This window comes from Microbacterium sp. A20, from assembly GCF_004794515.1.
Lineage (GTDB): Bacteria > Actinomycetota > Actinomycetes > Actinomycetales > Microbacteriaceae > Microbacterium.
In genome coordinates this window covers 1-57,671 of sequence record NZ_SSDF01000043.1, presented here as the reverse complement: position 1 = coordinate 57,671, position 57,671 = coordinate 1, and the positions used below count along the sequence as shown (strand labels likewise).

Sequence of the window (57,671 nt, the reverse complement as noted above, 5' to 3'; positions counted from 1 at the left end):
GTTCTTCGCCCGGTTCCTGTTCCACTCGCTCGTCGTCTACGCGCCGCAGCGGCGGCGCAAGGGCGATGCCGCGGGGGCCGAGCCGCCGACGGATACGGCCGCCCTGCGGGTCATCCGCGCGATCGATGCCGAGGCGATGAAGCCGGGTGAGCTCTAGCTGCTCGCGGCGAGGTACGCCTCGAGGGCGGCGTCCGCGTCCCGCGGCGTCCATCCCGTCGCCTGGATGCGGTCGAGGTCCAGCACGCTGTTGAGCGGGCGCGGGGCGATGGGGCCCGTCTGATCGGCGAAGTACTCCGTCGTGGTCACGTCCGTCACGGCGGACGGGTCGTGCCCGGTCAGGCGGTACACGGCGCGCGCGATGTCGGCCCACGACCGCGGCTCTCCCGCACCGGTCACGTTGTAGACGCCGGAGGGCGCAGCGGTCGACAGCAGGTGCAGGATCGCCGAGGCCAGATCTTCGGTGAAGGTCAGGCGCCCGATCTGGTCGCCGACGACCCGAGGAGAGATGCCCCGCTCGGCGAGCGATGCCATCGTGCGCACGAAGTTGCGCCCCTCGCCGATGACCCACGATGTGCGGACGATGTAGTGCCGCGGAACCGTGGCGGCGACCGCGTCGCCGGCCGCCTTCGTCTGCCCGTAGACCCCGAGCGGTCGCACCGGGTCGGTCTCGGTGTACGCGCTCGACTTCGTGCCGTCGAACACGTAGTCGCTGGAGACGTGCACGAGGGTGATGCCGTTCTCGGTGGCGATGCGCGCCAATGCGGTCACGCCGGTGACGTTCGACGACCAGGCGTCGCCGCGTCCGTCGTCGGTCTCGGCGAGATCGACCGCGGTGTAGGCGGCGGCGTTGATGATCGCGCGGTAGTCGCGCCAGCGTCGCGCCGTGGCCAGGTCGTCGGCCCGCAGATCGAGCGTCTCCCGCGTCGTGTACTCCACGTGCTCGGCGTCACCGAGAGCTGCGCGCAGCGCGAGTCCGAGCTGGCCGGCGCCGCCGAGGACGAGGATCTTCTTCGGTCCGATCGGCGTCACGTCGGCGAGGCGCGGGTGCGCGAGGTCCTTGGCCGAGACCTCGACGTCGGCGAGCGGGATCGGCCACGCGATCGCCGCGGTCTCGTCCGCGAGGTTCAGGAACGAGTACTCGGCGTCGGGCGACCAGTGGTCGTTGACGAGGTAGGTGTAGGCGGTGTCCGCCTCGAGGGTCTGATACGAGTTGCCGACGCCGCGGGGCACCAGGATCGCGCGCGACGGGTCGATCTCCGTCGTGAAGACCGTGCCGAACGTGTCGCCCGCGCGAAGATCGACCCAGGCGCCGAAGATCTTCCCGGTCGCGACCGAGACCCACTTGTCCCAGGGCTCCGCATGGATGCCGCGCGTGGTGCCGACCGCATCGTTGAAGGAGATGTTGTTCTGCACCGGACCGAAGTCCGGGAGCCCGGCGGCGACCATCTTCTCGCGCTGCCAGTTCTCCTTGAACCATCCGCGAGAATCCCCGTGCACGGGCAGGTCCACGACGAGCAGGCCGGGGATCGGCGTCTCGGTGACCGTGAGCGCCTTGCCGAACTCCGTCATCACTGACCCTTCGCCGCGTAGAACGACTCGGTCGCGTCCTTCGCCGGCGCCCACCAGTCCTCATTCTCCCGGTACCAGTCGATGGTCGAGGCGAGGCCCGACTCGAAGTCGGAGAACTGCGGCGCCCAGCCCAGCTCGGTGCGGAGCTTCGTGGAGTCGATCGCATAGCGCAGGTCGTGACCGGCGCGATCGGTCACGTGGTCGTAGGCGTCCGCCGGCTGCCCCATCTGCGTGAGGATGAGCTCGACGACGGACTTGTTGTCCTTCTCGCCGTCGGCGCCGATGAGGTAGGTCTCGCCGATCTCGCCCTTGTCGAGGATCGTGAGCACGGCCGACGAGTGATCGTCGGCGTGGATCCAGTCGCGCACGTTCTGACCGGCGCCGTAGAGCTTCGGACGGATGCCGCGCAGCACGTTGGTGATCTGACGCGGGATGAACTTCTCGACGTGCTGGTACGGGCCGTAGTTGTTCGAGCAGTTCGAGATCGTCGCCTGCACTCCGAACGACCGCACCCAGGCGCGCACCAGCAGGTCGCTGCCCGCCTTGGTCGACGAGTACGGTGACGAAGGGTTGTACGGGGTGTTCTCGGTGAAGCGCTGCGGGTCGTCGAGCTCCAGGTCGCCGTACACCTCGTCGGTCGAGATGTGGTGGAAGCGGCGCTCGTGCCGGCGCGCGGCCTCGAGCAGCGTGTACGTGCCGATGATGTTGGTGTCGAGGAAGGGCCGCGGGTCGTGCAGCGAGTTGTCGTTGTGCGACTCCGCCGCGTAGTGCACGACCGCGTCGGTCTTCGCGAAGAGCGCGTCGACGAGCTCGGCATCGGCGATGTCGCCCTCGACGAGTTCGACCCGGTCGGCGGGGAGCCCGGCGAGCGACGCGCGGTTGCCCGCGTAGGTCAGCTTGTCGAGCACGGTCACGTGCGCGTCGGTGTGCGCCACGACATGGTGCACGAAGTTCGATCCGATGAAACCGGCGCCGCCGGTCACGAGCAGCCGGGTCATCGCTTTCCTCGTTCCAGGAGTTCGAGCAGGTAGGAGCCGTAGCCCGACTTCACGAGCGCCTCGGCTCGTACCCGCAGTTCGTCGTCGTCGAGGAAGCCCTGGCGCCAGGCGACCTCTTCGGGCACACCGATCTTCATGCCGGTGCGGCGCTCCATCGTGCGCACGTAGTCGGCGGCATCCGTCATCTGATCGAACGTCCCGGTGTCGAGCCATGCGGTGCCGCGGGGCAGCACCTCGACCTGGAGCTTGCCGCGCTCGAGGTACTCGCGGTTGACGTCGGTGATCTCGTACTCGCCGCGCGCGCTCGGCGCGAGGTCGCGAGCGATGGCGATCACGTCGTTGTCGTAGAAGTACAGTCCGGGCACCGCGTAGTTGCTCTGCGGTTGCTTGGGCTTCTCCTCGAGCGAGATCGCCTGGCCGGCGTCGTCGAACGCCACGACGCCGTACGCCTCCGGCTCGGCCACCCAGTAGGCGAAGACCGCGCCGCCGTCGATGTCGGCGAAGCGCTTGAGCTGCGTGCCGAGGCCCGGGCCGTAGAGCAGGTTGTCGCCGAGGACGAGCGCCACGCTGTCGTCGCCGATGAAGTCGGCACCGATCGTGAACGCCTGCGCGAGTCCGTCCGGCGACTGCTGCTGCGCGAACGTCAGCGAGATCCCGAACTGCGAGCCGTCTCCGAGGAGTCGTTCGAAGTGGGCGGCGTCGTGCGGGGTGGTGATGACGAGGATGTCGCGGATCCCGGCGAGCATCAGCGTCGACAGCGGGTAGTAGACCATCGGCTTGTCGTAGACCGGGATCAGCTGCTTCGAGACCCCCAGCGTGATCGGATGCAGTCGCGTGCCCGAACCGCCCGCCAGAATGATGCCCTTCATGATCCCCCTCGTGAAAACGTCGATGTCCATGGTGGCGTCACAGAAGGGACGGCCATCCCCTGCCGTCCGACGACCCCCACAGTCGTACGCTCGACTCTAGCGGGTCGCATCGCCGCATGGTGGGCGGATGCTGTGACGGCCGCGGGCTGAGCCGAGCAGCTGCCCTGCGGAAATCGACCCTTGTCAGGAATCGAGCCGGGGGTCCATAGTTGGCTCGTGGAATCCGAGGATGGGGCCTCGCTGTCTCTCACCTGGGCTCATCGCGCCGAACAGTCGGCGCCGGCCTGGGCGCAGAGCCATGCCAGGGGCGAGGTGCCGAGCGTGTGGCCGTACGGACTGGACGCGCTGCGTGATCATGCGGCCGTGAAGGTGATCGATCTCCCGCCGCCCGGTCGAGTTCCTCGTGTGCGAGCGCGGCTGGGCATCGGGCCCCGCCCTGTCGAGGGGCTGGCGGTGTCCTGGGACGAGAACACCGCCTATCGCCTGCAGGTCCTGCGTCCCCGCGCGCGATTCGCCACCGGCGTGATCTGGCTCACAGACATGGCGCGGGCCGGGTCCACACCGCCGCGCCTGCTCTCGATGCTGAGCGGTGCGGAGTCCGCGTGGGTGCTCAGCGAAGCACAGGTCGACCCGCTCCGGGACCTGCTGGGGACCCGTGGTCCGCGGGTGTTCGCGATCCCGTTCGGCATCGACAGCGAATTCTTCGGCGCACGCCCTTCTCCGACGCAGCCGCGGATCGTCAGCGTCGGCAACGATCGTGACCGCGATCCGGTGACGCTCTACGCGGCGCTCGCGCGGGTGCTGGCTGCGCGACCGGACACGGAGGTCGTGGTGCAGACCGCTTCAGACCTCGTGCCGCCCAAGGGGGTGCGGGTGGTCCGGCACATGCCGCATGCGGAGCTCCGAGATCTCTATGCGACCGCCAGCGTCATCGTCGTCCCGACCAGACCGAACCTGCACGCCTCGGGCATGACGGTGGCTCTGGAAGCACTCGCGACAGCCCGTCCGGTCGTCGTCTCCGATACGCCCGGCATGGCGCAGTACGTGAGCGAGGGGCGGACCGGACACCTCGTGCCGCCCGGGGACGCGGAGGCACTCGCGGGCGCCGTGCTGCGGCTGCTCGACGACCCGGAACGTGCGGCCGAGCTCGGGCGGAACGGACGGATCGAGGTGGAGCGCAACTTCACGACGCAGATCATGGTCGCGGCGCTCGTGCAGGGGCTGCTGTCCCGGGCATGACAGCGGCGGTCACGCACCGAGACCCGGGCGCGACCGCCGCCGGAGTCACGTCGTGGTCGGCACGTCGCTGATGACGTACTTCGTCTTGCCGCCCGTGTAGGGCAGCGCGTCGACGTACTCGACGGTCACCGGCACCTCGTTCGCGATCCGCTCGCGCAGCGAGGTGACCGCGCTCTCGATCTGATCCCGCGCCTGCGCACCGTCGCCGACGACGACGCGGATGATGATCGAGTAGTCGGAGAGCTGATGGATCTGGAAGAGCCGGACTGCTTCCGGGTGCGCGGCGAACATCCCCATGAGGCGATGCGCGAGCACGGTCCCGCTGGGCAGACGGATCAGGTCCGTCGTCCGACCCTGCGGCTGCTCCATGAGCGGAAGGGCGCGGCCGCAGCGGCAGGGTTCCTCTCGGAGGATGCCCTTGTCGCCCGTGCGATACCGGATCATGGGGAACACGCGATTGCGGAGATCTGTGATGACGAGGTCGCCCAGCTGGCCCGGGGCCGCGGGAGCGCCGTCTTCATCCACCACCTCGACACGTCGGACATCCGCGAACACGTGGAGCCCGTCGCGGTGGCCGCATTCGCCGGCGATCCACCCGAACTCGGAACCGCGGTACTCGTCGTAGACGGGCGCGCCGAAGACGGACTCGAGACGAGCGCGGACGGATGCCGTGAGCGGCGCAGCCGTCGTCGCGATCGCCGTCGGTGCGGGGACGGTCAGCTTTCGGCGTTCCAGGAAGTCGGCGAACTCCAGCATCGCTCCCACGTAGCCCTCGATCAGGCGCGGTCGGGTCGCCGTGAGCTGGCGATGGAACGTCTCCATGGTCTGCGCCGAGATGAGACCGGCGTCGAGATAGACCTGCTTGGTCGGCCACCAGGCCACGTCGTTCTTGAGGGTCGCCAGGCGGCCAAAGTTCCAGCGACCCACACGGGCGAGGTCGTCGGACGGCTCCACTCCCCACCAGGAGTACATCCGCCAGCTCAGCGCGAGCGACGGCACCCGGGCGTCGTGGAACGTGGCCAGCGGTTCCCCGGTGCTCCCCCCGGTCAGCGCCGGACGAGCGTTGGCGTCCGTCGCCTCGGCGGTGCGGAACTCCGCCGCGTGCTGTTTCACCGTGGCGCGATCGAGGATCGGCAGCGCCGCCCACGCCTCCGGATCGATCAGGGAGTTCGGGCGGATGCCGAGCTCGCCGTAGTGCCGGCCGTAGAACGGCGAGGACTTCATGGCGAACGCCGCGATGTCGCGTGCGAGCCCGTTCTGCATCTGAGCGAACTCGTCCGGCGAGAGGCGCTCGTTCGCCAGGAGCTCGCGGTGGAACGAACCCGCTTTCGCGCGCACGGTCGCTGCTTTCGCGCGGAAGAACGCGCGTCTCATCGGTGTGGACATCAATACAGCCTCTCGTCGTCGAAGGAAGCGCTCGTCGGATCCGGCTCAGTCGCGCCGTCGTTTGTGGACGACGGCCTCGCGGAACGCGTCACGGTGCGCGCGGCCGGCATCGGCCCACTCGCGGCGCGACAGGTCGGGCGAGCCCGTCAGCGTCGACACGGCATGCCACGCCTCGACGACCGTCGAGGCGTCCAGGTCGCCGTCGTACATGAGCACCCATTCCGGACCGACCTCGCGCGCGAGCGCCTCGTTCGCCTCGTTGCGCGGCACCAGCACCGGACGTGCCATCGACAAGGCGGCGAGGACGCTGCCGGAGTTGTGCATGAAGCGGTAGGCCAGCACGATGAGCTCGGACGAGGTCGCGAGTTGGACGAGCTCGGCATCGCTCAGGAAGTCGAGGTGCAGCTCGACACCCGGAAGGCCCGCGGTCCGGGCGCGCAGGTCGTCCCCGAGCTCGGGGGTGGACGGGCGTCCCCCGATCTTCAGGCTCAGTGTCGGCTCGGTCTCGACGGCCTCCGCGTACGCGTCGATGAACCCTTCCAGGCCCTTGTAGCGGCGGACCCCGCCGAAGGATCCGAGTCGTCCGGGCACGCGCTCGGCGGAAGGGAATTTCGCATACCAGTCGCGGTAGTGGCCGTGCAGGATCAGACTGTGCGGTGTCCCCGGAGGCAGCGGCGTCGTCTCGTTGATGAGGATCCGGTAATCCGTGTGGCGGTCGATGAAGCGCAGCAGCCACAGTCGCGGTGCGTTGTCGTCGGGGAGCTCGATGTTGTGCACGGTGCGCACCACCGCGATGCGCCGTGACAGGCGGTGCCGGGCGACGAGCGCCGTCGTGAGGAGGTACTTCCCAGTCGACTTCCACCAGCTCGAGCCGTGCAGCTTGGCCTCGGGCCAGTGCCAGTGGAAGGCGTCGTAGCGGCCGAAGAGGGCGGTCTTCCAGGAGAAGCGCAGGTGCACGAGCCCCTCGGTGGAACCCAGCGCCTCGTCGAGCATCTTGTTGTACGGGTTCGTCGTCGGGCGCGGCGCTCCGAGCGACTGCATCACGCGGATGGTCGATGCGGGGTCGGTCATGGTCGTGTCGTCCTCCGATGGGCGGCTGTACTCGTCATAGCGGCGGCCGAAGGCGGCTGCGACCATCCCGCGGCCGCGGTGCGCGATGCGGGTGCCTCTGGCGTGATGGTCGATGTTCGAGGTGACGGCGCCGAACGCCCGGCGAAGGACGCCGGCAACGATGCGGACAACACCGCCCAGGAATGCGCGTACGCGCAGTGCGCCTCGACGCAGCGCGCCCTCGGTCAGCTGCAGCTCGATCCGCGTGTTCGCGTTCGCCGAGCTGAACGCGCGCTGCGCGGCCCAGGATCTGCTGAGTCTCGCGGCGACGACGGGGTCCTCGGTCTCGGACTCGTTGCACCACACGATCAGGCCGCCTCGTCGCACCAGCTGCCGAGAGAAGAGGGTGTCCTCGCCGCCGCCGAGCCCGAGCGACTGATCGAAGCGGAGGCCGAGTCGACGGATGCAGCGGAGGTCGAGCAGGAGGTTCCCCGCCGCCGCGACCTCGAGCACGGTGCCGGTCTCCCGCGTGGGCCGACGAAAGGTTCCGGAGGTGAGCAGCCACGGGTCCACGTCCTCGTCGAAGATCGAGATCACGCGCCCCATCACCGCATCGGCACCGTGCTCGCGCCAGACCGTGAGGAGGGAGGAGAGCCAGTGCTCCCGCGGGATCTCGTCGTCGTCGATGAAGGCGACCAGATCGCGCGCCTCGCATTCGTCCAGGATCCGGTTGCGGGCCGCGGCGATGCCGGGGGTCGGTTCGATGACGTATCGCACCGGCAGACCTGCGCGCTCCGCGACCTCTCGAGCGGAGCCGGCGGCGTCGTTGTCGACGACCAGCACATCGATCTCGACCCCGAGCTCCCCGCATTCCGCGATGCGCGGCGGGAGCGCGAGGAGCAGAGCCTCGAGCAGCTCCGGCCGTCGATAAGTGGGTATGCCGATCGTCACCGCGATCATGTCGCTCGATTCCCGTCCCCTGGTCATCCGCACCATCCCCCATGGCAGTCGTGCCATCCCCATGGCAGTCGCGCGCCTGACTGCGACGCCGGCTCATCGTACCGCGAACCTCGGATTTCCTTCACCGCGTGGCCCTCTCGCGTATAGTCGTTCTCCTGGGAGTCGACGCCGGTCGCGACTCTGGGGAATTCGACCGGCGACCCGATGCGATCCGTGATGCGGATCCGGGGGGAGGATCACGTGTCGTTCGTCCACGGGCGCTTCGCCGTCGTCGTCGTGAACTATGCCTCGGCGGCGCTGCTGCGACGCAACCTGGTGGTCGTCGCGCGCGAGGCGCGAGCGATCGATCCGGACGTCTCGGTCATTGTGGTCGACAACTGGTCGAGCGCCGACGAGCGCCGTGCCGCCGAGGAGGTCGCCGCCGAGAACGACTGGCTGCTGATCTCGCCCGACACCAACTCAGGCTTCGGCGGAGGCGTCAACATCGGCGTGACCCGCGCGCTCGCCGAAGGGGCGACCGATGTCCTCGTCATCAATCCGGATGCGCACATCGACCAGGAGTCGCTGCGGCTGCTCGCCTCCACCACGGCGAACGCACGCACGACTCTCGCGTCCCCGCGCATCTCGGACTCCGAAGGACGGACCTGGTTCGACGGCATCGACCTGCTGCTCGACGACGGCACCATGCGCGCTCGACGCCGGCGCGTCGTCGGGGATGGTCGACCGTTCGAGCCCTGGCTGAGCGGGGCCTGCCTGTGGATCACGCGCGAGGTCTGGGAGCTCGCCGGCGGCTTCGATGACGACTACTTCCTGTACTGGGAGGACGTCGACTTCTCGAGGAAGGTGGTGTCGGCGGGTGGCTCGCTGGCGCTCGTCGAGGAGGCGAGCGCCGTGCACGACGAGGGCGGGACGCAGCGCTCCGGGCCGGAGCTGTCGCGAGCCAAATCCGAGACCTATTACTACTACAACATCCGCAATCGGATGCTCTTCGCCGTGCGTCACCTCGACGAGGCGGACGTGCGGCGCTGGCGTCGCTCGATCCCGCGGACGGCCCGAGAGGTGATCCTCCGCGGAGGACGTCGGCAGCTGATCCAGTCGGCCGCACCGATCCGTGCTTACTTCCGTGGAGTTCGCGAGGCGCGGCGGATCGCTCGTACGCAGGGGGCAGACCAGAAGGGCAGGAAATGGTCGTAGACGCTTACCACCGTCTCGCGCGTGCGCAGAAGGGGCACGCTCGCGGCGCGCCCGCGTACTCCGTATACGTGAATCGTCGGATCGGAAGAGTCCTCGCCGCCGTCGCGTACCGGATCGGTCTCACCCCGAACCAGGTCTCGATCATCAGCGCGGTGCACTCGTTCGTGGCCATCGGCCTCATCGCCTTCGGGCCGGTGAACGTGCCGATGGGCCTGCTGATCGCGCTGCTCCTCGTCCTCGGCTACGCGTGGGATTCCGCCGACGGGCAGGTCGCACGACTCCGGGGCGGAGGCAGCCCGCAGGGCGAGTGGCTCGATCACTTCATCGACACGCTGAAGATCGCGTCGCTCCATCTGGCGGTGCTGATCGGTCTCTATCGCGTGCTGCCCGACACCCCGCTGCTGCTGCTGATCCCGATCGTGTTCAGCATCGTCGCGTCCACGACGTTCTCCGGCATGCTCCTCAACGACCTCCTCAAGGGCAAGCACGCGGTGGCGTCGACCCACGAACGCGGCGGCGGCACGCTCGTTCGATCGCTCATCCTGCTGCCGACCGATTTCGGTCTGGTCTGCCTCGTCTTCGTGCTCTGGGGCTGGACGTCGGCGTTCCTCATCGGATACGGCCTGCTCTGCGCCGCGGCGACCCTGTTCCTCGCGCTCGCCGCGGTCAAGTGGTTCCGCGAGATCGGAAGGCTCGGTGCCGACGCATGACCGGGGAGAAGATCCTGGTGGTCTGCGCCGCGAACGTCTGCCGGTCACCGTTGGCAGAACTCGCGCTGAGACGAGGGCTGGGGCCGGATTCCTCCATCTCGGTCAGCAGTGCGGGCGTCCGGGCGAATGAGGGCGACGCGATCTGCACGCTGGTGTCCTCGCTTCATGACGACGAGGGCTGGGCGGCGCAGGTGGAGGCTCATCGAGCACGACCGGTCACCGTGGAGCTGATCGAGCAGTCCACCCTCGTCCTCGCGGCGTCGCGGGACATCCGAGGAGAGCTCGTGCGGCTCGCTCCACGCTCGCGCGACTGGATGTTCACGATCAAGGAGGCGGCGCACCTGGGAACGGGTTTCTCGTCTTCCGCGGCCGACCGGGTGGCGGAGTACGTCGCATACCTGGATCGCGCCCGCTCGCGATCGGTGCCGCTCGCCGTCTCGGACGGCGTCGGAAGCCGGGTCCGGCGGCTCTTCGGGAGCAGGGGCGCGGCGGATCCGAGCAGCATCGCGGATCGCCACGGCGGCCGCGGTCACCGGGAGACGGTCGCCGAAGTGGAAGCGGCGACGGCGAGTGTCGTGGCTCAGCTGGGCGGGCACCGCAGACACGCGTCCTGAGTCGGCTCTTGTGGTTTCGCGATTCCCGCACTACGATTAGCCGACGCCGCGTTCTGCGTGGTTGAGGGGACCGAAGCCGAGGGGGCTTCGGGATGGGGAATCTGGGTTCTGGGGAGCTGCAGTGTTCAATGTTTCATCATGCCGTTCTGGGGACGGCTCTTCGCGCTCGAGACGCGCGGTGTTCATCGCGCCTCTGGTGGCGCTCGCGCTCGTGACGGCAGGCTGCACCGCAGCCCCCGAGGCCTCCGAGACGCCGACGCCCGAGGGCACCAGCACCACCGACTGGACGCCGCCCGCTGACGACGAGGCCGCAGGGCCCACCGAGGCTCCGGCGCTGACGGAGGAGAGCGGCGCGCTCGACGAGCCGATCACCCTGTCCACAGACATGGTCGTCACCGTCGACGAGGTGTCGACCATCACCGTCGAACCCGAGACGCCGGGCGAGTACGCCGGTCCGGCCGTCGTCGTCGATGTCTCCGTGACCAACGACTCGGACCGGGCGCAGAGCGTCGATTCCGCCGTCGTCAGCCTGACGACGGACGACGGCGACATCGGAGTGGCCACCACGGCGGGGCCGAACGAGCCGCTGACGGGTGAGCTGGCTGCGGGGGGCGAGGCCACCGGCACCTATGTCTTCATGCTCGATCCGACAAAGGGACGCTCGGTCAAGATCAGCGTCAACTACGCCGCGGGAGAGCCGGTGGCGACGTTCGCCGGCACGCTGCCCTGACGAACGCGCTCCGGCGCACACATTCTCGAATCATCCTTTACAAGCACTTTCGTAATCTCACACATTCACAACACGTTCTGCGGCTGGGGAGTCACTAATGGGGAACACAACAACCACGAGGCGGGCGCTGGGAGCGCTGGCCTCCGTCGTGACAGCAGCGTTGCTGGTCGCGGGGATGACGACGCTGGGGGCGCAGTCGGCTTCGGCCGCAGACGTGTCGCCGCCGCCGCTTCTGCAGCGCGACGAGAACGTCGTGACGTCGGATCCGATTCCGACGGTGCAGATCGACAACGGCTACGTCTGGTCGCAGACCGTGATCGGGTCGACCGTGTACGCGGTGGGCAAGTTCGACAATGCGCGTGCGCCGCTGGCGGTGCCGGGGACGAGCCTGACCGCGCGGTCCAACGTGCTCGCCTACGACATCAACACGGGACAGCTGCTGTCGTTCGCTCCGCAGGTCAACGGTGTGATCAAGGCGGTCGCGGCCTCGCCCGACGGCAGCCGCATCTACATCGGCGGTTCGTTCAACTCGGTGAACGGGCAGGCGCGCTGGAACTTCGCGGCTCTGGACGCGGTGACCGGCCAGCTGGTGCCCGGGTTCAACCCGTCGATCGGCGGCAGCGGTGTCTATGCCATGGCCACGTCCGGGTCCAGTGTCTACGTCGGAGGCCTGTTCACGCAGGGTAACGGCACGGCGCGCAAGAACCTCGCGGCGTTCAACGCCGCCAACGGCGCGCTGCTGGGCTGGGCACCGCAGACCGACCTCCAGGTCGATGCGATGGTCATGGACCCCGCAGGCCAGAACGTCATCGCGGCCGGCCGCTTCTCGCAGGTCAACGGCGATCTGACGATGCGCGGCGCCGTTGCCCTCGACAAGTCGTCCGGTGCCGTCGACACCTCCTGGGCGCTGCCGCAGACCGTCAAGAACGGCTCGAACACGGGCGCGAGCTCGGGCAAGGCCGGCATCTTCGGGCTCGCCGCCGACTCCACCGCCGTCTTCGGGACCGGCTGGGTCTACGCCAGCGCCGACGTGGGCAACCTCGAAGGCACGTTCGCGGCTGAGGCCGGGACCGGCCAGGTGCGCTGGATCTCGGACTGCCTCGGCGACCACTACGGCGTGTACTCCACCGGCAAGGTCGTCTACACGACGAGCCACACCCACGCCTGCAGCACGCAGGGCATGCACCCGGAGCAGAACCCGCGCACGCACCGCTACTCCGAGGCGTACACGGCGGACGCCCGCGGAACCCTGGGCAATCAGCCCGCGGCGGGAAGCACCTACAAGAACTGGGCCGGTACTCCGGCGCCGTCCGCGTACGCCTGGACGCCGGACTGGGCTGTCGGTGTCACGACGGGCATGGGACAGGCCGGCCTCTCCATCACCGGAGCCGGCAACATGATCTCCATCGGCGGAGAGTTCCGGTCCGTGAACAACGGACGCTTCGAGGGCCTCGTGCGCTTCTCCACGACGCCGCCGGCCGGAGCGAAGGACGGCCCTCGGGTGTCCGGAGCGAACTGGACCGCCACGGCGCAGTCCTTCATCCCCGGGCGCGTGCGCGTCGCGATCCCGGCCAACTGGGATCGTGACGACCTGAAGCTCACGTATGAGCTGCGCCGCACGGGTACCGCGACGCCGGTCGCCACGACGATCGCCGACGGCACCTGGTGGAACCGTCCCACGATCAGCCTCGAAGACAAGACGGCGCCCCCGGGAACGCAACAGGAGTACACCGTCGTCGCGAGGGACGGCAACGGGAACGCGGTGAGCAGCCAGGCCGTGAGCGTGGCGGTGACGGCAGGAGCCGCCTCCGAATACGTCGATGCGGTCACCGCCGACGCCCCGCAGCTCTACTACCCGCTGGGCAATGCCGCACAGGACTGGGCGGGAACGAACACGCCGGTCTTCGGTTCGGGTGTCACGACGTCCACGTCCGGTGTCGAGAACACCGCGACGGGAGCATCGACCTTCACCGGCACGTCGTCAGGGCGGGTCGCGACCACGAACAGGGCAGCCGCTTCGGCCGAGTTCTCGACCGAGGTGTGGTTCAAGACCAACACCACCAACGGCGGAAAGCTGCTCGGCTACGGGAGCGCAGCATCGGGGGACTCCACCAGCTACGACCGTCACCTCTACATGACCAACAACGGTCGGCTCGTCTTCGGCGCCTATGACGGGAACACGCGGACGATCCAGAACAGCACGGCGCTGAACGACAACGACTGGCACCATGCTGTGGCGACGCAGAGCGCAGCCGGGATGAAGCTGTTCATCGACGGCACGCTCGTCGCATCCGACGCCTCCGCCACCACCGCGGAGAACTACCTCGGGTACTGGCGCATCGGCGGGGACAACCTGACCAGCTGGCCCTCGGCGCCGAGCTCCAAGTACTTCAAGGGAGCGCTCGACGAGGTCGCGGTCTACCCGTACGCACTGACCGCCGCTCAGGTGCAGACGCACTACGGCGTCGGCAAGGGCTTCGAGGCCCCGACCGCCTCCTTCACGGCGACCGCGACGGACCTCGATGTGGCCTTCGACGCGAGCGCTTCCGCTCCGGCCGGCTCGGCTACGATCACCGGCTACAAGTGGGACTTCGGTGACGAGTCTCCGACGGCCTCCGGGGCGACGGCGTCGCACACGTACTCGGCCTCCGGAACCTACACGGCGAAGCTCACGGTCACGGACAGCAACGGGCTGGCCGCGACGACGGAGAAGCAGGTCGTGGTCCAGGCGGCGAACGTGCTGCCGACGGCGTCCTTCGAGGTCACCGGCACGGGATTGTCGGTCTCGGCGGATGCCTCCGCATCCACGGATTCCGACGGCACCATCGCCTCGTACGCATGGAACTGGGGCGACGGGACCACATCGAGCGGTCAGGTCGCCAGCCATGTGTACGCCACGGCGGGCACGCGCACGGTGACCCTGACCGTCACCGACAACCGTGGCGGCACCGCGTCGACCACGCGTCAGGCCGTCACCACTCACGCCGACCCTGTTGCGACGTTCACGTCGACGGCTTCGGGTATGACGGTGAACGTCTCCGCCGCGGGGTCGAGTGCCTCCGACGGAGCCACACTCTCCTATTCCTGGAACTGGGGTGACGGCACTCCCGCCGGATCGGGAGCCACCGCCGGCCACACCTACAGCCAGGCGGGCGCGCACGACATCACTCTGACGGTCACCGACAGCCTCGGCGGGACGGCGAGCGTCACCAAGACCGTCACGACGCAGGCTCAGGTGTTCGCGGCGTCCGATTCCTTCGGCCGTGTGGTCTCGAGCGGCTGGGGAGCAGCCGATGCGGGTGGCACCTGGGCGCCGATGAGCGGTTCCGCTGCTGTCACCTCCGTCGCCGACGGAGTGGGCAAGATCACTCTCGCCCCGGGCGAGACGCGCGAGATGCTCCTGCAGGGGACGTCTCTCCTCGACACCTCGGCGCGCATCAGCTACACGCTGTCCGCCGGGCCGTCGACAGGGGTCGCCTACGAGGGGCTCGGCGCGCGGCGCTCCGGTTCGAACGGCTATCGCGCTCTCGCGTGGCATCGCGCTGACGGGGCCACGTGGCTCGTGATCCAGCGCAACGGCACGGCGATCGCCAGCACTGCGGTCGCGGGGCTCACCTGGACCGCCGGCAGCACGTTCAACCTGGCGATGGAGACGACCGGTTCGTCGACCACGACCATCCGCGCCAAGCTGTGGGCGGGAGGTGCCGCAGAACCCGCCGGCTGGCAGCTGTCGACGACCGACGCGACCGCGGCCCTGCAGGTCGCCGGAGCGCCGACGGTGTACTCGTACCGTTCCGGTACGGGCACCGGGAGCAACCTCGCGAGCTTCGACAACTTCACGCTGAAGAACCTCGGGGCCCCAGCGCCGGAGCCCGAGCCCGAACCCGAGCCCACCAACGTGGCGCCGACGGCTGCCTTCTCCGCCACCGCGGCGGCACTGACGGTCAACGTCGACGGCAACGCCTCGACCGACTCGGACGGCACCATCGCCTCCTACGCCTGGAACTTCGGCGACGGGACGACGGGGTCGGGAGCGACCAGCTCTCGCACCTACACCGCAGCCGGTACCTACACGGTGACGCTCACGGTGACCGACAACAAGGGGGCGACGCACACCGCCACCAAGCAGGTCACGGTCGCCGCGGCTCCCGTCGACCCGGACCCGGAACCCGAGCCCGAGCCCGCCCCGCTGGCCGGTGACGAGTTCGACCGGACCTCCGGTCCCGGGTGGGGCAGCGCAGCTGTCGGGGGTGCCTGGTCGATCGCCGGTGGCTCGCAGGCGGCGGCCACCGTCGCCGACGGACAGGGAAAGATGGCCCTGATCGCCGGGGACACGCGGCACGCCACGCTGAACACCACGTCCATCACCGACGCCGTGCTCCAGACGCAGTTCCGTGTCGATCAGGCACCGGCGACCGGCGGCGCCTACGTGGGTGTCATCGCGCGTCAGTCGGCCGCAGGCAAGTATCTGGTGCGTGCGTGGCTCCGTCCTGACGGGACGATCTGGCTCGTGGCCCATCGCGAAGGCACCGTGCTGCTGGCGCAGCCCGTGGCGGGGCTCGCCTTCTCGGCGAACACCTCGTACACGCTGAAGGTCTCCGTCACCGGCACATCGCCGACGGCGATCTCGGCGAAGATCTGGGCGACGGGCGGCACAGAGCCGGCCAACTGGCAGCTCAACACCACGGATGCGACGCCGTTGCAGGCGGCCGGGCCGGTCGGACTGAGCGGCAATCGCTCGGGGAACGCGACGGCGGCACTCGGCGTCTCCTTCGACTCGTTCCGGGTGACCGCCCCGTAGCAGCATCAGGCGACGCATGTGAGGTGCGTTCCCGGACGCCGGCATCCCGAGCCGGCGTCCGAGGGCGTGCCTCACTCGCCGTTGCCCGCTGACGTGTTACACATTGATCATGCCGCAGCCGGCGGGAGGGGAGGCTCATGAGATTCGTTGAGCGCAACCACCCCCGAGTAGGATCCTGACGCATGGCCACTGCTGTTCCGATCGTGCTCCTCGCAGTCGGAGGTCTCGCCGCACTGGCCCTCGTCGTCCTGGTTCTCCGGATGATGCCCCGAGCGGCGTTCGCCGTCTGGGCGTGCGTGCTCTTCTTCGTCCCCCTCTGGGTGGGGGTGAACATCAGCTTCTACTGGGCCGCGATCACTCTCCTCACGGCGCTGCTGATCGTCGTCAACTGGTCGATCGTGCCGTTGCGGGCGGCCGACGCCTGGGTCGCGGTGTTCATCGTCGTCATCGTCGGCCTGTACGCCTTCGGCTCGGTGGACCTCGCTTCTCTCGTCGCCGCACTGCTCGAATGGGTCATCCCGTACATCTGGGGCCGGGTGGTGCTCGCCCGGGTCGGAACCGCGTGGGTGACCTCGACGATCGCTGTCGTCGCCGTCATCGCCGCGGCGCTCGCCGTCGTGGAGTTCTTCACATCGTTCAACCCGTTCGTGCTCATCCCGGGGTCCGGGGTCGTCTACGACACCTGGAGCCCGTTGCAGGAACGCGGGGGAGTGCTGAGAGCGGAAGGAGCATTCGGACACTCGATCGCGCTCGGCGCGGCCCTGGCGATGTCGTCGGCCTTCGTCGTCGCGACCCGGTGGCGACTCCTCCCGAAGATCAGCGGGGTGGTGATCATCGCGGTGGCGACGGTCCTCACCTTCAGCCGCGTGGGTCTGCTCACGCTCGTGCTCACGCTCGTCCTGTCCACGTTCCTGATCGTCGGCGTCTCCACCCGCTTCCGGGTGACGGTCGCCGTGGCCGGCGCGATCGGAACGGCCATCGTCATCCCCATCATCGACACCGTCTTCGGAGCAGCCGGGGAAGAGGCGGGCGGGAGCGCGGACTATCGGACCGATCTGCTCGTGCTCCTCGAACAGGTGCAGGTCTTCGGCAACCCGGGCGACTGGCATTCCCTCGTCTCGGGCGACTACTACCTCGGCTACTTCGCCCGATCCGTCGACAACGCGCTCGTCCTCACCCTGCTCCGGTACGGGTACGTGCCGACCTTCCTCATCATGGCCGCGGTCGTCTGCGCTGCGTGGACGGCGCTGAGGCGTTCGACGCGAAGCCCGGCCGCGCTCGCGGTCGTCGGGCAGCTCCCGAGCCTGGTGGTCGTGGCCCTCATCACGCAGTACAGCATGTTCCTCTGGTTCTGCGTCGGTCTCGCCATCACCTGGGCCAGAGACGCGGCCAGGCTCGGGGGGACAGACGAGGAAGTCGCGGGCGTCGACATCGGTGCCTCGGAGGGGATGCGACTGCCGAGCAGTGCCCGGCCGTCGCATCCACAATCGTGAGGCTGGCGAAACGTTGACTCATCTAGAATCGAAATCTCAGGGGGAATGGGGAACCATGGGCGAGAGCCGGGTCAGTCTGCGCGTCATCGCGAGTTCGCTGCGCAAGTTCTGGTGGCTGATCGTGCTGACCGCTGTTCTCGGCGCAGCGGGGTCGTACGGATATGCGTCCCTGCAGACGCCGCTCTTCCAGGCGACGACCTCTCTGTACTTCGCTCTCAATCAGGGAACCAGTGCCTCCGATCTCAACCAGGGGTCGGTGTACACGCAGAGCCAGATGCTGTCCTTCGCTCAGCTCGCCACCAGCTCGCGGGTGCTCGAGCCCGTCATCGAAGAGCTCGACCTCGACACCACTCCGCGCGCCCTGGCCCGCGACATCGAAGTCTCGATCCCGCAGAGCACGGTCACGCTCCGGGTGACCGGAATCGCGGACGACGCGGAAGCTTCGGCCGATCTGGCGAACGCCGTCGCAGACCAGCTGATCGTCGCCGTCAAAGACGTGGCTCCCAAGGATCCGCAGGGCGAGTCCACGATCACAGCCCAGGTCATCGATGACGCGGTGGTGCCGGAGTTCCAGTTCACACCGAGCAAGCCTCGTGATGCCCTTCTCGGCGGCTTTCTCGGCGGGGTGCTCGGTCTGGCCGTCGCCATCCTGATCGGGGTGCTCGACACCCGAGTGCGCAACGAGGAGACGCTCACGCAGGCAGGGGGCGACCCCGTGCTGGGCGTCGTCTCGAAGTCCGCGCTGCTGGCGACGCGCGGCATCGCCGTGGCGCAGGAGCCGCTCGGACACACGTCGGAGGAGTTCCGCCGCATCCGCTCCGCGCTCGCCTACGCGAACGTGTCGTCGCGCGTGAAGGTGCTCCTGGTCACCTCTGGCATGCCGGCCGAGGGCAAGTCGACGGTATCGGTGAACCTGGCCATGACGCTCGCGGGCCTCCGCAACTCCGTGCTGCTGATCGACGCCGACATGCGCCGTCCACGAGCGCACGAGCACGCCGGCATCGACGGCTCGATCGGTCTCACGAGTGTTCTGCTGGACGAGGTCGAGTTCGAGGTGGCCAAGCACAGCGTCGCCGACAGCACTCTGGACATCCTCCCCGCCGGCACGGTGCCGCCCAATCCCGCCGAGCTGCTCACGTCGTCGCGCATGGCGCAGCTGCTCGATTTCGCCGCGGCGGAGTACGACTATGTCGTGATCGATTCGCCACCGACGCTGAGCGTCGCGGACGCGAACCTCTTCGCCACGCAGACCGACGGCGTCATCCTCGTCGTCGATGCGACCAAGACCCGCCGTGCTGCGCTGACGAAGAGCATCAAGTCGCTGGAATCCGGCGGTGCCCGCATCCTCGGGACGGTGCTGAACAGGGCTCGCCCCGATCGGCATCGCAGCGAGTACTACAGCGATTGACCGCGGAGCACGGTCCACGCCATCATGGCGTGTATATCGGTCGGAAGGCGCGGTCCGTTTGTCTTTGCCTCCCGAGCCGGTTACTCTTCATGAGTTGCGAGGGGGACTCGCACTTCACCGCCGGGGTGTAAACAGCGGCGAGGTGCTGGTTGATCGTAGAACCTGCCCCAGAAAACGGTGACATCATGTCCTTTCCGTTCCTTGTGCTCCCCCCTTCTCGGGGGACCTCCTCTCGGCTCCGACAGCGCCCCCGGCGGGCGGTCGCGGGTGCTCTCGCCGCCGTGCTGGGGGTCACCGCCGCGCTGACGTCGGTGCCGGCGTCCGCTTCGGCAGACGTCTCCCCGGCAGCGGCGCGCCCTGCAGCGGCGGCTCCGGCTCCCGTCATCGACGACAACATGGACCGCACCGTCGGTGCCGGATGGGGTTCGTCGGCCGTCGGCGCGTGGCGCGTCGTCGAAGGCTCCTCCAGCGTCACGGGAGATGTGGCGCTGCTCGCCAGCCGCAAGCCGGGGATCACCGCCCGTGCGAGCGTCGCCGGCGTCTCTGCTGCCGACGTCGACAGCCGATTCTCGCTCTCCATCCCGAAGCTCCCCGTCGGCGGGCCGCTCTATCTGGCCCAGGCGGTCCGCGTCTCCGGCAAGGATTCGTACGCGGTGCGGGTGCGCGTCCATCCTGATGGCTCGGCCTACGTGTCCGTCGTGCGACTCACCGACCTCACCGGAGTGCAGAACCTCGCTGAGCGCCGCCTGCCGTTGACCGTGAAGAGTGGAACCTCGCTCGACGTGGCGCTTCGCGTGACCGGTACCAACCCGGTCGCCCTCTCGGCGAAGGCGTGGGTCTCCGGTACCGCGGAGCCGACGGCGTGGCAGGTGTCGCACACGGATGCCTCCTCCACCCGCATCCAGAAGCCCGGTGGCTACGCCTTCGCGCTCTATACCTCTTCCGGGGCGAAGTCGGCGGTGCCCGTCGGTATCGATGACATCCGCGCCACCGCCGTCGCTGCTCCGGCTCCTGCGCCGACCCCGACCCCGAAACCGACGCCTGCCCCGGCCCCCGCTCCGGCCCCCGCTCCGGCTCCCGCTCCGGCTCCCGCTCCGGTCCCTGCTCCGGCACCGGCACCGGCCACGCCGGCAGGCGTGCGTGGCGAACCGGGCGCACGAGTCCCCGGCTCCCTCTCCTACGAGGCTCCGGCGACGGCGATCTATGCCGCGCCCTCGGGATCGGACGGCGCTGCCGGCACCAAGAACTCACCGGTCAAGACGATCGGCGCCGCGCTGCGTCTGGTCCCGAACGGCGGCACCATTGTTCTGCGTGGGGGCACCTATCACGAGCAGGTCGTGATCCCGCCGCAGAAGAAGGTCACCATCCAGCCGGCGTCGAACGAGGCGGTCTGGCTCGACGGGGCGAAGTCGGTCACCGGGTGGAAGGCATCAGGAAGCACCTGGGTGGTCGACGGCTGGACGACCAAGCTCGACTCCAGCCCGACCTACGTCAAGGGTGCCCCCGACTACACCCAGGCCGACTGGCGCTTCATCGACCCGGCGCGTCCCATGGCCGCTCATCCGGACCAGGTCTGGGTGGCAGGCGTGCAGCTGAGCGAGGTCGCCACCGCAGCGCAGGTGAAGGCGGGGACGTTCTACGTCGATGACGCGGCGAAGCGACTCGTGATCGGCACGAACCCCACGGGTAAGACGGTCGAGGCGGGCGTACTCTCGCAGGCCCTCTCGATCCGTTCGGTCGGGTCGGAGATCCGGGGGATCGGTGTCCGTCGATACGCCACCTCCGTTCCCGAGATGGGCACGGTGATCGCGGCGGCTGCCGACGTGTCGCTCACGGATGTGACGATCCGCGACAACTCCACGACCGGCTTCTACTCGTGGTCTCCGCGCACCACCCTGACCCGGGTGTCGTTGATCGGCAACGGACTGCTGGGTGGCGGCGCCTCCCAGGCCGACGGGCTCAAGGTGACGCAGATGCTCTCCACCGGCAACAACTCGGAGGGCTTCAACCACTCTCCGGTGTCGGGTGCATTCAAGGTCACGCGAACGCAGAAGGTGACCGTGACGGACAGCGCGTTCACCGGGAACAAGGGGCGCGGACCGTGGTTCGACGAGTCGGTCCTCGACATCGCCTTCACCGGTAACGACGTGATCGGCAACACCGGTCACGGCCTGATGGTCGAACTGTCCGAACGTGCGGTGGTCGCCGACAACATCATCGCCCGGAACGGAGACTTCGGCCTCTTCGTGCTCAACTCCGGCAATGTGAAGATCTGGAACAACACGTTCGTCGGGAACGCGAACCGCAACATCAGCATCGGGCAGGACTCGCGCCGCGCGTCCGACCCGAACGCCGCGGGGCACGACCCCCGCACGCGGTACGCGCCGCTGGCGCCCTGGATCGTTCGGAACACCGTGGTGTCGAACAATGTCATGGCGGAGAGCGCCGGCAACTGTCTCGTGTGCGTGCAGGACTTCTCGCTGGTGTTCACCGGTGCGCAGATGGTGTCGAGTATCGACGGCAACCTCTACCACCGTGCAGCGCCGGGCACTCCGCGATGGTTCTCGGCATGGTCCCGGGGCGCGGTGTCGAGGGACCCGGCGGTCACCGATACGCTCGCGGCCTTCACCGCAGCGACCGGGCACGATCGTCGGTCGCAGTTCATCGAAGGCCCGAGCATCGTCGGTTCCGGGTACGCGCTGCTGACCCCCCGGACGCCGGGTCAGGCATCGGGGGCGGTGCCCGTACCGGCGGATGTGGCCTCGGTATCGCGACTCCCCGCCAACAGCGCGACACTGGGGGCCCAGCAGCGGTGACGATGTAGGTATGGGTTCACTTCTCGCTGTCGGCGCCCGCGCGCTGACGATGGTCATCGCGCTTGTCTGTGGCGTTCTCACGACGCGCATGATCATCGGCGGCGCGGGCGTCGACAGCTTCGCCCTCTACACCTTGCTGATCACGATCCCCTCGCTGCTGACGTTCACCGACCTCGGCAGCGGGGCGGTCCTGGTCAACGCCGTCGCGACGAGCGACGATGTGCGCACGGACGAGAAGCTGAGGTATCAGCTCACCTCCGTCGGCCGGGTCCTGCTCCTCTTCGCGGCGAGTGCGATGGCGATCAACACCGTCCTCGTGCTCACCGGCGCGTGGGAGGTCGTCTTCGGAGAGGCCGGCGGACGCCCGGGGGCGTCACTCGCGGCGTTCTACTGCGTGACGATCTTCTGCCTCGGGATTCCGCTCGGTGTCTGGGCGCGCATCATGCTGGGCCAGCGACGCAATCACGTCGTGATCCTCCTCCAGGGATTGATCTCGCCGCTGACGATGGTGGGCGTGTGGTTGATCCTCACCCTGGGCGGAGAGAACCTGCACTCGTTCGTCGCGATCGCATCCTTCGCGGCGTCCTTCCTCGTCTCGGTGCTGGGCATCCTGATCACGGCACGCACGACCTCACCCCTCATCCCGGCGGCTGCCCGAATGGTCCTGCGTCCGCGGCGCTTCCCCGGCGTGCGCGTGATGGATGTCGGCTGGCCGATGCTGGCGCAGATGGTGACGTATCCGATCGCCGTGGGTTCTCAGCGCTACGTGATCGCTCAGCTCGGAGGGCCGACGGACGTCGCCGAGTACGGAGTGGCCGGACAGGTCTTCTTCGCTCTCAACGGGCTGGTGATGGCCGGTGGTCTGGCACTCTGGCCGCATTTCGCCCGCAAGCGCCACGACGGCGGTCTCCAGCGCGGTCCGTTCCTGCTCTCCGCGCTGTTCGCCACCGCCATCGCGGTCGCGACGTTCGTGGTCTGGCTGGTCGGGCCGTGGCTCTTCGGCTTCATCACACAGGGTGAGCTGACAGTGCGTCCGAGCACCATCTTCGCCTTCGGCCTCATGATCATGATGACCGCGGCCGTGTACCCGCTGGGGATGTTCATCATGGACAAGCCCGGCATCCGCTTCCAGGTGATCCCCACGCTGAGCATGGCGGCCGTGGGCATCGGCCTCTCGTTCGTCCTCACCCCCGTGCTCGGCATCGCCGGACCCCTGATCGGCGTGGCGTTCGCGTTGCTGGTGTGCCAGCTGATCCCGTTCTCGATCTACATCGTGCGTCACAAGACGCGGCTCACGGCCGGCAGTCAGGAGTCGGTGCCGCAGCCGAGCGACGACGTCGCGTAGACGGGCGTCCGCGTGCGGCGGCCGGGCTCAACGCAGGACGTGAGCGGTGATGCTCGAGCGGTACACATCGGGGGCGTGGCGGCGGAGCGCCTCGGCGCGGCTGTCGGCGACGGTGGAGACCATCTCGTTCCAGCGCGCATGGATGTCGGTCAGCGCGGTGGCGATCGACTCTGCGTCGCCGGCGGTGACCAGCTGGGCGGTGGCGTATCCACCTGCTGCCTCTCGGAGTCCGCTGCTGTCGCTCGCGATCACGGGCCGGAGAGCGAGGATGCCCTCGACGGCCGTGTTCCCGAACGGCTCGTCGACGCGTGAGGGGACGACGAGGACATCCGCTTCGGCGAGGAACGGCCAGATCTCGGAATGGAACCCGGCGAAGTCGACGGGCACGCCCGCCGCTGTGGCCTGTTCTCGAAGGTCACGCTCGAACCACTCGTACCCTTCGAAGACCGCGCCGAGAAGGGTGACGTCGACGGCCCGTCCCGCGGTGTGCAGCGCTGAGGCGGCCTCGATGACGAGGTCGGGCCCCTTTCGCGGCGACAGCCGGCCGATGTAGAGCACGCGAAGCGCGCGTTCGATGCGCGGACGGGGCGAGATCGGATGCGGAGGAGAGGCGACGCCGTTGTAGACCACGTGCGCACGTCGCGCGAGGATCGGCAACGCGGCGCGGATCGTGTCGAGGCTGAACCGGCTGTTCACGATCGTGCGCTCAGAGGCGAGATGCGGTGAGTAGAGGATGCCGTTCACGAGCCTGTTTCCGGACGCCTCGGCTTCATGTACGTGACTCACCGAGCGGGTGCGGCGCAGCCGGGCGATCAGCGGCCACTGGGGGATGATGATCGTCGAGACGTACACGGCGTCGGGCCGAATCCGCCCGATCAGCCGCCACGCGGCACCGAGGCCGCGGAAGGTGTCGCGGAAGAGGCGGGGCAGCCCGCGCGGGGTCAGCAGGACCTTTCGCAGGACGAGCATCGGGATGATGACCACCTCGGCACCGGCCGCGCGGAGCTCCGGGACGAGCAGGCCCGAACTCGGCAGTGCGACCACGACCCGGGCGCCCGCTTGGACCAGGCCGATCGCGCTCTCGAGCAGCATCCGGTCCGAACCGAACATCTCCGCGCCGGGGTGCACGAGAAGGACCGTGCGCCCTTTTCCGCCGCCGCTCATCGCGTTGCCGGATCGGCAGGAGCGGGGGACCAGTCGGTGGTGCGCCGCCGCGCTCGTCGCGCCGATCGATGGATGCTCGATCCCTCCGCGAGCCTGTGTGCGAGGGCCTCGTACTCATCCGCGACATCGTCCCAACGGAACCGGGTGCGCGCGATCTCCTGCACGATCTTCCCTCGTGAGGCGGTCAGGTCCGGGTCGGCCTCCGCGGCGAGAACCTGAGCGGCGACGTCGGCGGCATCGGTGAAGAACCATCCGTTGCCGTCGAGCACTTCGCGGTTGAAGGGCACATCGAAGCCGATCACCGCTGTTCCAGCACCCATGGCGCGCAGGAGCGAAGGGTTCGTGCCACCGACGGAATGACCGTGCAGGTACGTCATCGCGTTCGCATAGAGGGCATCGAGCAGCTCCTGGTCGTACACGCCGCCGACGAGTCTGATCCGTTCGTCGCCCTCGGCAACGCGCTGGATCTCCTGGGTGTACCCGGCGCTGTACGGCGCCGACCCGACGACGACGAGCGGGAGCTTCGCGTCGCTGTCGCGGTAGCCCTCGACGATCTCGAGTACGTGGTTCTCGGGCTCGAACCGGGCCACGACGAGGTGGTAGCCGCCCGAGGTGAGCCCCATCTCAGCGACGCCGCGTTCCGGCAGCTCCTCGAGGATCGGGGCGCCGTAGCGGATCATCTCCGTCGGGACGTCGAACTGATGGCGGTAGTAGTCCGCGATTCCCGGTGCGTCCGCGATCAGGGCGTCGGCGGTCCGGACGCCGAACTGCTCGGCCCACCGGTAGTAGGCCCTGCCGCGCGGGCCCCACTTCGAACGGCGCCATTCGAGGCCGTCCATGTGCAGGGCGACGGGGGCCCGGCGCAGACGGAGCAGCGGGAGGAAGGGGGAGTTGGCGGCGTTGAACACGAAGGTCGCGTCCGGGCGCCGCCGAAAGCACAGGTGAAGTGCCGAGAGCCCGGTGTGACTGAGCGTCTCGATCTGTTTCACCGGGACGGCGGGAAGGTGCACGACCTTCATGCCGAGGTACTCCTTCTCCCGATGCTCCGATCCGCGCGTGTAGACGACGACGTCGTGACCGCGATCCGCGAGACGGCGGCCGACTTCCTCAACCGCCGTCTCGAAGCCGCCGTACGCCGCAGGCACTCCTCGGGTCCCCACCATCGCGATGGTGAGGCGTTTCGAATTGCTCATCCGATCAGTATGCCCCGCTGGGCTGCACCATGACCTTGGCAGTTCGCCACATGATCTGCAGGTCATTCATCACGGACCAGTTCTCCACGTAACGCAGGTCGAGGCGCACGCTCTCGTCCCACGAGAGGTCGCTGCGGCCCGAGACCTGCCACAGACCGGTGATCCCCGGCTTGATGTAGAGGCGGCGGAAAACCGTGCCGTCGTAGGCGGTGACCTCGCTGGGCAGCGGCGGACGGGGCCCGACGACGCTCATGTCGCCCACGAGCACGTTCCAGAACTGCGGCAGCTCGTCGAGCGAGAGCTTGCGCAGCACGCGACCGATGCGGGTGACGCGCGGGTCGTCCTTCATCTTGAAGAGGAGGCCGGCGCCCTCGTTCTGCGCCTTGAGCGCGGCGAGCTGCTGCTCGGCGTCGGTCTTCATGGAGCGGAACTTGACCATCTTGAACCGGCGACCATCACGGCCGACCCGCTCCTGGAAGAAGAAGACCGGACCCGGCGAGTCCAGCTTGATCAGCAGCGCGAGCACGGGGGCGAGCAGACCGATCGGGATCAGCGCCAGCGTGGCGACGGCGACGTCCAGTGCCCGCTTGAGCAGGTGCTGGCCACCTTCGTATGTCGGAATCTGCACCTGGATCAGCGGCAGGCCTTCGACCGGTGCGAAAGAGATGCGCGGACCCGCGACATCGGTGAGGCGGCTGGAGAGCACGAGCTCGGCAGCGGTCCCTTCGAGCTGCCAGCTCAACTGCTTCACGAACTCCGGCTCACCCTCGGGTCGGCTCGCCACGATGATCGTGTCTGCGCCGACTTCGGCGGCGATCGACGACACGGAGTTCACGTTCCCCAGAACCGGGAACCGCGTGTCGTCGATCACGATGTCGCGCGCGTTGCCGTCGAGCAGCGTCGCGCCGACCACCTGGTACCCGGATGCGCCGATCGGGTGCAGCGTCCGGACCACATACTCCACGTCGTCCCTGTTGCCGACGACGAGGGTGCGGGAGGCGAACCTCCCCTGGGAGCGCTGCGTCTGCAGCCAGTGGCGCCACAGCCACCTGGTCACCAGAAGCGTCAGCACACCGACGGGCAGCCCCAGCAGCAGCGTCAGTTGCATCGACTTCCATGCGAGCAGGACCGCCACGATGGCGATGATCCCGAATGCGAGTCCGGTGGCGTGCACGACGCCGCGGTACTCGGTGGCGCTGGCGCGGAACAACGCGGCGTCCCGCGTGTGCATCGCGCTGAGCATGAGGTACCACAGCGCGGCGAGCGGAATGCCGTCGCGCAGGACCTCTGCCCCGGAGACACCGGTGACCAGCTGGATCGCTGCCGTCAGACCGAGCGCGAACAGGATGACGGCCGCATCCGTGATCCGCAACCGCATCCGATAGCGACGCTCCCACTGACGGCGCCGTTCCAGAGTCGCCGAAGCGCGCGGTGTGACCACCGTGCGCGTCACCGACTTGGTGGCTCGCGGAGCCGCGACCGGCACGAAGGCCGTACGAGTGATGCTCAGAGCATCCTCGACGGAAGTCATGCCGAGGCCCCTTGAGCCGTGAATGTACGCAAAAAACCCCAGTGCGACATGTGTTTCCCCAGTTTCCCCAGACCATGAACCCCACGTTCACGGCATCGTCTGCGTCCCGACCCCTCGGGTCCTGCTGAAACTCCCCGTGATTCCCACATCACGGAGTGCGTTCTCACCGTCCCACACGGTGATCGCTGACAGCAGGCACTGCAGACTTTCTTACTGTAGCGGAAGCTCCCTATGAATCGGAAGTATTTCTTACGAATGGATGAACTCGGCTTCCGAACGGGTGCCGCGCGAGCGCTATTCTGTGGCGGGTGACCGCCGATTCCGTCGCCTCGCGCTTCCAGCTCCGCACGATGTCGCCTCGCGATCCCTCGCAGCCGCATCGCACCGCGAGCACCCTCGAGCTGTTCTTCGACCTGGTCTTCGTGGTCGCGGTGAGCATCGCCTCCGCAGAGCTGCATCACGCGCTCGGCCACGCGGACTTCGTGCACGGCATCACCTCCTACGCGATGGTGTTCTTCGCGATCTGGTGGGCGTGGATGAACTTCACCTGGTTCGCCACCTCGTTCGACACCGATGACTGGCTCTACCGCGTCACGACGTTCGTGCAGATGGGAGGTGTCCTGGTGCTCGCGGCCGGTGTTCCCCGTGCCTTCGAGGACGGGGACTTCACCGTCCCGGTCCTCGGTTACGTCGTGATGCGTGTCGCGATGGTGGCGCAGTGGTTGCGTGCCTCGCGCTCGGCAGGGCCGCTGCGTTCGGCGACACGACGGTACGCCTTCGGGATCGCTGCGGTGCAGGTGCTGTGGATCCTGTTCCTGCTCATTCCGAGCGGCCCTCTGCAGCTGGTCGCCTTCGTCGTGTTCGCGCTCATCGAGATCGGTGTCCCGGTGTTCGCGGAGCACCGCCGACAGACCCCGTGGCACCCGCACCACATCACAGAGCGATACGGGCTGTTCACGCTGATCGTTCTCGGTGAGAGTCTGCTGGCGTCGGCCAACGCCATCATCGACGCGCTCGACGAGGTCGACTCCCTCGGCCCGCTGATCGCGATCGCGGTGCTCACCCTCGTGGTGACGGCGTCGCTCTGGTGGATCTACTTCTGGCCGCCGCATCACCGTGCGATCACGACCTTCCGGCGCTCGCTACGCTACGGCTACAGCCACTACTTCGTGTTCGCGGCCGCCGCGGCCTTCTCGGCCGGTATCGAAGTCGAGATCGACGTCCTGACGGGAGCCAGCCATCTGTCCACGGTCGCCGCCTCCTTCACGGTCACCATCCCCATCGCGATCTTCCTCATCGGCATCTGGTGGATAGCCATCCGCGAGAACGCCGACCGCGTCGTGAACACGGTGGTCCCGCTGGGTGCACTGCTGGTGCTGCTGGATCCCGTGCTCCCCATCCCCGTGACCCTGACCGCCGTGATCCTCGCCGGCATCGTCGTCGTCCTGGTGCTCCGGCCCCCGGTGGTGCGCGAGGACATCATCAACACATAGGCCGAGCAAAGGCCCCTGATCAGCTGCTCGGGAACCATGGTGGTCAACCACCACCGGTCCACTCGCGAGGAGCACGATCATGCGCATTCCCGAACCCACCCAGACCCCCGACGGCCCTGCATACGAGGGACGCCTGCTCGACCGCATCGACGAGGAGGTGGTCGATCAGGGCGCCGCGTTCGACATCCGCACGCTGATGAGCAGACGGGGCGTCCTCGGTCTCGCCGGCATCGGCCTCGGGGCCGTCGTGCTCGCGGCCTGCGCGCCCACGGCCTCGGGTGGCTCCTCGAGCGCGTCGACGCCGTCCGCGTCCGCCGACGGGAGCGACGCCGCGGCGAGCGTGGCGGAGATCCCCGACGAGACGGCCGGACCCTATCCGGGTGACGGGTCCAACGGTCCAGACGTACTCGAGGACTCGGGCATCGTCCGTCGGGACATCCGCTCGTCGATCGATGGCGCGGCGACCGCGGACGGGGTGCCGCTCACCTTCGAGCTGCAGATCCTCGATCTGGCCAACGGGGGCGTGCCCTTCGCCGGAGTCGCGGTCTATGCCTGGCACTGCACCGCCCAGGGCGAGTACTCGATGTACTCCTCCGGCCTGGAAGACGTCACGTATCTGCGAGGCGTGCAGGTGGCGGACGCCGACGGCACCGTGTCGTTCACGTCGGTCTTCCCCGGCTGCTACTCCGGCCGCTGGCCCCACATCCACTTCGAGATCTATCCGGATGTGGCGTCGATCACCGATTCGTCGACCGCGATCGCCACGTCGCAGCTCGCGCTGCCGGAGACGGCCTGCACGGACGTGTACGCGGAGGCGGCGTACGACGGATCCGCGCGGAACCTCGGGCAGATCACGCTCGCGAGCGACAACGTGTTCGGCGATGACTCCGGTGCCCTCCAGATCGCGACGGTCAGCGGGGGAGTCTCGGCGGGATACACCGCCACACTGACGATCGGTGTCGACACGACGACGGCACCCACCGCAGGCGCTGCACCCGGAGGCGGTGCGGGAGGACCGGGAAGCGGTGGGCAGCCGCCGGCGAACTGAGGGTGGCACTGCGGGATTCGAGCCCGAGAAGCCGATCTGCTATGCTGATGATGCAACGTGTGTGCTCGCCCCCTCTCGGCCGCCACGTCGCCACTGATCAGGGCCATCACGGACCGCGCACATCGATGCGTGCGGATTCCGCCCTCGATCTCACATCTTGCGGAGCGCCGATGCGTGTCCGCCACACAGCAATGAGCATCACCATGAGTATGACCACCTTTCCTCCGTCGGATCCGTTGACCTGGAAGCAGGCCGACGCCGACGTGCACGTCGCGACCCGTGCCGGCGAATTCGCCGGGTTCGTCGAGTTCGACGGCGCCACGCACCTCGTGCGCGACAACCACGGCACCGAGCTCGGCACGTTCGACGCCCTCGACGACGCGTTCCGCGCGCTCGAAGAGGCGCACGAGCCCGCGGGGCCGGGGCCCGCCTTCGCCCCGATCCTTCCGCGGGCATGGCGTCGGATGACGCGCCGCGCTCGCGCCTGAAACGAGGCTTCACGCACACCGGGAGCAGTCCGTCAAGGGGTGCGGATGTATTCCCGTAGGCGCATGGGGCCGGGGCTACTGTGAGGTAAGCGTTGGGCAATCGCCTTGGGCTTTCACAGCTCAAGGGCTCCGATCGTCAGGAGAAGATCATCTCCATCACACAGATCGAACCGACCGCGGCAACGCTGGGTCCGATTCGTCAGACGTATTCCGGCAACGCGGATTTCCCGCCCATGGCCAAGGCATACAAGCAGGTTTCGCAGGTGGTCAAGGAGACAGGACTCCTCGGCCGCACGCAGTGGTTCTACGTCTTCGTGGCCGCCGGCATCGCGGTCGCCCTCGGCGGCCTCATCACCGGTTTCATCCTGCTCGGCGACAGCTGGTTCCAGCTGCTCATCGCCGCCGGCCTCGGCATCGTCCTGACGCAGATCGCCTTCCTCGGACATGAGGCCGCGCACCGTCAGATCCTCACCACGGGTCCGGCGAACTTCAAGCTCGCCCGCATCGTGATCGCCAGCATCGGCATGAGCTACTCGTGGTGGGACTCGAAGCACACCAAACATCACGGCAACCCGAATCAGGTCGGCAAGGACCCCGATATCGAGGTCGACACGATCTCCTTCCTCGAAGAAGACGCCGCGAAGGCGAAGGGGCTCATCAAGCTCATCACCCGCAAGCAGGGCTGGCTCTTCTTCCCGCTGCTCACGCTCGAGGGATTGAACCTCCACTTCCTCGGTCTGAGATATCTCCTGACGACGAAGAACGTCAAGGGACGCTGGACCGAGCTGAGCATCATCGCGCTGCGGTTCGCCCTCATCCTCGTGCCCGTGTTCATGATGCTTCCGCTCGGAATGGCGTTCGCCTTCATGGGCGTGCAGTTCGCGGTGTTCGGCGTCTACATGGGCGCCGCGTTCGCTCCGAACCACAAGGGCATGCCGATCATCGAGCCGGGCGCTCGTCTCGACTTCTTCACCAAGCAGGTCCGCACCTCTCGCAACATCAGCGGCGGATGGTGGACGACCTGGCTCATGGGCGGCCTCAACTACCAGGTCGAGCACCACCTCTTCCCGAGCATGCCTCGGCCGCACCTGGCGAAGGCGCGCGAGATCGTGCGCGATTACTGCGCAGCGAACGACGTGCCGTACACGGAGACCAGCCTCGGTCGCTCGTACATGATCGTGATCGAGTACCTGAACCGTGTCGGACTCTCCGCCGGCGCCGACCCCTTCGACTGCCCCGCAGTGGCGCAGTTCGGTCGGCCGTAGCCCACAGGCATCACCGGGCCCGATCAGTCCGGGAACGACAGAGGCGCGAGCAGGAATCCCTGCTCGCGCCTCTGTCGTTCGCGCGTCTACTTGGAGGACTTCTTCTTGGTCTCCACCACGTCGATCGTGATCTTCTCGAGCGGGCGGTCGTCATCGAGTTCGTCTTCGAGCACCTCATCGCCGAGGAAGGTCTCCTCCGGCGTCTCGTCGGCGACGGCCTCAGCGGGGGCCGGGGCGACCGGTGCGTCCGCTCCGGTGAACTCCGCCGGCAGCGAGTCGTCGGAGAAGATGCCGTCGGGGCGGATGAGTTCCTTGACCTCGGCCATGAAGCTCGACAGCTGCTGCTGCTGCCACCGCAGCTGACGGGTGCGGTCTTCCGCGTCGTGCAGCACCGCCGTGGTGTGACCGGTGACCGAATCGACGATCTTCTGCGCCTTCGCGCGAGCGCGCTCGAGGGTCTCGCGGGCACGCACCTGGGCTTCGGCTTCGATCGCCTGCGCCTGCGAGCGGGTCAGGCGCTCGTAGTCTTCGGCACGAGCCGAGATGCGCTGAGCGTGCTCGAGGGACGCCGAGACCTGCTCGTTCGCGTCATTCGTGATCCGCTCGGCGTGCGCCACGGCCTGGTTGTGCAGCACGAGGAACTCCTGCTGCGCGTCGTCCTGGCGGCGGGTGAGGGTCTCTTCGAACTCCAGCACGCGGGCGTTCATGTCGCGGACATCGCGCTCGGCATCGGCGCGCAGCTGGGTGGTCTCGCGGGTGACGAGGGAACGCAGCGCGGCCGCGCCCTTCTCGGCCTCGGTGCGGATCGCGGTCGCCTCCTGGGCAGCCTGGTTCACCTTCTCGGCGGCGTGGGCGGCTTCGCGCTCGATGCGAGCCTCGTGCGCCGTGTACTCGGTGTCCATCTTCAGGCGAACCTGGTCGGCGTCGCGCTGCGCCTGGGCGGTGATCCGCTCGGCGTCCGCCTCCGCCTCGGCGCGCTGCGCGGTCACTTCTTCCCGTGCGGACGTCATCAGGCGGTCAGCCTGAACGGCTGCGTTCTGGATGAGCACGTTCGCCTGCTCTTCGGCGACCCGCAGGATCGCCTCGAACTGCTGACGCGACGGCGCCTCCTCGCCGTCGGCCTGAGGAGCATCGACGAGCTCGGACGTGAGGGTCGCGACCTGCTGCTCGGCATCTGACACCTTTGCCTGCGCGGCCGTCAACTCGCTCTCGAGGGCTTCGCGGGCCTTGCGCTCCTCTTCGCGCACCGCTTCGACGGCCTCCTCTTCGCGAGCCTGCGCCTCGGCGACGTCGGCCGCCGCCTGCTTGAGCTGATTGCGAAGGGTCGCGAGTGCGGCGTCGACCTCGCCCTTGTCGTAGCCGCGGAAACCGACGGTGAACGCGCCCTGCTGGTCACGGGGTGAGGTCTCGATCAGCTGGTCGAAGAAGTCCGGCGAGCGCTCGCCGTCGCGGTCGGCGGTTCCGGAGGATTCGCTCATGAGGTTCATGCCTTTCTGGCGTGGCCACACGGCGGAGCTGCGGCTCCATCCCGATGGACGGGATCGTGCGACCGGAGGAGGAGGTCGTCTGGGCTCACGCCACGACCGTGACCCGGCGGAGGTCCGGCAGGGCGAGGCGCGCCTCCCAGCCTAGTTGCGACGGCCGGATATTGTGTGCTCGGTTTCTGAGGACGGGCGTCAGATCGGAGCGATGAGGTGGTCCAGGACCAGTTCGCCGGAGGCGTTAAGGGACTTCATCATCTCGGCGACCAGCCGGGCATCGACGGCGGGCGGCTCGGCGTCGTCGAACCCGAACTGCAGGGGGATCGCGGGATGGATCCACACCGTCGCCCGCTTGTCGGTTCCGCTCGAAGGCCGCCACGTCATCATGAAGCTCTCCTGGCGGCGGAGCTTGGTCGCGATCACGATCTTCAGGTGCGCGAGGGTCTCGTCCTCGATGAGGATCGGCTCCGACGTGCCGTCATACCTGAGTCTTCCCATGACTGCACGCTACACCGTGCGAGGGCGCGGATCCGCCTCTTTCCCGGCGGCGTTCGCGGAAGGATCCCGCAGCACTGGTACGGTGACGACGGAGGGCATCACGTCCCTGGGGCCGCCGAGCAAGAGAGAACTTCGAGATGAAGCGACCGTCCCGTGTGCGCCTCGCCCGCATCGGGATCGCCACCGTGCTCGCGGTCGTGATCGGAGCCGTGGCTCCCTCCCTGTCGGCAAGCACCTCCGCGACCGCAGCTGTCAACGACCAGATGGTGTATCCGTCCTCGGGCAACATCCAGTCGAAGGTCGGCGACGGCTGTCGGGGAAACTACCGCGCGCACGACGGCATCGACATCGGCGGTGGGGGCGGCACCCCGATCGTGGCCTCTTACGGCGGAGTGATCAAGTCCCGCACAGCCAACAGCGGTTACGGCAACTACACCGACGTCGAGCATCCCGGCGGTTACGTCACGCGGTATGCGCACATGGCCTCGCCCGGCAAGTACGCCCCCGGCACCCGGGTGTCCCGCGGGCAGCAGATCGGCGTCGTCGGCAACACCGGGAACTCCCCGGCGTACCATCTGCACTTCGAGGTGCGGCTGAACGGCGCGGTGTACACGGCGATCAACAACGGGTTCACCTGCCTGTCGAACGTGGCCCGCGGCGGTGTTCTCCCGCTCTACTTCCCCGGACTCGGTTCTGGACAGGCGCCGGGCGTCGCTTCGGCCGACTACTCGGGCGACAAGAAGGCCGATCTGCTGACGATCGCAGGCAATGGCGACCTGCGCCTACGCGCGGGGAATGGTTCCGGCGGCTTCTCGGCGGCGAAGACCGTGTTCGGCGGGTGGGGCGGATCCCGCAGGCACCTCACCCATACGGACTTCAACAACGACGGCAAGGCGGACATCCTCGTCACCAGATCCGACGGCGGGCTGGAGTTCTACGCGGGCAACGGCGCAGGGGGATTCGCACCGGCCGCTGGCATCGGCAAGTTCTGGTACAGCCTTCTTCACGTGACGTCGGGCGCCGACTACACCGGAGACGGCAAGCAGGACGTGCTCGGGGTCTCGGCAACCGGTCTGCTCACCATCTACCGGGGAAACGGCACCGGTGCCTTCGGCGGATCGCACATCCCCCTCGGCGGAGGATGGCAAGGGTTCCATTTCCTCGTCGGCGGCGACTTCGACAACGACGGCAGCGGGGACATCATCGCGGTTGACGTGGACGGCGCGCTCCGGTTCTATTCGGGAGTGCCCGGGGGATTCCGCGCGATGCGGGTGGTCGGGACCGGATGGGGTGAGTTCACCGCCCTGACCGGAGGGGTCGACTACAACGGCGACGGTCACGCCGACCTGCTCGCCCGCACCGCGTCGGGACAGCTCTATCTCTATCCCGGCCTCGGGAACGGTGCATTCGGCGGACGAACCCTGGTCAGCGCCGACTGGGCGGACCACCTCGCCATCGAGTAGCGGCGAGCAGTCCGTGTCTCGTGAGGAGGCCCGGCGTATCGTTGGCGCATGGCCGACCCGACGTTCGAGGAGATCGCCGCCACGCTGTACAGCGGGCCGCCGGAGGCGTTCGTGGCGTCGCGGAAGGCCCGCGCGGGGAGCGTCGACGATCGTGAACTCGCGTCCAGGATCCTCGCGCTGCGAAAGCCGTCGGTCGCGGCCTGGGTGGTGAACGTGTTCGCGCAAGAGCGCGCCGGGCAGCTGGGGGAGGCGCTGCAGCTGGCCGCAGAGCTCCGCGAAGCGCAGGACGACCTGGATGCGCCGGCGCTGGCGAAGCTCGGCAGGGAGCGCCGTGCGCTCACGAGACGCCTTGCGGAGATGGCGGCCGAGCTGGCCGGTTCCCGCGGGGAGCGGATAACGCCTGCGACGCGGGATGCAGTCGAAGGCAGCATCTCCGCTGCCTTCTTCGATCCGGCGGCAGCGGGTGCTGTCGCCTCCGGCCGATTGGTTCGGACGATCGAGCCGACGGCGTCGACCGACGAAATCCGGGACGCCGTGGCGGGCGAGATCTCGGAGCTGGAGTCGGTGCCGCAGCGGCCACCGGATGAGCTGCAGGCGCGGCGCGCGCGCCGCGAGGCGGAGCGACTGCTCGCCACAGCCGAGAAGGAACAGACGGCTGCCGAGCGTGAGCTCGAGAAACGCGACGCGGCGCTTCGGGATCTGCAGGACAGGGCGACGGAACTCGCCGATCGGGTGTCGGAGCTCGAGGCCGAGCTCGCTCGCGCCCGCGCCGAGGCGGCTCGCGTGGGGGAGGATCTGCCCCCTGCGAAAGAGCGGCGTGCGGATGCCGCGAAGCGTGCGGAGACAGCGGCGGATGCCGCCGATCGCGCACGCCAGGCCGTCGACGCGCTGTAGCCCGGTCCGACGCCGGATCCCCACCGTGGCTGCGGACGACAGGTCCGGTGAACGGGTGAGAGGCAGGGTGAGAAGCCCTGGAACCTCGAGCGATATGCCCATATGCTGACCGCATCTCGGGCATGCTCAGGGGGGTCGCCATGGAACGGCAACGACGACGGTTCTTCGCGGGGTTCACCGTGGCCGCTCTGGCCGCTGCCTCGATACTCGCGGGCGCGGCGCCTGCGGCGTTCGCCGTCGCTGCGTTCTCGATGCAGAAGACAGCCGTCGAAACAGGACCGTTCGGTCCCGGTGATCCGGTGACCTACCAGATCACGGTCAACTGCTCCTCCACGAACGACCCGGGCTGTTTCAACACCGAGCTGAGCGACGATCTCCCGGAACCGCTCATCTTCAATCCCGCATTCCCGAATCCGGTCTCGGTGCAGATCAATCCGCCCGCGGGACAGCCGACCGGTGAGTACGACCTCCAGGTCGACGCTGCCGGCGGCAGTTTCACCGTCGCCCCCGGGCTCGACCCGGCGGCCGATCCTGTGGTGTGGCCGGCTGGATACAGCATGACGGTCACGGTCAACGCCCAGGTCGACCCCGCCGCCGACGGCACGTGGGACGGTGCGACCGTGACCAACACGGCTACCGCCACCGGTGACAACGCACCGACCACTCCCGCATCGGCCGACATCGTCCTCGACGTCGAGACGACGCTGGTCCCGAGCATCGCCAAAGCAGTCTCGCCTGCCAGCACCCTGCCGGCGCTCCCGGGTCAGCCTGTCGATTGGACGGTCACTCCCGGCAACGCCTCGAACCAGAACGTCGACACGATCATCGTGCAGGATCCGGTGACGCCGCCCGGACCGTTCGGCGGCTATCTCGACGTGACGGGATACGACATCACGGCTCCTCCGGGAACGACGGACACCGTCACCGAGTACTTCGTCGATGGCGCATGGACGACGACCGAACCCGTCCCCATCTCGCAGGCCCAGGGCATTCGCGTGACCTTCACCGGCACGTTCGCCCCGGGCGCGACCGGCGAGGTCGTGACCCACACCGTGACGAACGACACCGTGACCACGATCCCCGACGGGACCGACGTGGTGGTGACGAACGACGCGTCTTCCGCGGTCGAGCGCGGCGACGACGCAAGCGATCCCGTGACCGCCGACGCCGCCATCACGATCGCGCAGCGGTTGCCGGACGTGGCGATCGAGAAGTCCTTCGACGACAACACCCTGGTGAGCGGTCAGAGCACGACGGCAGACGTCACCGCGACCGTGGGCGCGCAGGACGTGCAGACGCTCACGATCACGGAGCCCTCTGCGGGCAGCGCGACGTTCTCCGAGCAGGGCCTGTCCTTCGACGGCTTCGGCGACGGTGTCGCCTGGCCCGTGGCAGCGACCGCGGCGGAGATCACATACAGCTACAGCGACTGCCCGGCCAGCACGGACTCGACGACGACCGCCGACACCCTCCCCGCACCGGATGACGGCTGCACCGTCGAGGGATTCACCGTCGTCTATTCGGCCGACGCCGACGGCATCGTGTCCGGCGCGTATGCGACCATCCCGATCGAGGTGACGGCGCTGCCGACCGACGACGCCGTCACCGCCACCAACGTCGTCGATACGGCCGTGGAGAACACCGGTGGGCAGACCGGCACGGATGACGCGGAGGCGCCGTTCTCCATCGCCCCGCTGACCCTCGACACCTCGGTGACGAAGTCGATCGCGCCCGACACGATCTGGGGGGCGCCCGGGACGGACGCCGACGTGACGCTGACCGGCAACGTCACCCCCGACTCGACGACGGGGTCGGAGAGACTCGTGATCTCCGATCCCCCCTTCCCCCAGGTGGAGACGGAGTTCTGGAATGCGTTCACCGCCACCGAGATCTCGAACACCGACATCCCCGAGTGCACCACTCTCACGGTGCGGTACTGGCAGAAGACCGATGGGCCATGGACCGATTTCCCCGGAGCCACCGAGGTCCCGGGGCCGGAGTCGCTGTGGTCCTACCAGATCCCGAGCGATCTGCAGGACGATGTCGGCGGAATCCAATTCGAATACCTCCCGATGGACGCGGAAGGGTGCCCTGCACTCCTGCCGCCGGGCTTCACCGTCGCCGCGCATGTCGGAGTGGAGCTCACCGACCCGGTCGACGAGGAGACCACGTTCGACAACGCGGCGCAATCTCTCGTGGACAACCCGGACGCCGGTGGCGAGAAGACCGACACCGCGACCGACGACATCGATGTGCTGCCGATCGACGGCGGCGGGCCCGGCCCGGACTTCCTCGACAAGCAGTGGCTGGAGGACGACGTCCCCGCGCTGTCGGCGGAAGAACGGACGGTGCGCCTGCTGTGGTCGACCGACGGGCTCGAGCTGACCTCGATGACGTTGACCGATGTCTCCGAGACTCAGGATCCCGCGGACACGGCGGCGTCTGTGTACGACGCGTGGGATCTCGTCGGCATCGATCCGATCACGACGGCCACCGATCCGCTGATCGCCGATGACGTGATCTCCGAAGTGTCGCTGTACCTCGAGGGCGACGGATGGACGGACATCACCGCCGATGCCTGCGCTGGCGGGTGCGACGGTGGATTCGGCGGCTATCGCCTCACGGACGAGCAGAGCGTCGACGCCCTCGCCGTGCGCATCGTGATCGCCGAGGGCGCCGACGGCACCGGGGTGGGCTCTTCCTATGACCGGCGGCCGCTCGACCTCGACTTCCGCGTGCGGGACACGCTGCGCAGCGAACCGGGACAGCCTGTGCTCGGCAACTTCCACCCGTACGCGTACAACACCGGCCAGCCCGGCCTGGTCGACAACACCGCCAGTGCGCACGGCGTCAACGACGACACCGGAGTGGACAGCACGGACACGGCGGACGACACGATCCTGATCGTCGACCAGCCGATCAACGCCACCCTCACCAAGACCTTCGATCAGGATCAGCTCGGACTCCCCGCGGTCGACCCCGCCGTGGATCCCGGCGACTATCCGCTCATCAGTGCGACGCTGGTCGCGACCAACATCTCGGCCGCCCGGGTCTCGGGCATGGTGATCGACGATCCCACAGCGGGTCAGCCCCTCACAGACACCGCTTTCGACACACTCGACCTGCACGACATCGATTCCATCGAACTTCCGGCAGGCATCTCCGAGGAGGAGACCGTCGTCACGCTGTCCCGCGGCGGTGCGACCACCGGATACACCTACGCCGAAGCCCTGGCGCTCGCCCCCGCAGCCCTCGCCGACGTCACCGGCATCTCGGTCGCCTTCCGTTCCTCCGACGGGACGCCGTCGATCCCGACGGGCGCCGTGGGACGCGTGACACTCACCTGGCAGCTGCGCGACGCCCTGCGCTCCGACCCCGGACAGCCGGTGACCGTGACTCCCGCCGGCGAGTCGATCGCCAACGACGCCCACGTGCAGCTGGAGAGCCCCGTCCTCGACGACTGCGCTGAGAACCAGTGCGGGACCGGTATCGCCGACGCCGTCGATGAGTTCGCCATCGTCGACGCCAGCTACGCCATCGAGACCACGAAGTCCATCACTCCGTCGTCGGTCTACGAAGACGAGTCCGCGACCTACGTCACCGAACTCGGCGGGCGCCCGGACGGCACCGCGAGGACGACATCCTTCACGCTGACCGACACCACGCCCACGTTCTGGAACGCGATGGATTTCGTCGCCGCGGAGATCGACGTGCCGGCCCCCGTCAACGAGGTCGCGATGGATGTCCTGATCGATGACGACGACGGCAGTGACATCGAGTACGCAGACGCCGCCGGCACACTCGTCGCCACCTGCAACGGGGTGCCCCTCGCGGGCGACTCCGACTGCTGGCGCGCCGGCGACTGGGTGTCCGCGCCGTCGCCCTCGAGCGTGACGCTGGATCCGCCGGCGTCGGTGGACGAGGAGACGATCGTGGGCGTGCGGTTCCGCGCCAGGCAGGTCGACGCCGACGGTGTCGTGCAGCAGTGGGAGCGGCCGTTCAACCCGCAGCTCGTCTTCGAGGTGACCACGGATCGCCGTGAGTTCCTGCGCAGCGATCCCGCTGTCCTCGTCGGGACCACCCGTCCCGACCTGCAGCCCAACCCGGGTGAGACCGAACTCGGTGTGATCAGCGACGACGTGCAGTCCGAGAGCACCGCCCAGTTCGGCCCTGACCAGACCTTCACACAGACCGGCGAGGCCGCCGACTCCACGATCGTGCTGCACCGACCGAACGAGGTCGAGGTCACGAAGACGCGCGGCGCCTCGTCTCTCATCAGCGCCTCCGGAACCATCCCGTATCGGATCACGGTCACCAACACCGGCGAATGGGACATGACCGGTTTCGAGATCACGGATCAGGTGGAGACGGATGACGAGGGCTCCCTCCTCGTCGAGCCCGCACCGCCGGCCTACGTCTTCACCCTGAGCGGGTCGGGTGCTCCTTCCGATGACCCGGGGTTCGCGGCGGACCTCGATGAGAGCACCGGTGTGCTCACCATCACCGCTCCCGACGACTTCGTCTTCGAGGCAGGGTGGACCCTGACGGTCGACGCGCCGCTGCTCTTCCGCTCCGACGTCACGCCGGACACCACGGTCGGCAACGAGGTCACGGTGGCCTCGGACCGACTGTTCGAGACCTGCGCGGGCACCACCGTGGTGGACGGAACCGACCTCACACCCAAGGCCCCCGAGTCGGGCGTCGAAACCTGTTCGGCCGACACCGAGATCACGCCGCTGGCCAGCGCGACGATCGCCGCCAAGAAATACGTCAAGGGCGCGCTCGCCGGCGATCCGGCCACCTCCGACGACGACCTCGGCGTGCTGAACGTCGACGGAGACGCCGCAGCGTGCGACCCGAGCACCCCCGGCGTCGTCGACGACGGCTTCTACTCCTACCCGTGCGCCCCGGTGACGCGGCCGGGTGGCGAGGCGACGTGGCGAATCGACTTCACCAACAGCGGCAACACCAGTGCCAGGGTGGTGGCTGCCGTCGACACGCTGCCGACGGTGGGGGACCAGGGCGTGATCGTGCCGTCGGGACGGGGGTCGCAATTCGACGTGACGCTCTCGGGCTCCCTCGCAGCCAACTTCGCGGAGCTTCAGGACAGCGAATACGCGACGTACGGCATCTATCTCTCCCCCGTCCAGCTGAGCCAGTCGTGCAACGACAATGCGATCAAGGTGTTCACGGAGGACGCCGCGCCTGATCCCGCATGCGACTTCGACTGGCAGCTGGCCGACAGCACCACTGCCCCGTCGGTGCTCGCCGCCGCACGCAGCATGCTCTTGATGCTCGAGTACGCCAATCCGGACGCCCTCTCCCCGGCGCCGGGTCTCCGGCCCAACGAGACCCTGCGCTTCACGTACGAGACCCAGACGCCGTTCGTCCTTCCCGCGGCCTCGGCCGTGCCCTCGGGGCTTCCCGTCGCCTACAACTCCTTCGCGACCGCGACCCGCTCGAACGCGACCGTGACCCAGCCCGAGCGTCCGTCCCTCGTGGTCGAGCCTCAGAAGGTGGGTGTGGCAGCTGCGACAGGGCAACTGCTCCTGTCGAAAGACGTCACCGCTCCCGATTACTCCGCCGACATCCAGTTGCCCGACAGCTACCCGCTTCTGGTCAGCTGCACTTCGGGTGGCGAGGACGTGACGCTGTTGCGCGCGGACGGGAGTGACGCGAGCCGGCCGTCGGTCGACGCCGACGGCACCGTGCTCGAGTACAACAGCGTCACGGGCCCGGTGAACCTTCCGCTGTTCTCCACCTGCACGGTGGTGGAAGATCCCGTCATCCCGGGCGTTACGGTGGAGATCGACCCCGTCGACGGCGTGACCGCGGATCGCGACTGGAGCGAGGAGCCCTCGGTCTGGAACGCGTACACCGGTGACCCCGAACAGGCATCCATCCTGATCTCCAACGAATTCGCCGCGGGCGGCTTCGAGGTGACGAAGGTCGTCGACAACGGCGGGGCGGAGACCGCGGACGGTGAGCCGATCGTCTACGACCGCAGCTATGCGTTCGAGGCCAGTTGCGCGTACCTCGGTCAAGAGGCGATCCCGGAAGCCGACCGTTCCTTCACTCTTCAAGATGGCGACACGAAGGTGTTCTCGGGCCTGCCTGCGGGCGCCGAGTGCACGGTCGCCGAGACCGACGCGGACGGTGCGGAGGAGACGAACATCGTCGTGACCGAAGACGGCATCGCGGGCGACCCGACCGCCGGAACCGAAGCCTCCTTCGCGATCCTGCCGTACGAGGACGGCTCGACCACGGCGCTGACGCTTCTCACGGTGGAGAACACGTTCGCGACCGGCGCCGTGGAAGTCACCAAGTTCGTCGCCGGCTCCGGGGCGGATCTCTGGGGCGACGGTCCCTTCACCGTCGAGATGACGTGCACGCTCGACGGTGCCAGCCCCGACCCGGTGTTCGAGGATTCTGCGACGCTCACTCGAGATGACCCGACGTGGCTGGTCGACGACCTGCCCACCGGCGCGGAGTGCATCGTGACCGAGACGGCCGATGGCGGCGCGAACTCCTCCAGCGGCACGGTGACGGTCGTCGTCGGCGATGACCCCACGGCGCCGGTGGCAGCCGATGTGACGAACACTTTCACGATCGGCGCACTCGAGGTGCGGAAGGCGCTCGAGGGAGACCCGGCGGCGAGCCTGGCGCCGGCGCTCGAGACCGACTACGAGGTCAGTCTCTCGTGCACGCGCGAGATCGATGGGCAGACCGTCCCCGTGGCGGTGCCCGGCGGCGCGACGCGCACGATCACCGGCGCCGGCACGGCTCTTTACGGCGGGCTTCCCACGGGAGCATCGTGCACGGTCACGGAGACGGATGCGGGACACGCGACCGGAGTCACGATCAGCCCCGACCAACCCGTCACGATCGGCGAGGGGACGACGCCCGTCGAGGTGACGGTGACGAACGAGTTCGCGAACGGCGCGCTGTCCGTCGTGAAGGCGATCGACGCGCCGGATGGGTTCCCCGTGCCCACGTCCTTCACCGCAACGGTGTCGTGCACCTGGTTCGGTGCCGATGTGCCCCTGGCGGACGACGGTGTCGTGACGATCACCCCCGGCGGCCCGCCCGCGGTCGTCTCCGGGATTCCCGTCGGATCGGTCTGCACCGTCGAGGAGGAAGACGCCGGCCAGACCGGGACGACCGTCGATCCCGCGTCGATCACGATCGAGGATGCCGACCAGACCTTCCTCCTGGAGATCGAGAACACCTACGAGTGGGCCGCGCTCGAAGTCGGCAAGGTGGTCGAATCGGACAGCCCGTTCACGCCCACCGACTTCGAGTTCGACGTCGTCTGCACCTTCCAGGGCGAGACCGTGGTCGATGAGACCTTCCTGCTCGACGGCGGTGAGACCGAGACGATCGCTCCCATCCCCGCGCGATCGGAGTGCACGGTCACCGAGACGGATGATCGTGGAGCGGACGACACGGTCACCGAGGCCGAGGTCATCGGAGCGGACGGCGCGCTGGCGCCCCAGGTCGACCAGGCGACGCGCACGGTGGTGATCCCCGAACTGCAGCCGGGCACCGACACGGTCGTGAACACGGTGACCTACACCAACCTCTACGACGCGACCGCCCTCCTTCTGGTGAAGGAGTTCGAAGGCGGCGGCGCCGAACAGTTCGGCATCGACGAGACCTTCACGTTCACGGTCACCTGCCGGTTCGAAGGCGAGGTGGTGCTGTCGGCGCAGGTCGAGCTGAACGCCGAGAACGGGTGGTCCTCGCCGATCACCGACGTCGTCGCCGGATCCGAGTGCACGGTCGTCGAGGACGACCTGAACGGTGCGGATGCCGTCGTGATCGAGCCGAACGATGGGCAGGACACCGCGACCGGCATCGGGATCGTCCCTGCCGACGGTGGACTGGTCACGGTGACCGCCACGAACTGGTACCTCACCGGCTCGCTGGAGGTGACGAAGTCGTTCGCGGGCGATGGAGCCGAGAAGTTCGGCACCGCGGCCTACGAGTTGCGGCTGATCTGCGTCAGGGACGGCGAGGTGGTCGACCTCGAGGGTGGCGGCGTGCGCGTGGTCAGCGCCGACACCCCGACCGCGCTGTGGGAGACCCTGCCCTCGGGATCCGAATGCCGTCTGAGCGAAGTGGACGACGGGGGCGCGAGCACGACCGAGATCCTCGACGCCGATGGAGACGTCGTCGCCGGGGACGGAGAGGCCTACACGTTCACGGTGGAGACCGACCCGGAAACTCTGAGCGTCGATGACCAGCCGCAGCCGGGGCTGGGGGTGCGCAACACGTTCGACTTCGCTCAGGTGTCCGTGACCAAGGCCGTCGATGACGGTGGCGCCGTGGACCAGGACGGCGATCCGATCACCTATGGACCGTTCGAGGTGACGCTCTCGTGCCTGTGGAACCAGGAACGGGTGGAGGCGCTCGAACCCATGACGCAGTCGATCGCCGACGGCGAGACGGTCACCTGGACGGAGCTGCCCGAGGGCGCCGAGTGCACCGTGACGGAGACGGATACGGCGGGCGCGGAGTCCACCACCATGGTCGTGACCGAGGGCGGCACGGAGGCCGAGGCCTCAGCGGGGACCACGACCGCGCTCGCACCGCTGCCCGACACGAGCGCGCCCGACCAGAGTTCCGTGACGATCACGAACTCGTACGGCGCGGGCGACCTGCGCATCTCGAAGATCGTCGACGGCACGGGGGCCTCCGCGGTGACGCGCACGTTCCCTGTCGAGGTGGTCTGCCTTCTCGTGGACCCGTCGCATCCCGACCCCGGCCTCGTCGTCCACGATGCGGCGTACGAGATCGGAGGTCCGGACGGGCTCACGGTCGAGATCGACGATCTGCCTGCCGGGAGCTCGTGCACGGTCAGCGAAACCGATCAGGGAGACGCGACCAGGACGACGATGACCGTCGACGGGCAGGAGCAGCCGGGTGCGGCGGGCACTGTCACGATCAGCGCGGGATCGGTCGGAATCGTCTTCACGAACACGTTCGTCGCACCGCTTCCCACCACCGGCGCGGATCCGGGGGCGATCGGGCTCACGCTGCTCCTGGGCCTCGGCATCCTCGGCGGCGGTGCGCTGCTGGTGGTCGCGGCCAGAAGGCGTCGTCTCATGCGATGAGGTCTGGTGGCCCGGGGGAGCAGCGGAGAATCCCGCTCTCTCCCGGGCAAAGCAAAACCCCCGCCATGTAGAAGCTAGGCGAGGGTTTCTGGGCTGATTGTAATGATCAGCCTTGTGGCTCCGACCGGCATCGATCCGGTGACCTTTCGATTTTCAGTCGAACGCTCTACCAACTGAGCTACAGAGCCGCGCGACCGGCGAACCTGTCGCGTCCTAGACGAAGAGCCCTCTCCGAAGAAAGAGCTCATCGCACGGAGCGACCCTGACGGGACTTGAACCCGCGACCTCCGCCGTGACAGGGCGGCACGCTAACCAACTGCGCTACAGGGCCATACTTGTTTTCAATTGTATCGGAAGGTGTGACCCCAACGGGATTCGAACCCGTGCTACCGCCGTGAAAGGGCGGCGTCCTAGGCCGCTAAACGATGGGGCCGAGTCAGTCCCGGGGGACTTCCTTGCCGACGCTCAAGCATAAGGGATGTTTCGGGCAAATCGCGAATCGAGGGCGCGGCGGCTTCCCCCGGGCGTGTTTCGGGGGGACGATGGACCTGTCCGGCGTGCGTCGTCGACCGTGCGGTCGACCTGGTGCTGATGTGAAGGTTGTTGTTAGTGTGGCATTTGTGAAACCGGCGGAAGGGGCCGTGTGAACGACGACCAGAACACTCTGGACGCTGCGGTCGCCGCGGCTTCAGACGATTGCGGCTGCGCGCCCAGCCCGACCGAACGCCGTGCGTTCAGCAAAGACGGCCTCAGCCGCCGTGGTGCACTCGGTCTCGGCGTGCTCAGCGTCGTGGCACTCAGTGCCTTCGGCATCTCCAACGGGGTCTCTGCCGCCTATGCCGCTTCGTATCCGAGCTGGGACGACGTGCAGCGCGCGAAGAGCAGCGAAGCCGCCAAGGCCGCCGAGGTCACCCGCATCGAGGGGCTCATCCAGTCGCTGACCCAGAAGGTCGCCGAGACGCAGGCGGTGGCGAAGGCCACTGCCGACGAGTTCTACGAGGCGCAGCAGAAGTACTTCGCTGCGGCCACCGAGGCCGATTCGCTTCAGGCCAAGGCCGACGAGCAGTCGGCGAAGGCGGACGAGTCCGCGAAGAAGGCCGGTCAGGTCGCCGCGCAGCTCTACCGCAACGGCGGTGACGACACCTCCCTCGAGCTGCTCTTCACCGGTTCTGCCGACAACGCCGACGAGTTGCTCGCTCGGCTCGGCACGATGGACAAGCTCTTCGAGTACAACCAGTCGGTGTACGACGATGCGGTCGCCGCCCGGAACTCCGCGCAGTCGATGAGCGACCAGGCAGTGGTCGCCCGCGACGAGCGCGATCGGCTGCAGAAGATCGCCGAAGAGAAGATGGTCGTGGCGCAGCAGGCCGCCGACGCCGCTCAGGCCGCGCTCGACGAGCAGTCCGCGAATCTCGCCACGATGCAGGCTCAGCTCGCGGCGCTCAAGGACGCGACGGCGAAGACGGTCGAGGCATACAAGGTCGGCGTCGCCATCGAGGAGAAGAAGCGCAAGGAGCGCGAGGCCCGCGAGGCCGCAGCGGCCGCCGCCGGAAACGGTGGCGGTGGCGGTGGCGGCGGTGGATCCCAGGGCAGCGGCGGGTGGTGCCGTCCGCACGGTGGGGGCAAGAGCTCGGGCTACGGTCCCCGCTCGCAGCAGTGCGGTCCGCAGGGCTGCTCCTCGAGCTTCCACTACGGCACCGACTTCGCGAACGGCTGCGGAGCCGCGATCTACGCCGCACAGTCCGGCACCGTCGATTACGCGGGCTACAACGGCGGCTACGGCAACTACATCCGCATCCAGCACGGCGGCGGGATCGGCACCGGCTATGCGCACATCCGCAACGGCGGCATCGTGGTGAGGTCCGGCCAGTGGGTCCGCTCCGGTCAGGTCATCGCGTACGCGGGCAACACGGGTCGCTCGTTCGGCTGCCACCTGCACTTCGAGGTCTACCAGAACGGCAACGCCGTCAACCCGGTGCAGTTCCTCGCCCGGCGAGGTGTCTCCGCCTGATCTCAGGCTCACCTCCTCTGACGAAAAGACCCCCGGACCGCTTCTGCGGGACCGGGGGTCTTTCGTGTCTGGCGATGCAGCGGGTCAGTGACCCTGTTCGCCGAAGCGGACGATCGCCTCGTCGAGGATGCGCTGCGCCTCGGCGGCGTTACCCCACTCGTCGACCTTGACCCACTTGTTGGGCTCGAGGTCCTTGTAGTGCTCGAAGAAGTGCTCGATCTCCTTCTTCGTGTAGTCGGCCACGTCGTCGATGTCCTGGATGTGCGCCCAGCGCGGGTCCTTCGACAGGACGGCGACGAGCTTGTCGTCTCCGCCGGCCTCGTCGCTCATCTTGAGCACGGCCACGGGACGGACCTCGACGACGACGCCCGGGTAGATGGCGTGGTCGAGCAGCACGAGCACGTCGAGCGGGTCGCCGTCCTCGCCGAGCGTGTTGTCGAAGTAGCCGTAGTCGGCCGGGTAGCCGAAGGTCGTGTAGAGCACGCGGTCGAGGTGCACTCGTCCGGTCTCGTGGTCGACCTCGTACTTCACGCGGCTGCCGCGCGGGATCTCGATGACGGCGTCGTGTGCGCCCATGCGTGTGCTCCTCAGGAAAAGTTCGGTTGGATGCCGCGGACTAGCCTACCCGCGGCTCGCTCGGCGCTTTCGGAAGAGGCGATTCAGCAGGCGGCTCATCGGGTCGCTCAGCAGCAGCAGGAACAGTCCCGCGTATCCGTTCGGTGAAGCCGCGACGGCGATCGCGAGCGCCGCGGCGAACAGGATGATCGCGGCGATGTCGCCGATCGCCCCCAGGCGGATGGTCTCGTTGGACACGGTGCCGAGCTCGGGGTGGCGTGCCAGGTAGAGCCATCCGGCGAGGGTCGTCACCTGCGTCATGATCAGCGTGCCGATGTACACCACCGCCTGCAACGGGTCGGTGTCCATCTGCCCGATCATCGCGGTCGGAACCGGCAGCCACACGATCGTCGCCATCCACGCGACGTTGATCCACAGCAGGGGACCGGTGACGAATTCCACGTCGCGGTACTGGCGGTGGTGCCCCATCCAGAACGTCGCGATCAGGAGGAAGCTCAGCCCGAAGCTCAGCAGCTGACCGGAGTGCTCGTGCAAGAACTCGGCCGTGCTCATATGGCCGGATGCGCCTTCGGACACCGACTCCATCAAGGGGAGTATGAGCAGCGTCATGGCGATCGCCACCACGGCGTCGACGAACGCCTTGAAGCGCTCGGTGCGGAACGGCCGCGTGCGCGGGATATCGGTCACGGCGTCAGGATAGACCTGCCGTCGTGCCGGCCGCACGGGGCGCGGGCGCGGATCCGGAGCGTGCCCTAGCGTGGAACCGTGCCATCACTCTCTCCCGCCATCGCCGAGATCCGCCTGGCCGTGCGCACAGCGCTCGCCGACCTGCCCGAGGGGTCGACCGTGATCGTCGCCCTCTCCGGGGGCGCCGACTCGCTGGCTCTCGCCGCCGCCACGGTGTTCGAGGCACGGGGCCGCGGGATCCGGGTGCTCAGCCTGACGGTCGATCACGACCTGCAGGAGGGGTCGTCCCTCATCGCCGGCGCGGCGGCGGTCGCGGCAGAGGGCATCGGAGTCGACGGCGCGCTGCAGACCCGCGTCGAGGTCGACGGGTCATCCGGCGCAGGCATCGAGGCCGCCGCTCGCGATGCCCGCTACGCGGCGCTCGCCGGTATCGCGCGTGCGGAAGGAGCGGCCGCCGTGCTGCTCGGACATACTCTCGATGATCAGGCGGAGACCGTGCTCCTGGGACTCGCGCGCGGCTCGGGTGCCACGAGCCTGCAGGGAATGGCACCCTCGCGCGAGGACGACGACGGGCTCCGCTGGGTCCGTCCGCTGCTCGGCGTCCGTCGCGAGACCACACGGGCGTTCTGCGCGGCATCCGATCTCGAGGTGTGGGACGACCCCCACAATCTCGACGAGCGTTTCGCCAGGGTTCGGGTGCGCGAGCGCGTGCTCCCCGTGCTCGAGGCTGAGCTCGGTCCCGGCATCGCGACGGCGCTCGCCCGAACCGCGGAGCAGCTGCGGGAAGACGCCGAGGCCTTCGACGAGATGATCCACGAGACGATCGAGGACATCGTCGAGCACGCGGAGGCGGGCATCTCGGTGAGCGTCGCGGCGCTCGCCGCCAACCCCGCGGCACTGCGCAACCGCATCATCCGCCTCGTCGTCGACAGCGAGTTCGGGGTGAGCCTCACGAGGACGCAGACCGTCGAGGTCGCGCGGCTGGCCACCGATTGGCGCGGTCAGGGGCCGATCGATCTGCCCGGGTGCTCGGCTGTGCGCCAGGGCGGACGCATCGTCTTCACCGCATCCGGCCGCTGAAGACCCTCCGCCGCAGCGCCTTCGCCTCGCGACCGGATGCGTCGGGCGACGTCTTACTTCTTGCCGCCGAAGAGGCCGCCCAGGATGCCGCCGAGGTCGATGCCCCCGCCCGAGCCACCGCTGTTGCCGCCGCCGAGGATCCCGCCGATCACGTCGCCGATTCCGCCTCCGCCCGCTGAGCCGCCACTGTTGCCGCCGCCGAGGATCCCGCCGATGACGTCGCCGATGCCGCCCGAGCTCTCGGCTCCGGCATCCGCCTTCGCCGTCTTGTCCTTCGTCGCGTTCGCGATGAGGCCCATCACGATCGGGGCGAGGATCGGGAGGAGTTTGCCGAAGTCGATGCCGGGAGTCGCCTTCGACTCGGTGAGCTCCTTCGTGACCTCCGTCTTCTTGGAGCCGAGGATGTGCGAGACGATCTTGTCGCCGTCGGCCTGATCGATGTCGTCGACCTTCGAAGCGCCGGCCCTGCCCTCGTGCTTCTTCAGCGCGTTCTGGATGGCTGCGGAGCCTTCGTCGGTCTCCGCATTCTTCGCGAGTCCGCCCAGCAGCACGGCGCCGCCCTGCTCGACAGCGACCTTCGCCTCGTCTCGCGAGACCCCCAGCTTCTCGGCGATGTCGTCGATCGGAACCTGCGTGAGGATGTCGTCAAGAGCCATGGTGAATCCTTCCGTCCGGGGCGTCCGCCCACATCACCGCTCACAGTAGTGCGGATGCGGTGGGGATGGGGAGATCAGGAGAACCTTGACCGGAGCACAGGGTTCCGTCACCTAAAATCGATCCATGCGCGCCGCGGAGATCCAGGACGACCTTGCTCAGATCCTCGTCACAGAGGAGGAGATCCTCGCCAAGCTCGATGAGCTGGCGACGCAGGTCGCCCAGGACTACGAGGGCAAGGACCTCGTGCTCGTCGGCGTCCTCAAGGGGGCCGTCATGGTCATGGCCGACTTCGCGCGGGCCCTGCCGTTCCACGCCCCGATGGACTGGATGGCGGTGTCGAGCTACGGCGCCAGCACCAAGTCGAGCGGTGTCGTGCAGATCCGCAAAGACCTCGACACCGATCTCAACGGCAAGCACGTCCTGATCGTCGAGGACATCATCGACTCGGGTCTGACCCTCAGCTGGCTGCTGGAGAACTTCGGATCGCGTGGCGCCGAGTCGATCGAGGTGCTCGCTCTCCTGCGCAAGCCCGAGGCCGCGAAGGTCCACATCGACTGCAAGTACGTCGGCTTCGACATCCCCACCGACTTCGTGGTCGGATACGGCCTCGACTACGACGAGCGCTACCGCAACCTGCGCGACGTCGCAGTGCTCGCCCCGCACGTCTACTCCTGACGCGCGGCACGCTACGCCGTGGGTGAACGTACAGCGACCCCCTAGGGCGCGCGCGATACGCTGATCCGATCATGGATGTGAAGAAGCTCACCCGGAATCCGCTGATCTACGTCGCGCTGATCGGCCTGCTGCTGTTCGGCGGCTTCCTGCTGATCTCGAATCTGGGTGCGCCCAAGCAGATCACGACGCAGGAGGGACTCAAGCTCCTCTCCGGCACCACGGTCACCGAGGTCGTCAACACCGACGGTGACCAGCGCGTCGACATGACCCTCTCCAAGGCGTTCGAGGGCTCCGAGAACGTGCAGTTCTACTACGTCGATGCCCGCGCCGACGAGGTCATCACCGCGATCAACGAGGCAGCTCCCAAGGACGGCTTCAACGACGCCGTGCCGCGTGCGACCTGGTTCGACGGCTTCCTCTCGCTCCTCCTCCCGCTCGTGCTGCTGGGCCTGCTGTTCTGGTGGCTGCTGTCGTCCATGCAGGGCGGTGGCGGCAAGGTCATGCAGTTCGGCAAGTCGAAGGCCAAGCTCGTCAACAAGGAGACGCCGACCGTCACCTTCGCCGACGTCGCCGGTGCCGACGAGGCCATCGAAGAGCTCCACGAGATCAAGGAGTTCCTGCAGGACCCCGCCAAGTTCCAGGCCATCGGCGCCCGCATCCCGAAGGGCGTGCTGCTGTACGGCCCTCCCGGAACCGGCAAGACGCTCCTCGCCCGCGCCGTCGCCGGTGAGGCAGGAGCCCCGTTCTACTCGATCTCCGGATCGGACTTCGTCGAGATGTTCGTCGGTGTCGGCGCCTCTCGTGTGCGCGACCTCTTCGGTCAGGCCAAGGAGAACGCCCCGGCCATCATCTTCATCGACGAGATCGACGCCGTCGGCCGCCACCGCGGCGCCGGCATGGGCGGCGGAAACGACGAGCGCGAGCAGACCCTCAACCAGATGCTGGTCGAGATGGACGGCTTCGACCCGAACGCGAACGTCATCGTGATCGCCGCGACGAACCGCCCCGACATCCTCGACCCGGCACTGCTGCGCCCCGGCCGCTTCGACCGCCAGATCGGCGTCGACGCTCCCGACCTCAAGGGCCGTCAGAAGATCCTCGAAGTGCACAGCAAGGGCAAGCCGCTCTCGAAGAACGTCGACCTCGAGGTCGTCGCCCGCAAGACCCCCGGCTTCACCGGCGCCGACCTGGCCAACGTGCTCAACGAGGCAGCTCTCCTCACCGCCCGCTCGAACGCGCAGCTGGTCGACAACCGTGCCCTCGACGAGGCCATCGATCGCGTGATCGCCGGACCGCAGCGTCGCACCCGCGTGATGCGCGACAAGGAGAAGCTGATCACGGCGTACCACGAGGGTGGACACGCACTCGCAGCGGCGGCGATGAACTACACCGACCCGGTCACCAAGATCACGATCCTGCCCCGCGGCAAGGCCCTCGGCTACACGATGGTGCTGCCGCTGGACGACAAGTACTCGGTCACCCGCAACGAGCTGCAGGACCAGCTGACCTACGCCATGGGCGGACGCGTCGCGGAGGAGATCATCTTCCACGACCCGACCACCGGTGCCTCGAACGACATCGAGAAGGCGACCTCGATCGCCCGCAAGATGGTGCTCGAGTACGGCATGACCACGCAGGTCGGTCCGGTCAAGCTCGGCAGTGAGGGCGGTGAGCCCTTCGCCGGTCGCGACATGGGTCGTGGCCGCGAGTACTCCGAGCGGGTCGCCGAGCGGGTGGATGCCGAAGTGCGCGCGCTCATCGAGCAGGCGCACAACGAGGCCTACGAGGTCATCAGCGCGAACCGCGACATCCTCGACAAGCTCGCGCTGGCGCTCCTCGAGGAGGAGACCCTCGACCACAACCAGATCGCCGAGATCTTCACCGAGGTGAAGAAGCTTCCGGAGCGTCCGCTGTGGCTCTCGAGTGAAGACCGTCCGGTGTCGGAGCGACCCCCGATCGAGGTGCCCAAGAAGGACGTCTCGCTCGCGGCATCCGTCGAAGCCCCCGCCACCACGCCGCGTGCGCAGCAGGGTTCGGCGGGAGCCGGGAACCCGCGACCCGCGACGGCGTGACGTGACCGTCGACAGGCACCGTGTCGAGCGACTCACCCGCGAGCTGCTCGAGGCCATCGGCGAAGATCCTGATCGACCGGGGCTGAAGCAGACGCCGTCGCGCATGGCCGAGCTGTACTCCGAGTTCTTCGCGGGCGTCGGGGAGGATGCCGCCGAGGCGCTCGCACGCACCATCAGCGTCTCCCGCGGACCCGCACCCGACACCCTGCCCTCGGGGGCCGTGCTGCTGCGCGACATCCGCTTCCGTTCGGTCTGCGAACACCACCTACTGCCCTTCGCAGGGCACGCCCACATCGCGTACCTCCCGGGTGAGCAGGTCGTCGGTCTCGGTGCGCTCGTGCGCGTGGTCGAGATCCTCGCCGCCCGTCCGCAGGTGCAGGAGCGCCTCGGCGAGCAGATCGCCGACACGATCGCGGAGCACCTCGACACCCGGGGAGTGCTCGTCGTGCTCGACGCTTCGCACGGCTGCGTCACGATGCGCGGCGGACGCCAGAGCGAAGCGTCGACGCTCACGATCGCGGCGCGCGGGGAGTACACGGATCCCGTCGCCAGGACGGAGCTGATCACGCTGATCGGCGCGTCGGCGGGGTCCGGAGCAGCGCGCTGATGACCAGCATCTGGGGCATCGTCAACGTCACGCCCGACTCCTTCAGCGACGGTGGCCGTTACCTCGACGTCGATCGGGCGGTCGCCCACGGCATGCGGTTGCGGGCCGAAGGCGCTGCGGTGCTCGACGTCGGCGGCGAGTCGACCAGGCCCGGCGCCGAACGCGTGGGTGCCGACATCGAACAGCAGCGCGTGATCCCGGTGATCGAGCAGCTGGCGTCGGCGGGCGTGCCCGTCAGCATCGACACGCTCAACGCGGCGACCGCCGCCGCAGCTGTGCGGGCCGGCGCGCGGATCGTGAACGACGTCTCCGGAGGGCTCGCGGATCCCGAGATGCGGGCGGCCGTCGCGGAGTCCGGCGCCGACTATGCGATCGGGCACTGGCGCGGATTCTCCGCCGACATGTATGCGAAGGCCGAGTACCGTCGCGTCGCGCGCGAGGTGGCGGGGGAGCTGCAGGAGCGCATGGGCGAGGCCGCGGCATCCGGGATCGCGCCGTCTCGGCTGATTCTCGACCCGGGTATCGGATTCGCGAAAGCCGGCGCGCAGAACTGGGACGTGCTGCGGGGACTCGACGAGATCGTCGCCCTGGGGCCTCGCGTGCTCATCGGCACCTCACGCAAGCGCTTCCTGGCGGAGGCACTTCGTCGGGAAGCCGGCGCGGACGACGAGGTCTCCGAGTCACGCCGCGATCTCGCGACGGCCGTCACCAGCGCCCTGGCGGCCCGCGCCGGAGTGTGGGCCGTGCGCGTGCACGACGTCGCCGGCACCCGCGACGCGCTCGCGATCGCGCACGCCTGGGCCGGCTGAACTCCCGCCCAGCCGATGTGGTGGGTCCCCCGTACGCTAGAGGCATGGATTTCCTCGATGAGATCGTCCTCTCCGGTCTGACCGTCTTCGGCCGCCACGGCGTCTACACGCACGAGCGGGAAGAGGGCCAGGACTTCACGATCGACCTTCGCCTGCGCCTGTCGCTGGATCAGGCGGCGGCCTCCGACGACGTGACCGACACCGTGCACTACGGCGAGCTCGCCGAGAAGGTGGCGGCCGTCGTCGCGGGCGCGCCGGTGAACCTGATCGAGACGCTCGCGGAGCGCATCGCCTCGGTGGCTCTCGAGGACGAGCGGGTGCAGAACGTGACGGTGACCGTGCACAAGCCGCACGCGCCGATCCCGCTGAACTTCGCCGATGTGGCGGTCACCGTGAATCGCAGCCGCCCGCCGCAGGCGCTCGAGGACATCACGATATGAGCCGCGACCTCGCGAAGGCGCCGAAGGTGCCCGGTGCCCGCCCGGCGCGCCCGGAGACCGTCGCCGTCGTCGCCCTCGGCGCGAATCTCGGCGATCGGCAAGAGACGATCCGCGCGGCGGCGCAGCGGATCGCACGCCTGCCGTTGGTGAGCGACGTGCGTCTGTCCGAACTGTTCGAGACCGTCGCCCTCCGCCTCGACGGACCGGATCCGGAGGCACCGGGGTACGTGAACGCGGTCGCACTGGTCACCACGCGTCTCGCCCCGGAGATCCTCCTCGGGATGCTGCATGCCATCGAAGACGAGAACGGTCGGGAGCGCCGGGAGCGGTGGGGCGATCGCACGCTCGACCTCGACCTCATCGCTTACGGAGACGTCGTCTCGGACGAACCGCGTCTGCAGCTGCCGCACCCGCGCGCCGCCGAGCGGCTGTTCGTGCTCGACCCGTGGCTCGACGTCGACCCGGATGCGGAGCTTCTCGGACGAGGGCGGGTGGCCGACCTCGCGGCCGAGCTGCGCAGCCAGGGCGAAGGATGAGGCGCACCTCTGCAGGGCTCCTGCTCCTCCTCGCCCTGCTCGCGGCCGGCGGCGGCTTCCTGCTGGATCATCTGCTGACAGCGGCGGGGCGCGTCACCTTCACGCCTTCGCTGCTCCTCCCGGTGCTGCTCGTGCTGATCGCGGCCGCCTCACTGGGCGTCGCCTGGCCGGTGCGGCGCAGTGTGCGCTCGGGCGTGCGCATCGACCCGTTCCGCGCACTGAGAGCGGCGACGCTCGCCCGCGCGTCCAGCCTGCTCGGCGCCATCATGGCGGGTTTCGGGGCGGGACTGCTGGCATTCCTCCTCTCACGGCCCGTCGATCCACAGGTAGGGTCGACTGTGGCCATGCTGGCCCTCATCGGCAGCGCGATCGTCCTCACGATCGCCGCGCTCGTCGCCGAACAGTTCTGCACCCTGCCGAAGGATCCTGATGACTCAGAACCCAGAGACCGCGCCCCTGAACCCGGCGGAGGGCACTGACCTCGCCGCCCTCGACCAGGGCACGTACTCCGAGCTGCGGACGGCTCGGAACGAGGCCCGGCTCGAGCTCGACGGCGCGTGGCACCAGATCTCGCCGCGCTACGTGGTCTCGCAGATCGTGCAGAACGTGATCTTCATCGTGATCGTCGCCGCCGCGGCGCTCGTGCTCAGCCTGGTGCTGGACCAGCAGTGGGTGTGGATCCCCGCCGGCATCATCCTCCTCATCACGGTGATCGCGCTCATCATCCTTCCGCGGCAGGCGAAGGCGATCGGCTACATGCTGCGCGCGGACGACATCGTGTTCCGCAAGGGGATCCTGTGGCAGCGCATGATCGCGGTGCCCTACGGCCGCATGCAGCTGGTGGACATCACCCAGGGCCCGCTCGACCGCGGCTTCGGCATCGCACAGCTCAAGATGGTGACGGCCGCCGCGACCACCGGTGTGCAGATCCCCGGTCTCACGCAGGAGGCGGCGGAGGCGCTGCGCGACACCCTCATCCACGTCGCCGAGACCCGCCGGACCGGCCTGTGAGCGAGCCGCAGCTCCCGCCGTCTCCGCCCGCGCAGGCGGGCGGCGACCCGTCGACGACCCTCGCCAACGGCGAGTGGCACCGCATGCACCCCCTCACCCCGCTCTTCAAGGGCGGACTGGCGTTGATCATCATCGCGGGCATCGTGATCGCGAACATGCGCGATCGCCTCATCGGGTGGGCTGTCGACCTCTTCGCGCCGGATGAGGTGAACTACGGCGACTACTCCGGCGGGGACCCCGTCGACTGGGTCCTCTCCAACAACCTGATCCTCGTCGCGCTGCTGAGCGTGCTGGGACTGGTGATCGTGCTCGTGCTGATCTTCTGGTTCGTCTGGCGATTCCAGCAGTTCCGGATCACGGGCGACCACGTCGAGGTTCGCAAGGGCATCATCTTCCGCTCGCACCGCCGGGCTCCGCTCGATCGGGTGCAGGGCGTCAACCTCACCCGACCGTTCCCGGCGCGCATCATCGGACTCGCGAAGCTGGAGGTCGTCGGAGCCGGAAACGATGCGAACGTCGAACTCGAGTACCTCGCGACGTCGCGCGCCGAGTCCGTGCGTGCAGACATCCTTCGCCTCGCCTCGGGTGCCAGGGCGGCGCGCAACGCCGCGCTGAACCCCGGATCGGCGGGTGCGCCTGCGACGGCCGCGCCGGCATCCGCACGCGCGCAGCTGGTCGGATCCGTGAACGCCGGTGTCAACGACCTCCTCGCGGGCGTCGACCTCGCCGACGTCGTCCCCGAGAGCGTCGTCAAGATCCCGACCGGTCGACTCGTGGGATCGCAGTTGATCTCGGGCCTGTTGTGGTTCGTGTTCTTCGGCGCGATCTTCGCGATCGCGTTCGGCAGTGCGCTGATCGGGTTGCTGATCGACGGCGATACCGACGGCGGAGTCGTGCTTCTCGGCCTGGGTCTGGGCATGGGCGTGCCGATCGTGATCGCGGTGGTCGGCATCACCTGGGCGCAGATCTCGAAGTCGCTCCGCTACTCGATCGCCCCCACCCCCGATGGTGTGCGCATCACCTACGGACTCCTCACCACCGTGACCGAGACGCTCCCGCCGGGGCGCATCTTCGCCGTCGAGGTGACGCAGTCGCTGCTGTGGCGCCCGTTCGGCTGGTGGACGATCAAGATCAACCGGATGAGCGGCAAGAGCGCGGCTCAGCAGTCCTCCGGCAGTGGGCAGCAGTTCAACGTGGTGCTGCCGGTCGGCAAGCGCGCCGATGTCGAGCGCGTGCTCGCGCTGGTGCTGCCCGATGTGCCCGTCGAGAGCATCCCCTCGCTCTGGGAGCACGGTGTCGTCGGACCGGTCGAAGGCGACGCGTATCGCTCGATGCCGCGGCGTGCGTGGTGGCGGCGTCCGTTCTCATGGAAGCGTCACGGATACCTGGTGGAGGAGTTCGGCCTCGTGCTGCGTCGGGGGATCGTCTGGCGCAAGCTCGCCGTGTTCCCGCTCGCGCGCCTGCAGGGCGTCTCGCTCAGCCAGGGGCCGATCGATCGGATGCAGCGGGTCTCCGGCGCGCAGGTGCACACTGTTCCGGGCCCCATCACGGGGTACCTCTCGGGTCTTGAGCGCGCCGATGCACTGGCGCTGCTCGACGACGTCAGCCGCGCAGCCGCCGAGGCCGCGTCGCGCGACACCACCCACAGGTGGAGCGAGCGGGCGGCCGCCGCGCCGGACGTCCAGCCCGTGGGG

At 68.3% G+C, this 57,671-nt stretch carries 42 protein-coding genes and 3 tRNA genes (1 of these 45 running past the window's edge); 29 read left to right on the top strand and 16 right to left on the bottom strand.

The features are described from left to right. On the top strand, window positions 1-157 hold the 3' portion of the coding sequence (locus tag DW298_RS02845) for a glycosyltransferase (protein WP_136040991.1). It extends 1,064 nt beyond the left edge of the window; only the last 157 of its 1,221 coding nucleotides appear in the window; its start codon lies off the left edge, out of view; its stop codon occupies window positions 155-157. Here the strand turns inward: DW298_RS02845 and DW298_RS02840 are convergent. From DW298_RS02840 to rfbA, 3 genes are read right to left on the bottom strand one after another with little or no spacing between them, the layout of a single operon-like run. Further along, window positions 154-1,569, bottom strand: coding sequence for a bifunctional dTDP-4-dehydrorhamnose 3,5-epimerase family protein/NAD(P)-dependent oxidoreductase (locus tag DW298_RS02840; RefSeq protein ID WP_136040990.1), 1,416 nt, complete (start codon window positions 1,567-1,569; stop codon window positions 154-156). The genes DW298_RS02845 and DW298_RS02840 overlap by 4 nt on opposite strands. Then, window positions 1,569-2,567: a dTDP-glucose 4,6-dehydratase gene (gene rfbB / locus DW298_RS02835; protein ID WP_136040989.1), complete on the bottom strand. Its 999-nt coding sequence runs from the start codon at window positions 2,565-2,567 to the stop codon at window positions 1,569-1,571. The genes DW298_RS02840 and rfbB overlap by 1 nt, the downstream gene beginning before the upstream one ends. Then, window positions 2,564-3,436: a glucose-1-phosphate thymidylyltransferase RfbA gene (gene rfbA, locus DW298_RS02830; RefSeq protein ID WP_136040988.1), complete on the bottom strand. Its 873-nt coding sequence runs from the start codon at window positions 3,434-3,436 to the stop codon at window positions 2,564-2,566. Before rfbA ends, rfbB begins: the two co-directional genes overlap by 4 nt. A gap of 216 nt (window positions 3,437-3,652) precedes the next feature. On the opposite strand from rfbA, the gene DW298_RS02825 reads away from it, so the two are divergent. After that, window positions 3,653-4,675: a glycosyltransferase family 4 protein gene (locus DW298_RS02825; RefSeq protein ID WP_136040987.1), complete on the top strand. Its 1,023-nt coding sequence runs from the start codon at window positions 3,653-3,655 to the stop codon at window positions 4,673-4,675. 45 nt (window positions 4,676-4,720) lie between these two features. On the opposite strand, the gene DW298_RS02820 is transcribed toward DW298_RS02825, so the two are convergent. Continuing rightward, window positions 4,721-6,061 (bottom strand): phenylacetate--CoA ligase family protein, encoded by a 1,341-nt coding sequence (locus DW298_RS02820; protein ID WP_136040986.1) that lies wholly within the window; start codon window positions 6,059-6,061, stop codon window positions 4,721-4,723. 45 nt (window positions 6,062-6,106) lie between these two features. Further along, window positions 6,107-8,098, bottom strand: a complete 1,992-nt coding sequence (locus DW298_RS19570; protein WP_240744996.1) for a glycosyltransferase — start codon at window positions 8,096-8,098, stop codon at window positions 6,107-6,109. A gap of 213 nt (window positions 8,099-8,311) precedes the next feature. On the opposite strand from DW298_RS19570, the gene DW298_RS02805 reads away from it, so the two are divergent. The 9 genes from DW298_RS02805 (at window position 8,312) to DW298_RS02765 (ending at window position 23,182) form a co-directional block, all read left to right on the top strand. Further along, entirely contained in the window at window positions 8,312-9,265 is a 954-nt protein-coding gene (locus DW298_RS02805) for a glycosyltransferase family 2 protein (RefSeq protein ID WP_240744995.1), read from the top strand. Further along, window positions 9,256-9,975: a CDP-alcohol phosphatidyltransferase family protein gene (locus DW298_RS02800; protein ID WP_136040984.1), complete on the top strand. Its 720-nt coding sequence runs from the start codon at window positions 9,256-9,258 to the stop codon at window positions 9,973-9,975. The genes DW298_RS02805 and DW298_RS02800 overlap by 10 nt, the downstream gene beginning before the upstream one ends. Then, window positions 9,972-10,589: a hypothetical protein gene (locus DW298_RS02795; protein ID WP_136040983.1), complete on the top strand. Its 618-nt coding sequence runs from the start codon at window positions 9,972-9,974 to the stop codon at window positions 10,587-10,589. Before DW298_RS02800 ends, DW298_RS02795 begins: the two co-directional genes overlap by 4 nt. 178 nt (window positions 10,590-10,767) lie before the next feature. After that, the gene (locus DW298_RS02790) at window positions 10,768-11,319 is read left to right on the top strand and encodes a DUF4352 domain-containing protein (protein ID WP_240744994.1); all 552 of its coding nucleotides are present in this window, start codon (window positions 10,768-10,770) and stop codon (window positions 11,317-11,319) included. 97 nt (window positions 11,320-11,416) lie between these two features. Continuing rightward, entirely contained in the window at window positions 11,417-16,120 is a 4,704-nt protein-coding gene (locus DW298_RS02785) for a PKD domain-containing protein (protein ID WP_240744993.1), read from the top strand. A gap of 182 nt (window positions 16,121-16,302) precedes the next feature. Then, entirely contained in the window at window positions 16,303-17,613 is a 1,311-nt protein-coding gene (locus DW298_RS02780; RefSeq protein WP_136040982.1) for a hypothetical protein, read from the top strand. 55 nt (window positions 17,614-17,668) lie between these two features. Beyond that, window positions 17,669-19,021 carry a polysaccharide biosynthesis tyrosine autokinase gene (locus DW298_RS02775; RefSeq protein WP_136040981.1) on the top strand — a complete coding sequence of 451 codons (1,353 nt, stop codon included), beginning with the start codon at window positions 17,669-17,671 and terminating at the stop codon, window positions 19,019-19,021. Window positions 19,022-19,206: 185 nt separating this feature from the next. Then, window positions 19,207-21,837 (top strand): right-handed parallel beta-helix repeat-containing protein, encoded by a 2,631-nt coding sequence (locus DW298_RS02770; RefSeq protein ID WP_240744992.1) that lies wholly within the window; start codon window positions 19,207-19,209, stop codon window positions 21,835-21,837. A 10-nt stretch (window positions 21,838-21,847) separates the two neighbouring features. Then, window positions 21,848-23,182, top strand: a complete 1,335-nt coding sequence (locus tag DW298_RS02765; RefSeq protein WP_136040980.1) for a hypothetical protein — start codon at window positions 21,848-21,850, stop codon at window positions 23,180-23,182. Window positions 23,183-23,209: 27 nt separating this feature from the next. Here DW298_RS02765 and DW298_RS02760 read toward each other — a convergent pair whose 3' ends face one another. Genes DW298_RS02760 through DW298_RS02750 form a run of 3 tightly spaced genes read right to left on the bottom strand, consistent with a single transcriptional unit; the run spans window position 23,210 to window position 27,070 of the window. Then, on the bottom strand, window positions 23,210-24,346 hold the full coding sequence (locus DW298_RS02760) for a glycosyltransferase family 4 protein (protein WP_136040979.1): 1,137 nt from the start codon (window positions 24,344-24,346) through the stop codon (window positions 23,210-23,212). After that, the gene (locus DW298_RS02755) at window positions 24,343-25,539 is read right to left on the bottom strand and encodes a DUF1972 domain-containing protein (RefSeq protein WP_136040978.1); all 1,197 of its coding nucleotides are present in this window, start codon (window positions 25,537-25,539) and stop codon (window positions 24,343-24,345) included. The genes DW298_RS02760 and DW298_RS02755 overlap by 4 nt, the downstream gene beginning before the upstream one ends. Window positions 25,540-25,543: 4 nt before the next feature. Beyond that, on the bottom strand, window positions 25,544-27,070 hold the full coding sequence (locus DW298_RS02750; RefSeq protein ID WP_136040977.1) for a sugar transferase: 1,527 nt from the start codon (window positions 27,068-27,070) through the stop codon (window positions 25,544-25,546). 350 nt (window positions 27,071-27,420) lie between these two features. Between DW298_RS02750 and DW298_RS02745 the strand changes: the two genes are divergently transcribed. From DW298_RS02745 to DW298_RS02730, 4 genes are all read left to right on the top strand, one after another. Then, window positions 27,421-28,563: a low temperature requirement protein A gene (locus DW298_RS02745; protein WP_136041006.1), complete on the top strand. Its 1,143-nt coding sequence runs from the start codon at window positions 27,421-27,423 to the stop codon at window positions 28,561-28,563. A 79-nt stretch (window positions 28,564-28,642) separates the two neighbouring features. Then, entirely contained in the window at window positions 28,643-29,611 is a 969-nt protein-coding gene (locus tag DW298_RS02740; RefSeq protein WP_136040976.1) for an intradiol ring-cleavage dioxygenase, read from the top strand. Between the two features lie 203 nt (window positions 29,612-29,814). Beyond that, window positions 29,815-30,099: a hypothetical protein gene (locus DW298_RS02735; protein ID WP_136040975.1), complete on the top strand. Its 285-nt coding sequence runs from the start codon at window positions 29,815-29,817 to the stop codon at window positions 30,097-30,099. 146 nt (window positions 30,100-30,245) lie between these two features. Further along, on the top strand, window positions 30,246-31,364 hold the full coding sequence (locus tag DW298_RS02730; RefSeq protein ID WP_240744998.1) for an acyl-CoA desaturase: 1,119 nt from the start codon (window positions 30,246-30,248) through the stop codon (window positions 31,362-31,364). 86 nt (window positions 31,365-31,450) lie between these two features. On the opposite strand, the gene DW298_RS02725 is transcribed toward DW298_RS02730, so the two are convergent. Together DW298_RS02725 and DW298_RS02720 are read right to left on the bottom strand one after the other, a co-directional pair. Next, window positions 31,451-32,842: a cell division initiation protein gene (locus tag DW298_RS02725; protein WP_136040974.1), complete on the bottom strand. Its 1,392-nt coding sequence runs from the start codon at window positions 32,840-32,842 to the stop codon at window positions 31,451-31,453. A 198-nt stretch (window positions 32,843-33,040) separates the two neighbouring features. Further along, window positions 33,041-33,343 carry a hypothetical protein gene (locus DW298_RS02720; protein WP_136040973.1) on the bottom strand — a complete coding sequence of 101 codons (303 nt, stop codon included), beginning with the start codon at window positions 33,341-33,343 and terminating at the stop codon, window positions 33,041-33,043. 137 nt (window positions 33,344-33,480) lie between these two features. Here DW298_RS02720 and DW298_RS02715 point away from each other — a divergent pair, with 137 nt between their 5' ends. The 3 genes from DW298_RS02715 to DW298_RS02705 all read left to right on the top strand — a co-directional run bounded on the left by DW298_RS02715 (window position 33,481) and on the right by DW298_RS02705 (window position 44,816). After that, the gene (locus DW298_RS02715) at window positions 33,481-34,806 is read left to right on the top strand and encodes a VCBS repeat domain-containing M23 family metallopeptidase (RefSeq protein ID WP_136040972.1); all 1,326 of its coding nucleotides are present in this window, start codon (window positions 33,481-33,483) and stop codon (window positions 34,804-34,806) included. Window positions 34,807-34,854: 48 nt separating this feature from the next. Beyond that, window positions 34,855-35,700 (top strand): transposase, encoded by an 846-nt coding sequence (locus DW298_RS02710; RefSeq protein ID WP_136040971.1) that lies wholly within the window; start codon window positions 34,855-34,857, stop codon window positions 35,698-35,700. A 140-nt stretch (window positions 35,701-35,840) separates the two neighbouring features. Continuing rightward, window positions 35,841-44,816, top strand: a complete 8,976-nt coding sequence (locus tag DW298_RS02705; protein WP_136040970.1) for a DUF5979 domain-containing protein — start codon at window positions 35,841-35,843, stop codon at window positions 44,814-44,816. Window positions 44,817-44,931: 115 nt separating this feature from the next. On the opposite strand, the gene DW298_RS02700 is transcribed toward DW298_RS02705, so the two are convergent. The 3 genes from DW298_RS02700 to DW298_RS02690 form a co-directional block, all read right to left on the bottom strand. Beyond that, window positions 44,932-45,004 (bottom strand) — tRNA-Phe (locus DW298_RS02700). A 69-nt stretch (window positions 45,005-45,073) separates the two neighbouring features. Beyond that, a tRNA-Asp gene (locus tag DW298_RS02695) sits at window positions 45,074-45,147 on the bottom strand. 29 nt (window positions 45,148-45,176) lie between these two features. Beyond that, a tRNA-Glu gene (locus DW298_RS02690) sits at window positions 45,177-45,249 on the bottom strand. A 210-nt stretch (window positions 45,250-45,459) separates the two neighbouring features. On the opposite strand from DW298_RS02690, the gene DW298_RS02685 reads away from it, so the two are divergent. Then, on the top strand, window positions 45,460-46,827 hold the full coding sequence (locus DW298_RS02685; RefSeq protein WP_136040969.1) for a M23 family metallopeptidase: 1,368 nt from the start codon (window positions 45,460-45,462) through the stop codon (window positions 46,825-46,827). A gap of 84 nt (window positions 46,828-46,911) precedes the next feature. On the opposite strand, the gene DW298_RS02680 is transcribed toward DW298_RS02685, so the two are convergent. Continuing rightward, the gene (locus DW298_RS02680) at window positions 46,912-47,403 is read right to left on the bottom strand and encodes an inorganic diphosphatase (RefSeq protein ID WP_136040968.1); all 492 of its coding nucleotides are present in this window, start codon (window positions 47,401-47,403) and stop codon (window positions 46,912-46,914) included. 45 nt (window positions 47,404-47,448) lie between these two features. Beyond that, window positions 47,449-48,090, bottom strand: a complete 642-nt coding sequence (locus DW298_RS02675) for a TMEM175 family protein (protein WP_136040967.1) — start codon at window positions 48,088-48,090, stop codon at window positions 47,449-47,451. 78 nt (window positions 48,091-48,168) lie between these two features. Between DW298_RS02675 and tilS the strand changes: the two genes are divergently transcribed. Continuing rightward, window positions 48,169-49,170 carry a tRNA lysidine(34) synthetase TilS gene (gene tilS / locus DW298_RS02670; RefSeq protein ID WP_136040966.1) on the top strand — a complete coding sequence of 334 codons (1,002 nt, stop codon included), beginning with the start codon at window positions 48,169-48,171 and terminating at the stop codon, window positions 49,168-49,170. 53 nt (window positions 49,171-49,223) lie between these two features. On the opposite strand, the gene DW298_RS02665 is transcribed toward tilS, so the two are convergent. After that, entirely contained in the window at window positions 49,224-49,826 is a 603-nt protein-coding gene (locus DW298_RS02665; protein WP_136040965.1) for a DUF937 domain-containing protein, read from the bottom strand. A 124-nt stretch (window positions 49,827-49,950) separates the two neighbouring features. Between DW298_RS02665 and hpt the strand changes: the two genes are divergently transcribed. From hpt to DW298_RS02620, 9 genes are all read left to right on the top strand, one after another. Next, the gene (gene hpt, locus DW298_RS02660; RefSeq protein WP_029262844.1) at window positions 49,951-50,502 is read left to right on the top strand and encodes a hypoxanthine phosphoribosyltransferase; all 552 of its coding nucleotides are present in this window, start codon (window positions 49,951-49,953) and stop codon (window positions 50,500-50,502) included. A 71-nt stretch (window positions 50,503-50,573) separates the two neighbouring features. Then, window positions 50,574-52,574: an ATP-dependent zinc metalloprotease FtsH gene (gene ftsH, locus DW298_RS02655; protein ID WP_136040964.1), complete on the top strand. Its 2,001-nt coding sequence runs from the start codon at window positions 50,574-50,576 to the stop codon at window positions 52,572-52,574. Window position 52,575: 1 nt separating this feature from the next. After that, complete coding sequence (folE, locus tag DW298_RS02650; protein WP_136040963.1) at window positions 52,576-53,181, top strand: GTP cyclohydrolase I; 606 nt, start codon at window positions 52,576-52,578, stop codon at window positions 53,179-53,181. Continuing rightward, complete coding sequence (gene folP / locus DW298_RS02645) at window positions 53,181-53,990, top strand: dihydropteroate synthase (protein ID WP_136040962.1); 810 nt, start codon at window positions 53,181-53,183, stop codon at window positions 53,988-53,990. The genes folE and folP overlap by 1 nt, the downstream gene beginning before the upstream one ends. 44 nt (window positions 53,991-54,034) lie before the next feature. Next, window positions 54,035-54,430: a dihydroneopterin aldolase gene (gene folB / locus DW298_RS02640; protein ID WP_136040961.1), complete on the top strand. Its 396-nt coding sequence runs from the start codon at window positions 54,035-54,037 to the stop codon at window positions 54,428-54,430. Then, window positions 54,427-54,966 (top strand): 2-amino-4-hydroxy-6-hydroxymethyldihydropteridine diphosphokinase, encoded by a 540-nt coding sequence (gene folK / locus DW298_RS02635; RefSeq protein ID WP_136040960.1) that lies wholly within the window; start codon window positions 54,427-54,429, stop codon window positions 54,964-54,966. Before folB ends, folK begins: the two co-directional genes overlap by 4 nt. After that, window positions 54,963-55,445 carry a DUF3180 domain-containing protein gene (locus tag DW298_RS02630; protein WP_136040959.1) on the top strand — a complete coding sequence of 161 codons (483 nt, stop codon included), beginning with the start codon at window positions 54,963-54,965 and terminating at the stop codon, window positions 55,443-55,445. The genes folK and DW298_RS02630 overlap by 4 nt, the downstream gene beginning before the upstream one ends. Further along, a complete protein-coding gene (locus DW298_RS02625) occupies window positions 55,396-55,977 on the top strand; it encodes a PH domain-containing protein (protein ID WP_136040958.1) in 582 nt (193 codons plus the stop codon). Before DW298_RS02630 ends, DW298_RS02625 begins: the two co-directional genes overlap by 50 nt. Continuing rightward, on the top strand, window positions 55,974-57,671 hold a 1,698-nt coding region (locus DW298_RS02620; RefSeq protein WP_136040957.1), incomplete at its 3' end, for a PH domain-containing protein. The genes DW298_RS02625 and DW298_RS02620, both read left to right, overlap by 4 nt.

What these genes read in the sequence shown, in the direction of transcription:
- DW298_RS02775 (WP_136040981.1), top strand. Translation starts at nt 17,669, where the DNA reads ATGGGCGAGAGCCGGGTCAGTCTGCGCGTCATCGCGAGTTCGCTGCGC.
- DW298_RS02735 (WP_136040975.1), top strand. Translation starts at nt 29,815, where the DNA reads ATGAGTATGACCACCTTTCCTCCGTCGGATCCGTTGACCTGGAAGCAG.
- DW298_RS02800 (WP_136040984.1), top strand. Translation starts at nt 9,256, where the DNA reads ATGGTCGTAGACGCTTACCACCGTCTCGCGCGTGCGCAGAAGGGGCAC.
- DW298_RS19570 (WP_240744996.1), bottom strand. Translation starts at nt 8,098, where the DNA reads ATGACCAGGGGACGGGAATCGAGCGACATGATCGCGGTGACGATCGGC.
- DW298_RS02750 (WP_136040977.1), bottom strand. Translation starts at nt 27,070, where the DNA reads ATGACTTCCGTCGAGGATGCTCTGAGCATCACTCGTACGGCCTTCGTG.
- DW298_RS02755 (WP_136040978.1), bottom strand. Translation starts at nt 25,539, where the DNA reads ATGAGCAATTCGAAACGCCTCACCATCGCGATGGTGGGGACCCGAGGA.
- rfbA (WP_136040988.1), bottom strand. Translation starts at nt 3,436, where the DNA reads ATGAAGGGCATCATTCTGGCGGGCGGTTCGGGCACGCGACTGCATCCG.
- DW298_RS02740 (WP_136040976.1), top strand. Translation starts at nt 28,643, where the DNA reads ATGCGCATTCCCGAACCCACCCAGACCCCCGACGGCCCTGCATACGAG.
- DW298_RS02705 (WP_136040970.1), top strand. Translation starts at nt 35,841, where the DNA reads ATGGAACGGCAACGACGACGGTTCTTCGCGGGGTTCACCGTGGCCGCT.
- DW298_RS02770 (WP_240744992.1), top strand. Translation starts at nt 19,207, where the DNA reads ATGTCCTTTCCGTTCCTTGTGCTCCCCCCTTCTCGGGGGACCTCCTCT.
- DW298_RS02630 (WP_136040959.1), top strand. Translation starts at nt 54,963, where the DNA reads ATGAGGCGCACCTCTGCAGGGCTCCTGCTCCTCCTCGCCCTGCTCGCG.
- hpt (WP_029262844.1), top strand. Translation starts at nt 49,951, where the DNA reads ATGCGCGCCGCGGAGATCCAGGACGACCTTGCTCAGATCCTCGTCACA.
- DW298_RS02680 (WP_136040968.1), bottom strand. Translation starts at nt 47,403, where the DNA reads ATGGGCGCACACGACGCCGTCATCGAGATCCCGCGCGGCAGCCGCGTG.
- ftsH (WP_136040964.1), top strand. Translation starts at nt 50,574, where the DNA reads ATGGATGTGAAGAAGCTCACCCGGAATCCGCTGATCTACGTCGCGCTG.
- folK (WP_136040960.1), top strand. Translation starts at nt 54,427, where the DNA reads ATGAGCCGCGACCTCGCGAAGGCGCCGAAGGTGCCCGGTGCCCGCCCG.
- DW298_RS02715 (WP_136040972.1), top strand. Translation starts at nt 33,481, where the DNA reads ATGAAGCGACCGTCCCGTGTGCGCCTCGCCCGCATCGGGATCGCCACC.
- DW298_RS02710 (WP_136040971.1), top strand. Translation starts at nt 34,855, where the DNA reads ATGGCCGACCCGACGTTCGAGGAGATCGCCGCCACGCTGTACAGCGGG.
- DW298_RS02765 (WP_136040980.1), top strand. Translation starts at nt 21,848, where the DNA reads ATGGGTTCACTTCTCGCTGTCGGCGCCCGCGCGCTGACGATGGTCATC.
- rfbB (WP_136040989.1), bottom strand. Translation starts at nt 2,567, where the DNA reads ATGACCCGGCTGCTCGTGACCGGCGGCGCCGGTTTCATCGGATCGAAC.
- DW298_RS02785 (WP_240744993.1), top strand. Translation starts at nt 11,417, where the DNA reads ATGGGGAACACAACAACCACGAGGCGGGCGCTGGGAGCGCTGGCCTCC.
- DW298_RS02840 (WP_136040990.1), bottom strand. Translation starts at nt 1,569, where the DNA reads ATGACGGAGTTCGGCAAGGCGCTCACGGTCACCGAGACGCCGATCCCC.
- folP (WP_136040962.1), top strand. Translation starts at nt 53,181, where the DNA reads ATGACCAGCATCTGGGGCATCGTCAACGTCACGCCCGACTCCTTCAGC.
- DW298_RS02780 (WP_136040982.1), top strand. Translation starts at nt 16,303, where the DNA reads ATGGCCACTGCTGTTCCGATCGTGCTCCTCGCAGTCGGAGGTCTCGCC.
- DW298_RS02720 (WP_136040973.1), bottom strand. Translation starts at nt 33,343, where the DNA reads ATGGGAAGACTCAGGTATGACGGCACGTCGGAGCCGATCCTCATCGAG.
- DW298_RS02725 (WP_136040974.1), bottom strand. Translation starts at nt 32,842, where the DNA reads ATGAGCGAATCCTCCGGAACCGCCGACCGCGACGGCGAGCGCTCGCCG.
- DW298_RS02820 (WP_136040986.1), bottom strand. Translation starts at nt 6,061, where the DNA reads ATGTCCACACCGATGAGACGCGCGTTCTTCCGCGCGAAAGCAGCGACC.
- DW298_RS02745 (WP_136041006.1), top strand. Translation starts at nt 27,421, where the DNA reads ATGTCGCCTCGCGATCCCTCGCAGCCGCATCGCACCGCGAGCACCCTC.
- DW298_RS02625 (WP_136040958.1), top strand. Translation starts at nt 55,396, where the DNA reads ATGACTCAGAACCCAGAGACCGCGCCCCTGAACCCGGCGGAGGGCACT.
- folB (WP_136040961.1), top strand. Translation starts at nt 54,035, where the DNA reads ATGGATTTCCTCGATGAGATCGTCCTCTCCGGTCTGACCGTCTTCGGC.
- DW298_RS02760 (WP_136040979.1), bottom strand. Translation starts at nt 24,346, where the DNA reads ATGAGCGGCGGCGGAAAAGGGCGCACGGTCCTTCTCGTGCACCCCGGC.
- DW298_RS02665 (WP_136040965.1), bottom strand. Translation starts at nt 49,826, where the DNA reads ATGGCTCTTGACGACATCCTCACGCAGGTTCCGATCGACGACATCGCC.
- DW298_RS02795 (WP_136040983.1), top strand. Translation starts at nt 9,972, where the DNA reads ATGACCGGGGAGAAGATCCTGGTGGTCTGCGCCGCGAACGTCTGCCGG.